The sequence below is a fragment of the Qipengyuania sp. GPGPB31 genome (assembly GCF_038396345.1).
Lineage (GTDB): Bacteria > Pseudomonadota > Alphaproteobacteria > Sphingomonadales > Sphingomonadaceae > Qipengyuania > Qipengyuania citrea.
Genome location: NZ_CP149572.1, coordinates 898245 through 954575, shown reverse-complemented (window position 1 = coordinate 954575; position 56331 = coordinate 898245). Strand labels below are relative to the sequence as shown.

General features: G+C 65.7%; 54 protein-coding genes and 1 pseudogene (2 of these 55 running past the window's edge). 36 read left to right on the top strand and 19 right to left on the bottom strand.

The window, feature by feature from the left end:
- On the bottom strand, window positions 1–110 hold the beginning of the coding sequence (locus WKH79_RS04855) for an FAD-dependent oxidoreductase (RefSeq protein WP_341859782.1). It extends 1201 nt beyond the left edge of the window; 110 of the gene's 1311 nt are visible here — the first part of the coding sequence; it begins with the start codon at window positions 108–110; its stop codon lies off the left edge, out of view.
- Between the two features lie 185 nt (window positions 111–295).
- On the opposite strand from WKH79_RS04855, the gene WKH79_RS04850 reads away from it, so the two are divergent.
- From WKH79_RS04850 to WKH79_RS04825, 6 genes are all read left to right on the top strand, one after another.
- Window positions 296–1186, top strand: coding sequence for a diguanylate cyclase (locus WKH79_RS04850; RefSeq protein WP_341859781.1), 891 nt, complete (start codon window positions 296–298; stop codon window positions 1184–1186).
- A 172-nt stretch (window positions 1187–1358) separates the two neighbouring features.
- Entirely contained in the window at window positions 1359–2621 is a 1263-nt protein-coding gene (locus WKH79_RS04845) for an EAL domain-containing protein (RefSeq protein WP_341859780.1), read from the top strand.
- A gap of 9 nt (window positions 2622–2630) precedes the next feature.
- Window positions 2631–4466, top strand: coding sequence for a translation elongation factor 4 (gene lepA, locus WKH79_RS04840; RefSeq protein ID WP_063535159.1), 1836 nt, complete (start codon window positions 2631–2633; stop codon window positions 4464–4466).
- An 89-nt stretch (window positions 4467–4555) separates the two neighbouring features.
- Entirely contained in the window at window positions 4556–4882 is a 327-nt protein-coding gene (locus WKH79_RS04835; RefSeq protein WP_341859779.1) for a DUF6481 family protein, read from the top strand.
- Between the two features lie 269 nt (window positions 4883–5151).
- On the top strand, window positions 5152–7926 hold the full coding sequence (locus tag WKH79_RS04830; protein WP_341859778.1) for an N-6 DNA methylase: 2775 nt from the start codon (window positions 5152–5154) through the stop codon (window positions 7924–7926).
- Window position 7927: 1 nt separating this feature from the next.
- Window positions 7928–8437, top strand: a complete 510-nt coding sequence (locus WKH79_RS04825) for a hypothetical protein (protein ID WP_341859777.1) — start codon at window positions 7928–7930, stop codon at window positions 8435–8437.
- A gap of 339 nt (window positions 8438–8776) precedes the next feature.
- On the opposite strand, the gene WKH79_RS04820 is transcribed toward WKH79_RS04825, so the two are convergent.
- The 5 genes from WKH79_RS04820 to WKH79_RS04800 all read right to left on the bottom strand — a co-directional run bounded on the left by WKH79_RS04820 (window position 8777) and on the right by WKH79_RS04800 (window position 12537).
- Entirely contained in the window at window positions 8777–9115 is a 339-nt protein-coding gene (locus tag WKH79_RS04820; protein ID WP_341859776.1) for a hypothetical protein, read from the bottom strand.
- A gap of 144 nt (window positions 9116–9259) precedes the next feature.
- The gene (locus tag WKH79_RS04815) at window positions 9260–9718 is read right to left on the bottom strand and encodes a hypothetical protein (protein WP_341859775.1); all 459 of its coding nucleotides are present in this window, start codon (window positions 9716–9718) and stop codon (window positions 9260–9262) included.
- The gene (locus WKH79_RS04810) at window positions 9718–10413 is read right to left on the bottom strand and encodes a hypothetical protein (RefSeq protein WP_341859774.1); all 696 of its coding nucleotides are present in this window, start codon (window positions 10411–10413) and stop codon (window positions 9718–9720) included. The genes WKH79_RS04815 and WKH79_RS04810 overlap by 1 nt, the downstream gene beginning before the upstream one ends.
- A 47-nt stretch (window positions 10414–10460) precedes the next feature.
- Window positions 10461–11726 (bottom strand): glutamate-5-semialdehyde dehydrogenase, encoded by a 1266-nt coding sequence (locus tag WKH79_RS04805; RefSeq protein ID WP_341859773.1) that lies wholly within the window; start codon window positions 11724–11726, stop codon window positions 10461–10463.
- Window positions 11727–11769: 43 nt separating this feature from the next.
- Entirely contained in the window at window positions 11770–12537 is a 768-nt protein-coding gene (locus tag WKH79_RS04800) for a pyrroline-5-carboxylate reductase (RefSeq protein WP_255358297.1), read from the bottom strand.
- 229 nt (window positions 12538–12766) lie between these two features.
- Here WKH79_RS04800 and proB point away from each other — a divergent pair, with 229 nt between their 5' ends.
- Window positions 12767–13915, top strand: coding sequence for a glutamate 5-kinase (gene proB / locus WKH79_RS04795; protein WP_050601142.1), 1149 nt, complete (start codon window positions 12767–12769; stop codon window positions 13913–13915).
- 87 nt (window positions 13916–14002) lie between these two features.
- The gene (locus tag WKH79_RS04790; RefSeq protein WP_063505241.1) at window positions 14003–14806 is read left to right on the top strand and encodes an outer membrane protein assembly factor BamD; all 804 of its coding nucleotides are present in this window, start codon (window positions 14003–14005) and stop codon (window positions 14804–14806) included.
- A gap of 6 nt (window positions 14807–14812) precedes the next feature.
- Here WKH79_RS04790 and WKH79_RS04785 read toward each other — a convergent pair whose 3' ends face one another.
- The gene (locus WKH79_RS04785) at window positions 14813–15970 is read right to left on the bottom strand and encodes a diguanylate cyclase (RefSeq protein WP_341859772.1); all 1158 of its coding nucleotides are present in this window, start codon (window positions 15968–15970) and stop codon (window positions 14813–14815) included.
- Between the two features lie 130 nt (window positions 15971–16100).
- Here WKH79_RS04785 and recN point away from each other — a divergent pair, with 130 nt between their 5' ends.
- The 3 genes and pseudogenes from recN (at window position 16101) to WKH79_RS04770 (ending at window position 20444) form a co-directional block, all read left to right on the top strand.
- A complete protein-coding gene (gene recN, locus WKH79_RS04780) occupies window positions 16101–17765 on the top strand; it encodes a DNA repair protein RecN (protein ID WP_341859771.1) in 1665 nt (554 codons plus the stop codon).
- A 1-nt stretch (window position 17766) separates the two neighbouring features.
- Window positions 17767–19951, top strand: a pseudogene (gene ligA / locus WKH79_RS04775) (NAD-dependent DNA ligase LigA).
- Between the two features lies 1 nt (window position 19952).
- Window positions 19953–20444, top strand: coding sequence for a CinA family protein (locus WKH79_RS04770; protein WP_341859770.1), 492 nt, complete (start codon window positions 19953–19955; stop codon window positions 20442–20444).
- Here the strand turns inward: WKH79_RS04770 and WKH79_RS04765 are convergent, their stop codons facing one another.
- A complete protein-coding gene (locus WKH79_RS04765; protein ID WP_160766708.1) occupies window positions 20445–21116 on the bottom strand; it encodes an SDR family oxidoreductase in 672 nt (223 codons plus the stop codon).
- Window positions 21117–21259: 143 nt separating this feature from the next.
- Between WKH79_RS04765 and WKH79_RS04760 the strand changes: the two genes are divergently transcribed.
- Window positions 21260–22729: an FAD-binding protein gene (locus WKH79_RS04760; protein ID WP_341859769.1), complete on the top strand. Its 1470-nt coding sequence runs from the start codon at window positions 21260–21262 to the stop codon at window positions 22727–22729.
- A gap of 43 nt (window positions 22730–22772) precedes the next feature.
- Window positions 22773–23873, top strand: a complete 1101-nt coding sequence (locus WKH79_RS04755) for a serine hydrolase (protein WP_341859768.1) — start codon at window positions 22773–22775, stop codon at window positions 23871–23873.
- On the opposite strand, the gene WKH79_RS04750 is transcribed toward WKH79_RS04755, so the two are convergent.
- Genes WKH79_RS04750 through WKH79_RS04735 form a run of 4 tightly spaced genes read right to left on the bottom strand, consistent with a single transcriptional unit; the run spans window position 23831 to window position 27068 of the window.
- Window positions 23831–24586, bottom strand: a complete 756-nt coding sequence (locus WKH79_RS04750) for a DUF2459 domain-containing protein (RefSeq protein ID WP_341859767.1) — start codon at window positions 24584–24586, stop codon at window positions 23831–23833. The genes WKH79_RS04755 and WKH79_RS04750 overlap by 43 nt on opposite strands.
- Complete coding sequence (locus tag WKH79_RS04745; protein WP_341859766.1) at window positions 24559–25464, bottom strand: 50S ribosomal protein L11 methyltransferase; 906 nt, start codon at window positions 25462–25464, stop codon at window positions 24559–24561. Before WKH79_RS04745 ends, WKH79_RS04750 begins: the two co-directional genes overlap by 28 nt.
- Entirely contained in the window at window positions 25457–26368 is a 912-nt protein-coding gene (gene blaECM / locus WKH79_RS04740; protein WP_341859765.1) for an ECM family subclass B3 metallo-beta-lactamase, read from the bottom strand. The genes WKH79_RS04745 and blaECM overlap by 8 nt, the downstream gene beginning before the upstream one ends.
- A complete protein-coding gene (locus WKH79_RS04735; protein WP_341859764.1) occupies window positions 26358–27068 on the bottom strand; it encodes an SDR family oxidoreductase in 711 nt (236 codons plus the stop codon). Before WKH79_RS04735 ends, blaECM begins: the two co-directional genes overlap by 11 nt.
- Window positions 27069–27177: 109 nt before the next feature.
- Between WKH79_RS04735 and sdhC the strand changes: the two genes are divergently transcribed.
- The 4 genes from sdhC to WKH79_RS04715 are packed head-to-tail and all read left to right on the top strand — an operon-like array spanning window position 27178 to window position 31112.
- A complete protein-coding gene (gene sdhC / locus WKH79_RS04730) occupies window positions 27178–27558 on the top strand; it encodes a succinate dehydrogenase, cytochrome b556 subunit (protein ID WP_050601334.1) in 381 nt (126 codons plus the stop codon).
- A gap of 10 nt (window positions 27559–27568) precedes the next feature.
- Window positions 27569–27955 carry a succinate dehydrogenase, hydrophobic membrane anchor protein gene (sdhD, locus tag WKH79_RS04725; RefSeq protein WP_050601152.1) on the top strand — a complete coding sequence of 129 codons (387 nt, stop codon included), beginning with the start codon at window positions 27569–27571 and terminating at the stop codon, window positions 27953–27955.
- Entirely contained in the window at window positions 27955–29799 is a 1845-nt protein-coding gene (gene sdhA / locus WKH79_RS04720; RefSeq protein ID WP_341859763.1) for a succinate dehydrogenase flavoprotein subunit, read from the top strand. The genes sdhD and sdhA overlap by 1 nt, the downstream gene beginning before the upstream one ends.
- Window positions 29799–31112 carry a M20/M25/M40 family metallo-hydrolase gene (locus tag WKH79_RS04715; RefSeq protein ID WP_341859762.1) on the top strand — a complete coding sequence of 438 codons (1314 nt, stop codon included), beginning with the start codon at window positions 29799–29801 and terminating at the stop codon, window positions 31110–31112. The genes sdhA and WKH79_RS04715 overlap by 1 nt, the downstream gene beginning before the upstream one ends.
- A 6-nt stretch (window positions 31113–31118) precedes the next feature.
- Here the strand turns inward: WKH79_RS04715 and WKH79_RS04710 are convergent, their stop codons facing one another.
- Window positions 31119–31775, bottom strand: coding sequence for a peptidylprolyl isomerase (locus WKH79_RS04710; protein ID WP_341859761.1), 657 nt, complete (start codon window positions 31773–31775; stop codon window positions 31119–31121).
- A gap of 138 nt (window positions 31776–31913) precedes the next feature.
- Between WKH79_RS04710 and WKH79_RS04705 the strand changes: the two genes are divergently transcribed.
- Both WKH79_RS04705 and WKH79_RS04700 read left to right on the top strand, forming a co-directional pair.
- Window positions 31914–32303 (top strand): BlaI/MecI/CopY family transcriptional regulator, encoded by a 390-nt coding sequence (locus tag WKH79_RS04705; RefSeq protein WP_230833059.1) that lies wholly within the window; start codon window positions 31914–31916, stop codon window positions 32301–32303.
- Entirely contained in the window at window positions 32300–34051 is a 1752-nt protein-coding gene (locus WKH79_RS04700; protein ID WP_341859760.1) for a M56 family metallopeptidase, read from the top strand. Before WKH79_RS04705 ends, WKH79_RS04700 begins: the two co-directional genes overlap by 4 nt.
- Window positions 34052–34117: 66 nt before the next feature.
- Here WKH79_RS04700 and WKH79_RS04695 read toward each other — a convergent pair whose 3' ends face one another.
- A complete protein-coding gene (locus tag WKH79_RS04695; RefSeq protein ID WP_341859759.1) occupies window positions 34118–34972 on the bottom strand; it encodes a neutral zinc metallopeptidase in 855 nt (284 codons plus the stop codon).
- Window positions 34973–35060: 88 nt separating this feature from the next.
- Here WKH79_RS04695 and WKH79_RS04690 point away from each other — a divergent pair, with 88 nt between their 5' ends.
- The 5 genes from WKH79_RS04690 (at window position 35061) to WKH79_RS04670 (ending at window position 39512) form a co-directional block, all read left to right on the top strand.
- On the top strand, window positions 35061–35816 hold the full coding sequence (locus tag WKH79_RS04690) for a 3-hydroxybutyrate dehydrogenase (RefSeq protein WP_341859758.1): 756 nt from the start codon (window positions 35061–35063) through the stop codon (window positions 35814–35816).
- 6 nt (window positions 35817–35822) lie between these two features.
- Entirely contained in the window at window positions 35823–36185 is a 363-nt protein-coding gene (locus tag WKH79_RS04685; protein WP_341859757.1) for a hypothetical protein, read from the top strand.
- A 112-nt stretch (window positions 36186–36297) separates the two neighbouring features.
- Window positions 36298–37761 carry an IMP dehydrogenase gene (guaB, locus tag WKH79_RS04680; RefSeq protein WP_341859756.1) on the top strand — a complete coding sequence of 488 codons (1464 nt, stop codon included), beginning with the start codon at window positions 36298–36300 and terminating at the stop codon, window positions 37759–37761.
- A gap of 3 nt (window positions 37762–37764) precedes the next feature.
- Window positions 37765–38937, top strand: coding sequence for an RsmB/NOP family class I SAM-dependent RNA methyltransferase (locus tag WKH79_RS04675; RefSeq protein ID WP_341859755.1), 1173 nt, complete (start codon window positions 37765–37767; stop codon window positions 38935–38937).
- 68 nt (window positions 38938–39005) lie between these two features.
- The gene (locus tag WKH79_RS04670) at window positions 39006–39512 is read left to right on the top strand and encodes a tetratricopeptide repeat protein (RefSeq protein WP_156488860.1); all 507 of its coding nucleotides are present in this window, start codon (window positions 39006–39008) and stop codon (window positions 39510–39512) included.
- 36 nt (window positions 39513–39548) lie between these two features.
- Here WKH79_RS04670 and WKH79_RS04665 read toward each other — a convergent pair whose 3' ends face one another.
- Both WKH79_RS04665 and WKH79_RS04660 read right to left on the bottom strand, forming a co-directional pair.
- Window positions 39549–40025 carry an RNA pyrophosphohydrolase gene (locus WKH79_RS04665; RefSeq protein WP_082835416.1) on the bottom strand — a complete coding sequence of 159 codons (477 nt, stop codon included), beginning with the start codon at window positions 40023–40025 and terminating at the stop codon, window positions 39549–39551.
- Complete coding sequence (locus tag WKH79_RS04660; RefSeq protein ID WP_341859754.1) at window positions 40022–40972, bottom strand: alpha/beta hydrolase; 951 nt, start codon at window positions 40970–40972, stop codon at window positions 40022–40024. Before WKH79_RS04660 ends, WKH79_RS04665 begins: the two co-directional genes overlap by 4 nt.
- A gap of 178 nt (window positions 40973–41150) precedes the next feature.
- Here WKH79_RS04660 and WKH79_RS04655 point away from each other — a divergent pair, with 178 nt between their 5' ends.
- From WKH79_RS04655 to WKH79_RS04625, 7 genes are all read left to right on the top strand, one after another.
- Entirely contained in the window at window positions 41151–43154 is a 2004-nt protein-coding gene (locus WKH79_RS04655) for a 2-oxoacid:acceptor oxidoreductase subunit alpha (RefSeq protein ID WP_341859753.1), read from the top strand.
- Window positions 43151–44185 carry a 2-oxoacid:ferredoxin oxidoreductase subunit beta gene (locus tag WKH79_RS04650; protein WP_050601166.1) on the top strand — a complete coding sequence of 345 codons (1035 nt, stop codon included), beginning with the start codon at window positions 43151–43153 and terminating at the stop codon, window positions 44183–44185. The genes WKH79_RS04655 and WKH79_RS04650 overlap by 4 nt, the downstream gene beginning before the upstream one ends.
- 104 nt (window positions 44186–44289) lie before the next feature.
- Window positions 44290–44904, top strand: a complete 615-nt coding sequence (locus WKH79_RS04645; protein ID WP_341859752.1) for a hypothetical protein — start codon at window positions 44290–44292, stop codon at window positions 44902–44904.
- An 84-nt stretch (window positions 44905–44988) separates the two neighbouring features.
- Complete coding sequence (locus WKH79_RS04640) at window positions 44989–45933, top strand: metal-dependent hydrolase (RefSeq protein WP_341859751.1); 945 nt, start codon at window positions 44989–44991, stop codon at window positions 45931–45933.
- Window positions 45934–45939: 6 nt separating this feature from the next.
- A complete protein-coding gene (locus tag WKH79_RS04635) occupies window positions 45940–47334 on the top strand; it encodes a deoxyribodipyrimidine photo-lyase (RefSeq protein WP_341859750.1) in 1395 nt (464 codons plus the stop codon).
- A 71-nt stretch (window positions 47335–47405) separates the two neighbouring features.
- On the top strand, window positions 47406–48653 hold the full coding sequence (locus tag WKH79_RS04630) for a cyclopropane-fatty-acyl-phospholipid synthase family protein (RefSeq protein WP_341859749.1): 1248 nt from the start codon (window positions 47406–47408) through the stop codon (window positions 48651–48653).
- Window positions 48653–49861, top strand: coding sequence for a serine hydrolase (locus WKH79_RS04625; protein WP_341859748.1), 1209 nt, complete (start codon window positions 48653–48655; stop codon window positions 49859–49861). The genes WKH79_RS04630 and WKH79_RS04625 overlap by 1 nt, the downstream gene beginning before the upstream one ends.
- 60 nt (window positions 49862–49921) lie before the next feature.
- Here WKH79_RS04625 and WKH79_RS04620 read toward each other — a convergent pair whose 3' ends face one another.
- The 3 genes from WKH79_RS04620 to purF all read right to left on the bottom strand — a co-directional run bounded on the left by WKH79_RS04620 (window position 49922) and on the right by purF (window position 52561).
- Window positions 49922–50269 (bottom strand): PilZ domain-containing protein, encoded by a 348-nt coding sequence (locus WKH79_RS04620; protein ID WP_050601172.1) that lies wholly within the window; start codon window positions 50267–50269, stop codon window positions 49922–49924.
- 109 nt (window positions 50270–50378) lie between these two features.
- Window positions 50379–51089, bottom strand: coding sequence for an SDR family NAD(P)-dependent oxidoreductase (locus tag WKH79_RS04615; protein WP_341859747.1), 711 nt, complete (start codon window positions 51087–51089; stop codon window positions 50379–50381).
- The gene (gene purF, locus WKH79_RS04610) at window positions 51089–52561 is read right to left on the bottom strand and encodes an amidophosphoribosyltransferase (protein WP_050601174.1); all 1473 of its coding nucleotides are present in this window, start codon (window positions 52559–52561) and stop codon (window positions 51089–51091) included. The genes WKH79_RS04615 and purF overlap by 1 nt, the downstream gene beginning before the upstream one ends.
- Before the next feature lie 169 nt (window positions 52562–52730).
- Between purF and WKH79_RS04605 the strand changes: the two genes are divergently transcribed.
- The 5 genes from WKH79_RS04605 to dnaE form a co-directional block, all read left to right on the top strand.
- Window positions 52731–53972 carry a lipoprotein-releasing ABC transporter permease subunit gene (locus tag WKH79_RS04605; RefSeq protein ID WP_063511705.1) on the top strand — a complete coding sequence of 414 codons (1242 nt, stop codon included), beginning with the start codon at window positions 52731–52733 and terminating at the stop codon, window positions 53970–53972.
- On the top strand, window positions 53965–54651 hold the full coding sequence (locus WKH79_RS04600) for an ABC transporter ATP-binding protein (RefSeq protein WP_341859746.1): 687 nt from the start codon (window positions 53965–53967) through the stop codon (window positions 54649–54651). Before WKH79_RS04605 ends, WKH79_RS04600 begins: the two co-directional genes overlap by 8 nt.
- A 47-nt stretch (window positions 54652–54698) precedes the next feature.
- Window positions 54699–54977, top strand: coding sequence for a hypothetical protein (locus WKH79_RS04595; protein WP_063506580.1), 279 nt, complete (start codon window positions 54699–54701; stop codon window positions 54975–54977).
- 54 nt (window positions 54978–55031) lie between these two features.
- Complete coding sequence (locus WKH79_RS04590; RefSeq protein ID WP_341859745.1) at window positions 55032–55511, top strand: glutathione peroxidase; 480 nt, start codon at window positions 55032–55034, stop codon at window positions 55509–55511.
- Window positions 55512–55679: 168 nt separating this feature from the next.
- Window positions 55680–56331, top strand: partial view of a DNA polymerase III subunit alpha gene (gene dnaE, locus WKH79_RS04585; RefSeq protein WP_341859744.1) — the 5' portion only. 2840 nt of this gene lie beyond the right edge of the window; the window shows 652 of its 3492 coding nt (coding positions 1–652); the start codon lies at window positions 55680–55682; its stop codon lies beyond the right edge, outside the window.

Below are 56331 nucleotides of genomic sequence, written 5' to 3'. Positions count from 1 at the left end.
GGCAATTTGTCGAAGATATCGATCCGGGCGTCATCGCCCCATTTCTTGACGGCGGCTTCGGCCGTGTAATAGCCCGCCGGACCCGATCCCACGATCGCGATATGCCGCATGTCTTTCTCCCCCGAGACATGCCTTCAATGCACATGGTCGGGGCAGCTGGCAAGCAGCGGACGATGTGCGGTACACCGCAGATCACATGGTTATCCGTTTGGAAAGAAGTTGCGTTTATCTACATGGTTCGCTGCGCTGAGAGGGAATTTCGGCGCACAGAGGCTACTCGGGAGCATGAGTTCACATGGCAGGGTTCTTCTCGCGTGCGTCGCGGGCGAAGACGGAACGACGCGAAGGTTCACAGCCTGCGCCGCTGCGTCCGATCGCCATCACCGATGCCGAACGCCGGGTGGAACTGCTCGACAGTTTCGAGGCCGCAGGTCTGGGCTGGTTCTGGGCGACCGATGCCGAAGGCCGGCTCATCTACCTGTCCGACAATGCGGCGAAAGAGCTTGACTGGACGCAGGGCGAAGCGATCGGCAAATCGCTGAGCGAACTCTTCATCCCCGAGAAGGTCGATGATCCCGACCGGCCCGAGCGCCCGCTCGCGTTCCTGCTGCGGGCGCGCAACTCGATCAGCCAACTCAATGTCCGCCTCGCCATAGAGGGGCGCGAAGTCTGGTGGGAAATCGCCGGCAAACCGCAGTTCGACGAGCAGGAGCGCTTTACCGGCTATCGCGGTAGCGCGAAGGATATCACGGCCAGCCGGGAAAACCGGCGCGATGCCGAACGGTTGGCGCAATACGATCCGGTTACCGGTCTGGCCAACAGCCACCGGATGAACCGGCGTCTGGCCGAATTGCTCAAGGCCTATCGCAATTCCAAACGGACCTGCGCGTTGCTGATGGTCGACCTCGACCGGTTCAAGCAGATCAACGATTCGCTGGGTCATGCTGCGGGCGACGAACTGCTGAAGCAGGTTGCTGCGCGGCTTGAACGGATCATCGGGAGCAAGGGGGAAATCGCACGCCGGAGCGCGGACTCGTTCCAGATCGTGTTGCCCGACATGGATGACCGCGGCGCTCTGGGCGATCTGAGCCAGCGCGTCATCCAGATGCTGTCGCAGGCCTATTCGATCAACGATCTCGCGCGCGGTCGTCGGAACGTCGGTCGGGGTCGCTATTGCGCCTTATGACGGGCTCGATCCGGAAGGGCTGATATCGGCCGCCGATCTGGCGCTGCATGCCGCCAAGAGCGGTGGGCGGGGCCAGTACCGCTTCTATTCGGCCGAGCTCAAGGACGGCGCGAAACATCGCCGGCAGATCGAGGAAGACCTGCGCGACGCCATCGAGAACGGGCAGGTGGTCATGCACTACCAGCCACTCGTCTGCGCCAAGACGCATATGGTCCGCGGGTGCGAAGCCTTGATGCGCTGGAATCATCCGGACCGCGGCGCGATTTCGCCCGAGGATTTCATCTCCGTGGCCGAGGAAATCGGCATTGTCGGGGAAATGGGCGAATGGGCGTTGAACGAGGTCTGCCGACAGGCGGCCGAATGGCCGCTCGAACTGCGCGTGGCGGTAAACGTCTCGCCGATGCAGTTCGCGCACGACAATTTTCCGCAGATCGTCGCCAACGCGCTCAAGCAAAGCGGCCTGACACCCGAGCGGCTCGAACTCGAAATTACCGAGAGCGTGTTCCTCGGCGATGCCGGACGCACCCAGCGGATTTTCGAGGAATTGAAGGCGCTCGGCGTAAAGCTGGCGCTCGACGACTTCGGGACCGGATACAGCTCGCTCAGCTACCTGCGCACTGCGCCGTTCGACAAGATCAAGATCGACCAGAGCTTCGTGCGCGGCGCGACCGAGGAAGGCAACAACAACGCGGCCATCCTCAGCGCTATCGTCAGCCTTGCAGATGCGCTCGACATGGAAACAGTGGCAGAGGGCGTCGAGGCGAAGGACGAACTCGATCTCGTGACCAAGCGCGGGGCAACACTGGTCCAGGGGTATATCTTCGCCCGCGCCATGCCTCACGCAGAGTTGCTCGAACGGCTGGAAGCGGGCGAGCTCAAATATGAACCGCGCGGCCCGGCGAAATACCGCGCGACCCGCAAGACCGTGTTCCGCCGCATCGGACTGATCCACGAAGATAGCCGCTACCGGGTGGTCATGCGCAATCTCTCGAAGACCGGGGCGCGGATCGAGGGACTTATGGACGTGCCCTTGGGCACCGAAGTCGTGCTCGACCTGGGCAATGGCCAATTGGCCGTCGCAACCGTACGCCGGTCGAAGGGCTCGGTGCAGGGCGTCGAGTTCGAGACCCCGTTGATCAGCGACGGCGCCGACGGCCTGTGCACCCGCCACCGCGTCTCGCCCTATCAGATCGAAGCGGCCGGCAGCCCGCTGACGACCTTGCCGCAGGATCCCTACTCGCTGATCATGGCGGGGCGGGGGAAGCCTCGTCGAAGCGCAAGTTCGTCGAGGTCGAGGTCGGCACGCCCAAAGCGGGTACCAGCTACTGATTATCGGAGCAGCTGCGGGAATCGCGTCGCAGAGGGCGCTTGGCGAGAATGCCTGCCACGGCTAAGGCGCGGGCGAGGCATGTCTTGTGCCATCTTTTCCGATTAAGCAGTTTGTATGACCGATCTCAGAAAAATCCGCAATTTCAGTATCATTGCCCATATCGATCATGGCAAGTCGACGCTTGCCGATCGGCTGATCCAGCATTGCGGGGGGCTGACCGATCGCGAGATGTCCGAGCAAGTGCTTGATAACATGGACATCGAGAAGGAGCGCGGGATCACCATCAAGGCGCAGACCGTGCGCCTCGACTACACCGCGCGCGACGGCGAGACCTATGAGCTCAACCTCATGGACACGCCCGGCCATGTCGACTTCGCCTATGAAGTCAGCCGCTCCCTCGCCGCGTGCGAGGGCGCGCTGCTGGTGGTCGACGCGGCGCAGGGCGTCGAGGCGCAGACGCTCGCCAATGTCTACCAGTCGATCGAGCACGACCACGAGATCGTCCCCGTCATCAACAAGATCGACCTCCCCGCCGCCGAACCGCAGCGCGTCGCCGAGGAAATCGAGGAGATCGTCGGCATCGAGGCCACCGGCCCGTGGGAAGAGGGCGGCGCGGTGCTCACATCCGCCAAGTCGGGCATCGGCATCGAGGAAACGCTGGAGGCGCTGGTCAAGCGCATCCCCCCGCCCACCGGCGATCGCGACGCGCCCTTGAAGGCCATGCTGGTCGACTCATGGTACGACCCCTATCTCGGCGTGGTCATCCTCGTCCGCGTGATGGACGGCGCGATCAAGAAGGGCCTCAATGTCCGCTTCATGCAGGGCGGCACGCAGCATTTGATCGACCGCGTCGGCTGCTTCACCCCCAAGCGCACCGATCTGCCCGAACTGGGCCCGGGCGAGATCGGCTTCATCACCGCGCAGATCAAGGAAGTCGAGCAGGCGCGCGTCGGCGACACGATCACCACGGTGAAGGGCGGGGCGGACAAGGCGCTGCCCGGCTACAAGGAAGTCCAGCCGGTGGTGTTCTGCGGGCTGTTCCCCGTCGACGCAGCCGATTTCGAGAAACTGCGCGAAAGCATCGGCAAGCTGCGGCTCAACGATGCCAGCTTCAGCTTCGAGGCCGAAAGCAGCGCCGCGCTGGGCTTCGGCTTCCGCGCGGGCTTCCTCGGCCTGCTGCACCTGGAGATCATCCAGGAACGCCTCACCCGCGAATACGATCTCGACCTGATCACCACCGCCCCCTCGGTGGTCTACCGCATCCAGCTCAACAAGTCGCGGACCGACCCGGCGCAGGAGCTGATGCTGCACAACCCCGCCGACTATCCCGATCCCAGCCGCATCGAGCAGATCGAGGAGCCGTGGATCAAGGCGGTGATCTACACCCCCGACGAATATCTCGGCGCGATCCTCAAGCTGTGCCAGGACCGCCGCGGCATCCAGGTCGACCTGACCTATGTCGGCGGCCGCGCGCAGGTGACCTACGAATTGCCGCTCAACGAAGTGGTGTTCGATTTCTACGACCGGCTGAAATCGATCAGCCGCGGCTATGCCAGCTTCGACTATGAACAGATCGGCCTACGCGAGGGCGACCTCGTCAAGATGAGCATCCTGGTGAACAACGAACCGGTCGACGCGCTGTCGATGATCGTCCACCGCGATGTCGCCGAAAGCCGCGGGCGCGGCATGTGCGAACGGCTGAAGGACCTCATCCCGCGGCACCTGTTCAAAGTGCCCATCCAGGCCGCGATCGGCGGCAAGGTGATCGCGCGCGAAACCATCGCCGCGATGCGCAAGGACGTGACCGCCAAATGCTATGGCGGCGACATCAGCCGCAAGAAAAAGCTGCTCGAAAAGCAGAAGAAGGGTAAGGCGCGGATGAGGGAATACGGAAACGTCAGTATTCCCCAGGAAGCGTTCATTGCCGCGCTGCGGATGGGCGAGGAATAGGGCGCGTCCCAGCGCCAGCGCTGTCCAGCCCCCCCCCACACACACAGCCGGCGCCCCCCGCCGGCCAACCAGAAACGAGATTACCGCCTATGTCCGGATATAAGGACCCCGATTTCCAGGATCGCCGCGCGCTTGCGCAGAAGGCGCGCGCCAAGGCGCTCGAGAAACTGGCCGACGCGCCCAAGCTCGACGAGGCGACGATTGCCAAGCGCAAGGCCGCGCAGGAAGCGCGCGAAGCCGCCATCGCCGAAAAGAGCGCCGCCAAGCGCGCCGCGATCGCGCAGGCCAAGGCCGACAAGCAGGCCGCCGCCGCAGCCAAGGCCGAAGCCGACGCGGTGCCTGCGCCGACCGAAGCGGAGCTCAAGGCCGCGCGCGACGCGAAATATGCGGCGCGGAAGAAGCGGAAGAAGGGGTAGGGTTGAGCTAAGGAGGGGGAGAAGCAAGGCTTCTCTCTTTCGCGCGTCTAATAGCAGCTTCGCGCCCTTGTCCGGTCATTCTCATGACAGTCGAAAAATCTCTAAACTTGGCATAAGGCTCTTTTAGTAACCGTCAGCCTTACAACTTCGAAGGGCAAGGTAACCGGTTGGATTCGGATGCCGCAGCCGCGAGGAGCTCTGGTCGGATTCGGCACATAAATTGGTTCATTTGCTAAAGATGTAGTTAATTAGATTCGGGACGGGTATCTGTGGGCTTATCAACGGACGAACTCATTGGAAATTTGAAAAGCCTCGGCGACCAGGTCGCTGGAGGTGGTCATGGCCATCCCTCACCTAAGGAGCTTGCCGCCGCTTTTGGCTGGAACGGCGATCGAGTGCGAGAACGTAGGATAACGATAGGCGAGACTGTTCTGGACGTAGGCAGAGGGTTCTTAGGCGTCCAGCCTGCGGCTCTTTTTGCGTCCCCAATACATCGTAACGGGGCGGACCCGCTGAGCGGCGCAGCGCTCTACGGCTATCATGCCGCAGTCCGCTGGGGATTGTTTGCAGATGAACGCGGGCTCACGGCCTTCAACTCGCACTGGCTTGCTCAAGATGACTGGTTCGCGATGCCGACCGTTCCTTGGGACCGCCTAGATGCAGAACACAAATTTCTTAGTGCATTTGGGCCAGAGCAGGTGGCGGAGGGCGAACCAGATCGGTTCGCATTGGAGCGCTATCCAAATCCCAAACTTCTGCAGCCGGTGGATGACGAGTTGGTTGATCGGCTTGATGCTTGGCGCGATGAAGCGCTGAAATCATCACGCACCCACTCCGGCGTAGACGAACATCTGCAGACGTTGTTCGCGAAGCTCTTCGTACTTAGAACAATTGAAGACCGTGGACTGGCTCCAAATGTGAAACCGCTGAGTGAGGCAATTTCCACTCAAGCTCCGCTCGATGTGGAAGCCTTGGTGTCCACCTTTCAGGAAGCAAGAGAGTACATCGGTAGCGAGCTTTTCGACAATGTTCAGTTGGACGTTATCCCGAAGCACGTGATTTCCGGAATAATCGGTGACCTCTATAAGCCGCGCCGCCTGCCCTTTGCAGGAAGCCGTTACAATTTTGCTTGGATAGATTCCGACGTTCTTGGCCTAGCCTACGAGAAATACCTTTCGACAATCCTGCATCCGCTGCCGCCAGCGCCACAGATGGACCTTTTCCAGCCGTCCTTTAGGGACGTTGCCCGGATCAGTGTGCGCCGGGCCGGTGGCGTTTATTACACGCCGGAATACCTCACGAAGTACTTGGCAATGAAGTGCATCGATCAGCACGTAACGCCAGATTTCTTAGCGCAATTCTTGGCACAGCGGGCAGACGGCGGCCATTCTGAAGGTGAAGAAGCCGCGCTTGCGCTGCCGAAGGTGGTAGATTTCGCTTGCGGATCGGGCTCGTTCCTAGTCGCAGCAGTGGATTGTATGCTCCGTCGACTAAAGGAGCATGATCCGGAGACCAATTGGGGTAAGCTCCTCATCGACGGTGGACACATAAGTGGGGTGGACATTGATGAGAAGGCAGTCACTGTTGCGCGACTGAATATCTGGAACCGACTGACCGAAGAGCCCGACCCCCTCCCGCTACCCAAACTCTCCAAGGTTATTGTGAAAGGCGATGGGCTAGACCACTCCGCATGGAAGCAGTTGGGCCAGCGGTTCGATATCGTGCTCGGGAATCCACCGTTCCTCGCAACTTCTCGTGTGACCAATCGTGACGGGCTAGAGAATAGTTTTGAGACTGCTAAGGGGCGGTACGACTATTCGTCGCTTTTCGTTGAACAAGCAATTAAAGTTACCGAGCCTGAGGGCACGATCGGAATGGTCGTGCCAAACCGCATGTTCATCAACCACAACGCGGCGAGCATTCGATCATATCTCACTGAACGAATGAACATCGACGTTATCGTGGATTTTGGATCGAACGAAGTCTTTCAAAACACGAGCGCATACGTTGGCTGCATCGTTGCAAAGCATCAGCCAATAATGAGCACACCCGCACCGGCAGTGAAGGTGATCGACGTCAAGGCGCTCCCAGAGCAATTTGTCGCCGCTCTGCTTCTGGAGGCCGAAGCTGCTGGCACAGTCAACAAGCGGGACATTCGCGTGTACACCGCTCAGCACCCGCGAGGAGGTGGCCCTTGGACCTTGTTATCCATGCAAGAAAAAATGGAGCAGGTAAGACTATCCGATGCGTCGGAGAGATTGGATAATATCGCCGGCATTTTCCAGGGAATCCGGACAGGCGCCAACGACATTTTCATCCTCAAGATCGTCGCGGAAGATGATCGCTACGGAGCAGAATTACTGAACGGGCTTGGCGACTCTGCCGTGCTCGAAGCAGGGCTTCTAGAGCCTGTCGTGTTCGGCGCCGAGGTGAGAAAGTTCGAAGCGGTTAGCTATAGCAAGTATCTACTCTATCCCTACGAAGGCGGCTCGGCCATCAGCGAGGGAGAATTGGAACTGCGATACCCGCAGGCATTCAAGTATCTCCACTCCTATCGTGATATCCTCTCTTCGCGCGCGAGTATCGCCTCATCTGGTCTTAAGTGGTACGAACTTGTGAGGCGAAGAGACGAAGAGTGGTTGCGTAGGCCGAAGCTCCTAATTCGGGACTTAGCACCTGAGATATCATTCGCTGTGGATGCCGATGGCGAGGTATTCATTGTGGGTGGAACTGCTGTCGCGCCAGAACAGGAGGAATTGCTTTTTCCGCTCTTGGCCTATCTTAACAGCAGTCATGTTAATGCTTTGGTGAAGCGCACAACTCCTCAATTCCGAGGTAGCTTTCAGAAATTCGAGCCGCAACATCTCCAAAGCATACCCGTCCTGCGCCGCTTGATAGAGGACGAAGCATTCCAACGACAGCTAGATGAGCTTGCTCGTCTCGCAGTGACATCGAGCGGAGAAGCTAAGTCGACGGCAGTGGGTGACATTGACAGAGTGGTTGAAGCGGCAATGCGCGAAGCCAACATCGTCGCGGCCGAGTAATATGCCCGACTGGATCGTCGCTGAGCGAGCTTATGATTTGCCCAGAAACATAGCTCTGCTCGATACGAACGTCCTTATTGCGCTCGCCAACCCGAGAGATGGCAACCATGCACATACGGTTGGGGCCTTGGATTTGGGAGAATACGCTTGGGCTGTTCCTCACGCGTGCCTTATAGAAGCCTGGAACATGCTCGTCGGGCGGGAGCGGCGGACAGACTTAGCTTATTGGCTAATGCAGTGGGTTTTAACACCGGGGAAGGTGATCCTCGTTGGCGATGCCATAGAGCCCGTGTCAGCAGCACATACCTATTCGCAGACATTCAAAATCGATTTGGTCGATGCGAGCCTAATCGAATTGGCGACACGAATTAGCCGAGAATGCGGGATGCATCCTGCAGTTCAGATTGCCACCTACGATACTGGAGACTTCGTTCGATTTTTTGGTCATGCTGAACTTAGCTTCAACGTGTACGACATGCTAAATACGTCTTCTACAGCCGATGCTGCATGAATGATGCCACATAGAATTCGCGGCATTTTGCTTAGAAGTATACTGCTTAAAGGCAACCCTCATCGATATGACACTAAACCCACAATTCCGCTGACCGCTCTAAATCTAGCGGATTAATCTTGCGGCGTGGAAAGAGGTGTTTTTGCCCATATACGCTTGGCTTTCGCCCCGCCTTCTGCTCCCGCACCCCCTTGGCAGGCCTTCGGTCATCTCAGCTTAGCCTCCATTCCGCTTGCGATAGCTTGGGCGGCGGGTCGAGCTTGCACTCGACTTTGCTTCGCGGGACTAGCGCGAGATTGGTAAGCTCCGCGAACCGCAAGGCATGCGGAAGGCAAACCCTCAATCCCACCCATCATCCTTGATCGACCGACAGCGAGGACCCGTGTCTTCGGACGGCTCCTCCGGCGCCTCACCCGCGCCCCTCTCCGGCGACGGTAACGGCATCGCCTTATCCACCTCGTCCCACTGCGCCTCGGGGTCCTGGTAGAGCTCGTGCTCGGGGTCGTCGTAGCAGAGGTAGCCTTCCTCGCGGTCGAGCGTTTCCAGCCGCCGGTATTCCTTCCACGCGGCGCGGGTGCGGGGGCTTAGCTGGGCGTACCAGTTCTCGTAGGACGCGTTCAGCTTGGTGTTGAGCGAGCGCAGCGTCTCGGCCTCTTCCTCGCCTGCGGCGGCGCTCACCGCTGAGGTCTTTCCAGGGTTCGAGTCTTTTGTTTGCGCCCTCAAACGCCGGGCGGGGCGCATCCGCGCCCCTTGGCTTCGCGGCATAAGCCGCGGCGCGCGGTCGCGCTTGCCTCGCCTTCGGCTCGGAGCCATCGCCGTATATCAAACCAAGCTCTCTCCCTCATCCTTGATCGACCGCCAACGCGCCTTCTTCGGAGGCTTTGGCTCGGAATCCTCCACCTCGCGATCGGCCGCATCGGGCGAGGGTGGGGGCATCGGCTCTTCCTTCACCTCCTCCCCGCGTTCCGCATACAGCGGATGCTCCGGGTCGTCGCTTGCTTTGTAGCCGCGCGCGATGTCTTCGTCGCGCAGGCGTTCGAATTCGGCGTAGGCGGCCAGCGTGCGCGGGCTTAGCTGCGCTTCCATCTGCTGGCGGAAGACCGCGACCTTGCGCGCGATGGAGGCGCGCACTTCGGCGGGGGAGGTGCGGCGCTGCTCCTTCTCCCACTGCCGCCGCCATTTCGCCTTGAGCCGCTTCTTCTCCATCCGCCCGATCGCGTTGAGCGCCTTGGGGCGGCCGCCTGCAAAGCGCTCGGGCGCGCGGTTGCGCAGCATGAACATCAGCAGCCGGTCGTTGTGCACGCGGCGGCTGCCGACGAGCTTGCCATAGGAATAGACCGGCACCTCGACCCGTTCAGCGCGCGGTCCATCGCGACATCCTCGATCCGCTGCATGCCGAGATCGAGCGCGGCCTGCCACGCGGCGCGGAAGCTGGCGGCCTCGGGGTGGCGGCGCAGGAGATAGGCGCCGACCTCGGCGCGGCCGACCTGGCGGCAGGCGCTGGCGACGCTGCCGGTGTCGGCCAGCGCCTCGATTAAGGCGCGCTGGACCTGCGGCTTCCACCCGTTCGACCGCTCCTTCGCGCGCGGGACGGGGATGAAGGCGGGCAGTGTGCCGCGCGCGCTCTGCGGGTGCTGGGTGGGGGCGGTGTCGGGGGTCGTGGTCGGCCATCTGCGGGGATGGAGCAGATTTGGCGCGAGTAGGAAAATCTGGGGGAGGGGGAGTCTTTGCTTTTCGAACCCGCATCCGCGGGTTCGTCCTCGGGGCTGTTCCTCCGTCGCTGCGCTCCTGCGGGCCCCTGCGGGCGGCCGGACGGCCTCGCCGTTCGCTGGTCGCGAACGGGACTTGCGCGTTACGATAGCGGCTCGCACTGGTTCCGAGCCGCAGGCGAGGCAAGGGCGGAAGCGTAGTCGAAGACGCAGCTGGCTGAAAGCCACCTGCACGCCCGCCCGCAGCGGGTGCAGCTTGCTGAACATCTAGCGAGGACGAACCCGCGGATGCGGGTTCGCAAAACCAAACCAGCTTACGGCCGCGTCTGCCCGTCGCCGTGGACGAGGTATTTAAAGCTGCACAGCTGTTCGAGCCCGACCGGGCCGCGGGCGTGCATCTTGCCAGTGGCGATGCCGATTTCCGCGCCCATGCCGAACTCGCCGCCATCGGCGAACTGCGTGCTGGCGTTGTGCATCACGATCGCGCTGTCGATGCTGGTCATGAACTTGCGCGCGGCGGCGTCGTCCTCGGTGATGATCGCATCGGTGTGGTGGCTCGAATGCTCTTCGACCCAGGCGATCGCCTCGTCGAGCCCGTCGACGATCTTCACGCTGGCGATGGGGTCGAGATATTCGGTGTGCCAGTCGTCCTCGGTGGCCTGCGTGAGGCGGCCGTCGATCGCCACGGCATCGGCATCGCCGCGCAATTCGCAATCGGCGCCCATCGTGTCGGCGAATTTGGGAATGAAGTCTACGGCCACAGCGCGGTCGACCACCACGCTCTCGGTCGCACCGCAGACGCCGGTGCGGCGCAGCTTGGCGTTGCGGATGACCTTGACCGCCTTGTCGAGATCGGCGGCGGCGTGGACGTAGCTGTGGCAATTGCCGTCGAGGTGGAGAAGGGTGGGGACGCTCGCCTGGTCGCGCACCAGCTCGACCAGCCCGCGCCCGCCGCGCGGGATCACCAGGTCGACGAATTCGTCCGCCTTGAGCAGCGCGGCGACCGCACCGCGATCGGTGGTGCCGACGGTCTGCACCGCGTCTTCGGGGAGTCCCGCCGCGGCGAGGCCGTTGCGCATGCATTCGACGATCACGCGGGTGGAATGGCGGCTTTCGCTGCCGCCGCGCAGGATCACCGCATTGCCCGACTTGAGGCACAGGGCGGAGGCGTCGGCGCCGACATTGGGGCGCGATTCGTAGATCATGCCGATAACCCCGATGGGCACGGCGACCCGCTCGATGGTGAGGCCGTTGGGGCGCTCGAAGCTGGCGAGCTGGCGGCCCACGGGATCGGGCAGTTCGGCGATCTCCTCGAGCGCGCCGGCCATGCCCTCGATCCGGTCCTCGGTCAGGCGGAGACGGTCGACGAAGCTCTCGGGCTTGCTGCCTTCGACGCCTTGCACGTCCTCGCCATTGGCTTCGAGCAGTTCGCCCATCCGGCTGCGCAGCGCCTTGGCGGCTTCGCGCAGCGCGTTGTTCTTCGCCTCGGTGCTGGCGGACAGCAGCGCGCGCGCGGCCTTGCGGGCGCGCTGGCCGAGGTCGTGGATATGGATCTGCGGGTCGGGGGTCTGGTCGGTCATAGGTTCTCTCGTATGCTTGCGTCGGGGCGGGAGGCGCCGGGTATCAGCGCAGCTCGACCGCGCGGTCGTAGGCTGCCTGCAGTGTATCATGCAGCCGGGTGGAAAGGCCACCATCGCCATTGAGCGCGTTCAGGCCCGCGGCGGTGGTGCCGCCCTTGCTGGTCACCGAATTGCGCAGTTCCTCGAGGCTGGGTGCGGCCGGTTCGCTGGCCATCGCGATCGCGCCGCCGATCGTGCCGAGCACCATGTCGCGCGCCTCGTCCTCGTCGAAACCCTGCGCCATCGCCGCTTCGGCATAGGCGCGCGCGATTTCGAAGACGTAGCCGGGGCCCGATCCGGCCACTGCGGTAACGCGGTCGAGCTTTTCCTCGCTGTCGACGGTGATCGTCGCACCCGCGCGGCGCATGAAGGCCTCGGCATGCGCGACATGGTCGCTGGTGGCATGCGGGCCGGGGCAGATCCCGCTCACGCCGCGGCCGATCGCCGCGGGGAGGTTGGGCATCGTGCGGATCACCGGCGCATCGCCCATCAGCTGCGACAGGCGTCCGGCGGAATAGCCCGCGGCAATCGACAGGACATAGCCGCCGGGGGCGAGATGGTCGGTATAGTCGGCGAGGATATCGTCGATCAGCTGCGGCTTTACCGCGGCAATCACGAGGTCGAAGCGCTGGTCGGCGATCGCGGCGCGGTCGGTCACCAGCGTAACGCCATCGGGAACTTCGCTACCCGCGGGATCGACGACAGTTATCGCTTCAGGGCCCTCGACCCACTGCGAAAGTAAAGCGGAACCCATCTTTCCGCATCCGACAATACAAACAGTTTTCGTAATGACTAAAATCCGTTTCCGAGCAATCGGGCTCTTGTGGTTTCTTGTACTTACTTGACTATAGAATATCCCGCGGTGCAGTACTTGCCTTTAACTTTGTCAGTTACCATGCTTTTCGCGACCGGCGGATATTCTCAAAATGTGGTTGTGCAGTGCACAAACGCTATCTATATTGCCGTTGAGAAATTTCAAGTCTGTGCAATAATTGAAGTCTATGGCAAAAAAACGAAACATCGTCGTCAAAATCGGTTCGGCCCTGCTGGCCAATCTTGAACTCCTTACACCGCGTTACGGTTTCCTCCAGCGCCTGCTGGAAGACGTCGCCCAGCTCCGCGCCGAAGGGACCAATGTGATCCTGTGCTCGTCGGGCTCGGTCGCCCTAGGGCTGCGCATCATCGGGGAAACGCCCGAAAGCGCGGGTGTTTCCGACAAGCAGGCCGCCGCCGCCTGCGGCATGCCGCTGCTGCTCAACGCCTACAAGCAGGTGGGGCATGAATTCGGCTTTGAAATCGCGCAGGTGCTGCTCACGCTCGGCGACTTCGAGGACCACCGCCGCTTCCTCAACACGCGCAACACGGTGCACCGCCTGCTCGAGGCCAATGTGGTCCCGATCGTGAACGAGAACGACACGATCACCACCGAAGAGATTCGCGTCGGCGACAACGACCGGCTGGCCGCCAAGGTGGCACAGATGGTCGGGGCAGACGATTTCATCATCCTCACCGGGGTCGACGGGCTGTACGATCGCAACCCCGATGAACCCGGCGCGCAGTTCATCCCCGAGGTCGACGACGTGAGCCAGTATATGGACGCGACCAAGGGCAAGAGCACGCTGGGCACCGGCGGCATGGAAACCAAGCTGCTGGCAGCGAACATGGCGCAGGAAGCGGGGGTCACCACCTGGATCGCGCAGGGCGAAGTCGATCACCCGGTCTCGAGCGTGCTGGCGCAAACGCGCCGGTCGACCAAGATCCTGCCGCATCCCAACCCGCTGTCGGGCTGGGACAGCTGGATCGCCAACCGCCTGCAGATGGCGGGCAGCCTGGTGATCTCGGATACGCTGGCAACCGCGCTCAGCGGCGATCGCCCGATCCGGCGCGAGGACGTGATCTCCATGACCGGCGATTTCAGCCGCGGCGACGTGCTGCATATCTACGACAGCAAGGGGATCGAGCGGGCACGCGGGCTGAGCGATTTCACTTCCGAAGAATTGCGCGTGCTGACCAGCAATCCCGATACGCAGGCGGAAAAGCTGCTCGGCTATCGCACTAAGGGCGAAGTGATCCGCAGCGCCAATCTGGTGATGCTGGAAAACCGCCACCTGCTGTGGGACGCACCCGAGGAAATCTCCGGTTCGGCCTGACGCCGGGCCGGGTCCGCGCACACGCGGGGGACAGCGGCGCGAACTTCACTTGGCGTTCATCGGCACGCTGGTTATAGGCTGCTTCCCATGACGACCCAGACCCGCTCTCCCAGCAAGCTCATCCTTGGCGCCGCCCTTGCGGGGGCGACGCTGCTCACCGCCGGATGTGCGGGCGGCGATGGAGGGCCGCGCGATACCGCCTATGTCGCACGCGACGTGGAAACGCTCTATTTCGAAGCCAAGCGCCGGCTCGACAACGGGCAAGCGGAAATGGCCGCTGCGCTGTTCGACGAGGTCGAGCGCCAGCATCCCTATTCGCCCTGGGCGCGCCGCGCGCAGCTGATGGGTTCGTTCAGCTATTACGTCGCCAAGGATTACAACAAGGCGATCCAGGCGGCGCAGCGCTTCCTGCAGATTCACCCGGGCAACAAGGACGCACCCTATGCGTTCTACCTCATCGCGCTCAGCTATTACGAGCAGATCAGCGACGTGCAGCGCGACCAGCGGATCACCGACCAGGCGCTGACCGCGCTGAACGAGATCAACCGCCGGTTCCCCAACAGCGATTACGCTGCCGACGCGCGGCTCAAGATCGACCTCGTGCGCGATCACCTGGCGGGCAAGGAAATGGAAATCGGCCGCCACTACGAACGGTCGGGCAAGTGGATTGCCGCGCAGATCCGTTTCCAGAACGTGGTCGACACCTATGAAACCACCAGCCATGCGCCCGAGGCGCTCTACCGGCTGACCGAAACCAGCCTGGCGCTGGGCGTTCCTGCCGAAGCGGTCAAATATGCCGCGGTGCTCGGGGCGAACTATCCCGGCACCGAATGGTACGAAAAGGCCTATGAACTGGTGCAGGACCATGCACCGGACGTCACCCCCGGCTGAGCCGGTTCAGGCCTGTCGCGCGGGCCGTGACGGGGTGCGCGCCTGCGCAGCGGCATCCTTTTCGAACGCCTCGACGCGGTCGCGGCCTTCATCTTTGGCGCGGTAGAGCGCACGGTCGGCCTGGCCGTAAAGCGCGGTCCAGTCTTCCGCCTGCGTGACCACTGCATCGGCCACCCCGATGCTGGCGGTGACCGCTTCGCCATGCGGCATTTCCGAAGTGCGGATTTCGCGCAGCAATTGCAGCGCCAGCGCCGGGTCGAGCGCATCGCTCCGGCTGAGCATGGCGAATTCCTCGCCCCCGAGCCGGGCCGCGCAGATATCCCCGCGCGCATGCGACAGCAGCACGGTGGCGATGGTCTGCAGCACACGGTCGCCCATATCGTGCCCGAAGCGGTCGTTGATCCGCTTGAAGCGGTCGATATCGATGACCATCAGCCGCAGCGACGCACCGCTGTCGGCGAAACCTTCGAACTGTTCGATCAGGGCACGGCGATTGGCCAGCCCGGTCAGCGGATCGCGCCGGGCAAGTTCGCCCGATTTGTGGCGTTCCTCCACCAAGCTTACCAGCAACTGCTGATGGCGTACCATCATCACCATCTGGAACCCCACCGCGATAAGGATCGACACCGCCAGCACGCGGTCCATCGTCGCGCCCGTTCCTGCCAGCACGCAGGCCACGGGCCCGAGTGTCACCAGCAGGACCGACATGGCGACGCTGCGCACTGCCATGAGGCAATAGCTCAGCATCAGTGCGCCCAGCGACATGATCGCCGGATAATAGAGCCGCACCTCCACCGGTGCGCTGGCCCAGCTGGCGACGCACCAGAGGCTGCCGAGCGCGGCGGCGAGCAGGCACAATTGCCACAGCGTGTCGATCGTCTTGCGCGCTTCCTCGGCAGTGGCCGAAGGGGCGAGCGGGCGCGCCACGCTGGCCAGCGCCAGCGCGCACAGCACGAAAATGGCAGCGGGCAATCCGTAGGCAACCAGCGGCCTCGCGCCCGGGCTGGCGCCCAGGACGACCATCGGCAGGCTGAAAATGAAACCGACGAACAAAAGCCGGGCCTGGCCGCGCATGTGGCGGGCGGTAAGCAGGGTGAAGTCGTCGCGCAGGTGCACGGGTATGTCCGGCCCGAGAAGACCGTTGCAGATGCGTTTCCAACTCACGCCTCCCTTCTATGCATCATTTGCTAACTCTGCGTTTACGGCGGCGGATGCGTGCGATTGCGGCAAGCTTGTCGATTGCCGGCGATGCGCTACTGACTCGGGTTTCGGCATTGGCTAGGAGGGAGGCCGAATGCTGACCCGCCTCTCCATCCGCAACATCGTGCTGATCGAAGCGCTCGACCTGACCTTCGGGCGGGGACTGGGCGTGCTGACGGGCGAAACCGGGGCGGGCAAGTCGATCCTGCTCGACGCGCTGGGGCTGGTGCTGGGCAATCGCGCCGACAGCGGACTGGTGCGGGGCGGCACCGACAAGGCCAGCGTTTCGGCCAGTTTCGAATTCGCCGCGCTGCCGCAGGGGCTGGCCGAGCGGCTCGACGATGCGGATATCGAGGTCGAGGACGGCGAACCGCTGATCGTGCGCCGGCAGCTCAGGCCCGACGGCAAGAGCAAGGCCTTCGTCAACGACCAGCCGGTCAGCGTGGGCCTGCTGCGCGAAATGGCGGGTTTCCTCGTCGAACTGCACGGCCAGCACGACGACCGCGGCCTGGTCAATCCGCGCGGCCACCGCACGCTGCTCGATCGCTTTGCCGGTGTCGATGGTGCGCAGCTCGCAGCCGCCTGGCGCGCGTGGCGCAGCGCCGACGAGGCGCTGGGCGAGGCGCGGCTCGCGGTGGAAACCGCCAAGGCCGACCAGGACCTGCTGCTTGCGCATCTGGCCGAACTGACCGCGCTCGAACCGCAGGCGGGCGAGGAAGCGCGGCTCGCCGCGGCGCGCACCGATATGCAGAAGGGCGAGAAACTGTCGGGCGATCTCGAGGAATTGCGGCACCTGTGGGAAGGCTCGGATTCGCCGCTCGCATCGCTGCGCGTGGCGGCGCGGCGGCTCGACCGCATCGCGCCCGAACACCCGCTGCTGGCCGAGGCGCTGGGCGCGCTCGACCGGGCGGTGATCGAAGCGGGCGAGGCGGAGGAAAAGCTGCAGGCCGCGGCCGAGGCGCTGGTCCACGACCCTGCCGCGCTCGATGCCGCCGAAACCCGGCTGTTCGAACTGCGCGCGCTGGCGCGCAAGCACCGCTGCGAGGTCGACGAACTGCCCGAACTGATGCGCACGATGCGCGGCCAGCTCGACAGCATCGAGGGGAGCGAGGCGCAGCTCGACGCGCTCGAGGCCGCGGCGAAGGAGGCGGGGCAGCGTTACCGCGCGGAAGCGCAGGCGCTGCACGACCGGCGCGTTGCCGCGGCGCTGCGGCTCGACGAGGCGGTGGCGCGCGAACTGGCGCCGCTCAAGCTCGACGCGGCCCGCTTCCGCACTGCGGTCACGCCGCTGCCCAAAGACAAGTGGGGCGCGGGCGGCACCGACGCGGTCGAATTCCTCATCGCGACCAATCCGGGCGCCGATTTCGCGCCGCTGACCAAGATCGCCAGCGGCGGCGAACTGTCGCGCTTCATCCTCGCGCTCAAGGTCGCGCTGGCCGAGCAGGGCGGCGCGGCGACGGTGATCTTCGACGAGATCGACCGCGGGGTTGGCGGTGCGGTGGCCTCCGCGATCGGCGAACGGCTGGCGCGGCTTTCCGCCGACGGGCAATTGCTCGCGGTGACGCACAGCCCGCAGGTCGCCGCGCGCGGGCGCATGCATTACATGATCGCCAAGTCGAGCGACGGGACGGTGACCAAGACCGGCGTCGCGCTGCTCGACCCCGCCGGCCGCCAGGAAGAAATCGCGCGGATGCTCAGCGGCGCGGAAGTCACCCCAGAGGCGCGAGCGCAGGCGGATCGGCTGCTGGAGGGGGCGTAACATGGCAGTCGACGTCACCGAGGCCGAAGCCGCCAATGAATTGATGCGGCTGGCGAAGCAGATCGCGAAGCACGACCGGCTCTACCATGCCGAAGACGCGCCCGAGATCAGCGATCCGGAATATGACGCGCTGGTGCGGCGCAATGCCGCGCTGGAGGCGGCGTTTCCGCACCTCGTGCGCGAGGATCTCGCCCAGCCGCAAGGTTGGGCACACGGCCACCGCCTCGCCGCTGAGCAAGGTGACGCACGAGGTTCGCATGATGAGCCTCGACAATGCCTTCAACGCCGAAGAGGTCGAGGAATGGGTCGCGCGCGTGCGGCGGTTCCTGTCGCTGTCGGATGGCGATCCGGTGGCCTTCACCGCCGAGGACAAGATCGACGGGCTGTCGTGTTCGCTGCGTTACGAGAAGGGCAAGCTGGTGCGCGCAGCGACGCGCGGCGACGGGCAGGTGGGCGAGGATGTGACGCCCAATGTCGCGCATATCGCCGACATCCCGCAGCAATTGCCCGGCGATGCGCCCGAGGTGTTCGAGATCCGCGGCGAGGTCTATATGGGGCGCGCCGACTTCGAGGCGCTCAACGCGCGGTTGATGGATGACGCGCGCGCTGCGGCGGAGGAAAAGGGCGAGGAGCTCGACCTGGCCAAGGTCCGCCAGTTCGCCAACCCGCGCAATGCGGCGGCGGGATCGCTGCGGCAGAAGGACGCCGAGGTCACCGCGCAGCGCCCGCTCAAGTTCTGGGCGCATGGCTGGGGTGCGGCTTCCGACGTGCCGGGCGGCACGCAGGAAGAGGTGGTCCGCGTGATCGAGCGCTGGGGCGTGCCCGTCTCGCCGCTGTTCGCGCGGTTCGACAATGCCGCAGCGATCCTCGCGCATTACGAGACCATCGCCGCGGCGCGGCCCGACCTGCCCTATGAAATCGACGGCGTGGTCTACAAGGTCGACCGGCTCGACTACCAGCAACGGCTCGGCTTCGTCGCCAAGGCGCCGCGCTGGGCGCTGGCGCACAAGTTCCCCGCCGAACAGGCCGAGACCACGCTCGAGAGCATCGATATCCAGGTCGGGCGGACGGGCAAGCTGACCCCGGTCGGGCGGCTCGCGCCGGTCCTCGTCGGCGGAGTGACCGTGACCAATGTCACGCTGCACAATCGCGACGAGATCGCGCGGCTGGGCGTGCGGCCGGGCGATCGCGTGGTGGTCCAGCGTGCGGGCGATGTTATTCCACAGCTTGTGGATAACCTCACGCCCGAGGTGGAGCGCGATCCCTTCCACTTCCCCGACCATTGCCCCGAATGCGGCAGCGAGGCGGTGGCGGAAGAGGGCGAGGTCGACGTGCGCTGCACAGGCGGTCTGATATGTCCCGCACAACGCACGGAAAGGCTTAAGCATTTCGTCAGCCGCGGCGCACTCGACATCGACGGGCTGGGCGAGAAGACGATCGACCAGTTCTTCGCGCTCGGCTGGCTCGAAAGCCCCGCCGACATCTTCCGCCTGAAGCAGCGGCGCGCGGACATTCTCGCGCTCGACGGGTGGAAGGAGCGCTCTGTGGATAATCTGTTGGAATCTGTGGAAGCGCGCCGTGAACCCGATGCCGCGCGGCTGCTGTTCGGGCTGGGGATCCGCCATGTCGGCGCGGTCACCGCGCGCGACCTGATGAAGGGGTTGGGCGATATCCGCCTGCTGCCCGGAAAGGCCGCTGAGTTCCGCACCTATTGCCTCGAACACCCGCGCGCCGAGGGCGAGAAGGAAAGCCCGTTCAAAACGCGCATGGTCGAGGCGGTGAAACGCATTTTCGAAGTCCGCACCGACGGGATCGGCACTGCGGTGGGCCATGCACTGGCCGACTTCTTCCATGAAGAGCACAACCGTAGCGTGTGGAACGATTTGATCGGCGAGGCACCGGGCGAAGGGGTGGTCGAGCCCCAGCGCTACGAGGTCGAGACACGCGACAGCCCGGTCAGCGGCAAGACGGTGGTCTTCACTGGCAAGCTCGAGACGATGAGCCGCGATGAGGCCAAGGCGCAGGCCGAACGGCTTGGTGCCAAGGCCAGCGGCTCGGTCAGCGCCAAGACCGATCTGCTGGTCGCGGGGCCGGGTGCGGGCAGCAAGCTGAAGAAGGCAGCCGAACTCGGGATCGAGGTGGTGGACGAAGCCGGTTGGGCCGAAATCGTCAAGGCGGCCGGCTGACATGCTCGAGCAGACCCACGAACAGGCGCTGCGCATTGCCGATCTACTGCGCCAGCGCGGCGAGAAGGTCGCGGTGGCCGACGGCGCGACCGGCGGGCTGGTTGCGGCTTCGCTGCTGACCGTGCCCGGCGCACTCGACTTCTTCGTCGGGGGCGGGGTGGTCTATTCCTTCCGCGCGCGCGACATATTGTTCGACCTGCCGCGTGACGCCTATGCCGGCATGACCGGCGCGAGCGAGGAATATGCGCTGTTACAGGCGCGCGCGATCCGCGACAATTTCGGCGCGCAATGGGGACTGGCGGAAAGTGGTTCGGTCGGCGGGTCGAGCCATCCCAGCGGTGCGCCCGCGGGGCGCAGCTGCGCGGCGGTGGTCGGGCCCGGCGGGTTCGAATTCACCCGCCGGACCGAGACCGGCAGCGAGGACCGGATCGCAAATATGGAAGCCTTTGCGCGCGCCGCGCTGGCGACGCTGGAAGAGGCGCTGCAGCGCTGATCAGCCGGTCGGCATGATGTGAATTTCGCGCACTGCGGCGGTTTCGGGCTGCGAGATGGCGAAGATGACCGCATTCGCGACATCGCCGGGCTGGATCTTGTCGGGCTTGGGTTCGTCGAAGAACGGCGTGTCGACCATGCCCGGTGAAATGACCGTGCAGCGGCCGCCCCATTCGCGCATTTCTTCGGCGAGGTTCCCGGCAAGACCGTGGACGAACCACTTGGTCGCGCCATAGACCGACCCCTTGAGGTGATCGCGCCCCGCCTTCGATCCGGTGACCACGAAATGCCCCTTGGTCTTGCGCAGATGCGGCAGGGTCGCATGCGCGGTGGACAGCACGGCCATCACGTTGAGCTGGATCATCTCGTCCCATTCGGCCGGAACGCCCTGTTCGATACCCGGGCTGGACACGCCCTTGCCGGCGTTGGCGAAGACCGCGTCGAGCCCGCCGAAATGGTCGACGGCCCTGTCCACTGCCGCATTCAGCGCGGCGCGGTCGGTCACGTCGCAGGGCAGCGCCAGCGCACGCTCGCCGATCTCGCCGGCGAGGCTGTCCAGTTCGTCTTGTGAACGGGCGAGCAGGGCGACCTGCCATCCGGCCTCGGCGGCGGCGCGGGCGGTGGCTGCTCCGATACCGGTCGATGCGCCGGTGATAAGCAAGGTCTGGGTCATGGTGTCTCCTGAAAAGAGGTTTGTCCTGAGAGCGTATCGCTGCTGCCAAGGTTCCACCGCTGCGCCGTCGATGTCGTTCCTGTCCTCGCTTCGCGGGCCGAAATCCATTATGCTGCCTGCGGGTGCAAGGCAGGGGGCAGGTCTTGATCAGGAAATATTTGCGTACGCGCCGCGAACGTGCGGCCGACCGGCGGGCGATCGGCACCGATGGCAAGCGCTGGGTCCGCTCGTGGATCAACGTCTATCGCTGCGAAACCGAAGCGCGCGTTCCGCACGATGAAACCGCATTGGCCAAGCTGGTGAGCGAAGGCCGCTACAGTTGCGTGGGCCAGTCGCATTCCTACAACGGGGTCCAGGTAGTCCCCGGCGTCACCGCGATGATGATGCGCGAAGGCGGGATCAAGACGCTGTCTTACGATCCTGCCAGTGAAACCGTGCGCGTGGGCGCTTCGGTTTCGGTGCGCGATCTCAAGCTGTTCCTGCGCGACGAGCACGGGCGCGGCTTGCACAATTCGGGCAATTACATGGAACAGTCGGTGGTCGGCGCGCTGGCCACGGGCACGCATGGCTTCGGTCCGCGCGCGGTGATGGCGGACAGCGTGGTCGAACTGACCTTCCTCGACGGGAAGGGGCAGCGCGTCACGCTGCGGCGCGGCGATCCCGAATTCGCCTATGTGGCGCTTTCCTTCGGCACGATCGCGCCGATCGTGGAGCTGGTGCTGGAGACCAAGCCGCTCGAATCCTACATTTCGGTCAGTTCGATGAGCCGACTGTCGAAGCTGGACGAGCTGCGCCAGGGCGGGATCGCGGTCAATTGGGCGGTAATGCCCTATACCGATCCGGACGATCCGGTGGTGATGACCCACGTCCTTGCCGAATGCGCCGACGAGAAGGTCGTGGTCGCGCATCCCAAGGCCAGCGGCAGCGGCAAGTTCGCCGCATGGTTCCTGCGCCATTATTACAAGCTCGATCGGTTCCTTCCCCGGCTGCGGCGGCCGATGCAGCGCTTCATCGACTGGCTCGACCTCGAGCAGAGCGAACGCGTGATCACCGATCCGGGCGATCTCGACTATCTTTACGATCCCAAGCCCGGGCTGAAGGAAAACCGCGCGCCCAGCATCACCCGCGGGCTGTTTTCGACCACTTACACCGGATACAATCTGGCCTTCTTCGTCCCACTCGAACGCGCCCCTGCGGTGGTCAAGTTCATCATCCGCGAAGCCGATGCGCTGCGCGACCTGGGTTTCTTCCTCAAGGGCATCATCTCGGTGCGCGAATTGCCGGGGGTGGCGGAGCCGGTCTTCGCGGCCAATGCGCGGCGGCCGATGGCGGCGATCGACCTGTTCGCCGACCCGCGCGACTATGCCTGGCTCGAACGGCTGCAGCGGCTGGTGATGCGCTATGAAGTCGATACGCGCCCGCATTTCGGCAAGAGCGCGCTGGGGCCGCAATTCCGCAGTTCGCTGGGGCTCGATCATCTCGACCAGCTGATGCGGATCTACGAACGCTATTTCCCCGAAGGCAATCTGATGTTCTCCGAGCGCGTGCGCGCGATGTTCGATGTCGGCCGCCCGCTGCCTGGCGAAGCCGCAGCGGATGCCGGGCTGGTCTAGCGAAAGCTTCGGAAACCAGCGCGCTGCAGCGCGTTGAGGAAGAGTGACGCTTCCCTTCCGTTTCCTGCTCGTTGCGATCCCGGTGCTGCTGCTGGCGCTGCTGGTCGTGTGGCTTCCGCACCTGCAGGCGCCCGCCGATCCGCTGGTCGAACAGGCCAGCGAAGCGGTGGAAGCGCCGCCGCTGACGCCAGAACAGGCCGCGCTCGACCGCGCGATCAGCCGGATCGGCGGGACTTTCGATGGCCATGTCGGGATCGCGGTGCGTGATCTTGCCGCGCGGCGCACTTTGCATTTCAACGGGCTGGAGCAGTTCCCGCAGCAGAGCGTGAGCAAGCTATGGGTCGCGCTGACCGCGCTCGACGAGGTCGATGCAGGCCGGCTCGACCTTGGCGAAATGGTCCGCATCCGTCCTGGCGACCTGACCGTTTTCCACCAGCCGATCCGCGATATCGTCCGCCGCGACGGCAGCTTTTCGGCCGATTACGCCGAGCTGGTCGAACGCGCGATCACGCAGAGCGACAACACTGCCAACGACCGCATCCTGCGGCGCGTCGGCGGGCCTGCGGCGGTGCAGGATTTCCTCGACACGCATGGCCTGTCGAGCATCCGGTTCGGCACTGACGAGCGCAGGAAGCAGAGCACCATTGCGGGGCTCGAATGGCGGCAGGACTATGCGCAGGGACCCGCCTTCTTCGAGGCGCGCGACGAGGTTTCGCCCGCCGTGCGGCGCAGCGCGTTCGAGGCCTATCTCGCCGACCCGCTGGACGGGGCGCCGCCGGTGGCAGTGGTCGGCGCGCTGGCGAAGCTGCATCGCGGCGAATTGCTCTCGCCCGGCTCGACCAGCCTGCTGCTGGGTACGCTTGCGCGCACGCGCAGCGGACCGCAGCGGCTCAAGGCCGGGGCGCCGGAGGACTGGACCGTGCGGCACAAGACCGGGACCGGGCAATTCTACGACGGCGAACAGTCGGGCTATAACGATATCGGGCTGATCACCTCGCCCGCGGGCCGCACCTATGCGGTCGCGGTGATGATCGCCCGCACGCGCGAGCCGACACCGGTACGGATGGAGATGATGCGGGAGGTCGTGCGCGCGGTCGTGCGCTATGACGAAGCCTTGTCCGCCGCTACGCCGGACGCTGGCTGACCCGTCGCCGCGGGCTCGGGCACCCATTTCATCACGCCGCCGGCCAGCGGGGTCCAGCGCCCCATCGCAATTCCCGCATGCGCCAGCGTATCGCCGACCCACTGGTTGCAGGTGTTCGCCAGCGTGTAGCGTCCGGTGGCATCGTAATTGCGCGCGCCTTCCTCAAAGCTGTCGTAGGTGTCGCGCGTTTCGCCCGGTGCGAGCGGCGGCAACGCGGCTTCGACGCGCTCGACGAGGCGGGCGTATTCGGCCGGGCGCAGCGTCAGCGGGCGGTGGTATTCGGACGGCGCGGGGCGCACGTAATGGCCCACGCGAACGAGCCCCTCGCCACCGCGCAGAGCGATCCGCAGCGCGGTGGCGGGTTTGAGGTCGCTCCACGTAGGGGTGCTCAGGAAAACCTCCTTCTCGCCCCAGCCGATCGCGACATGCGTGGGCAGCTGCCCGTCGGCGCGCGGCAGGCCGGCGGAAGGGAAGGTCGCGCGCCAGTCCTTCACTGGGCTGATCACGGGCATCACGATGCCGGTGTGGATGCCGTTGGTTTCAACCATGATGGTGACGCCCTCGGCCGGTTCGGTCCAGTCCGGATTGCGCGGCAGGCTGCTGCCGATCCATGCCGCGAGCAGGAACAGCGCGAGCGCGGCGCAGGGCAGGGCGAGCAGCCCTGCAAGCCAGCGCCGCCAGCGCGTCACCGCACGCGGCTCTTGCGCAGCCACAGGATCGACCAGTCGCCGCACACCAGCCGCCGCGCGAGGCGGAAACCCTGTGCGCGGTAGGCGCGGCGCACGCGCGCTTCCTGCGTCTCGAGCAGCCCCGCCAGCAGCAAATTGCCTCCCGGCGCGGTGGCGGCGGCAAAGGCGGGCGCCAGTTCGACCAGCGGCCCGGCGAGGATGTTGGCGATGAACAGGTCGTAGGGCCCGCGCAGCCGCAGCAACGGGTCCGCCATCCCGTCGGCGATGACCATCGTCAGCTGGCCCGGACCGCCGCCTTCGGCAATCGCATTGCACGCCATGTTGTCGCGCACCACGCCCGCGCAGACCGGGTCGATATCCGACGCGGTGGCGCGCGCGCCGGGCCAGAGATGGAGCGCGGCGAAGGCCAGCAGCCCGGTACCGGTGCCGATATCGGCATGGTTGCGTGCGGTCACGCCCGCGCGCTTCATCAGGTCGAGCATGGCAAGACAGCCGGCGGTGGTCTGGTGCTGGCCGGTGCCGAAGGCCTGGCTTGCGGGGATGACGAAATCGACGAGGCCGGGATCGGCCGGGTGCTCGGGCGTGCGGACGTGGAAGCGGCCCGCGCGGATCGGTTCGACGCCCTTCTGGCTTTCGGTCACCCAGTCGGTCGCGGGCAGCTTTTCCGCCGTCAGCCGCGGCGGCGTGCCGGCGAACAGCGCCGCGACGCGCTGCAAATCGTCCGGCCCCGGCTCGCGGTCGAGATAGACTTCGACCGTCCAGTCGTCGGGCAGGTGGTCGGCGACTTCCATGCCGGTCACGACCCATTCGGCCGGCCAGTCGAGCGCTTCCTCATGCGCGACGAGCGCGGCCCGCGCTTCCGTTTTCGACACTTCGGCGACGATCTTCCAGGCGTCAGCCATCCGCTTCCTCCGCCAGTCGCGCATCGAGCCGGGCCTCGGCGGCATCGGCATAGGCGGCGCAGCTCATCCCGCCGACCAGCGTTCCGCTCGCCGCGCGCGCGACCATCTCGCTCGCGGAGGGGTGCGGGGTCAGCAGCAGGTCGCAGGCGGTTTCGCGCAGCCGCTGCAATCCGGCGCGGAACGCGGCGACATAGGCGGGATGGTCGGCAAAGCGGTATCCTTCGCGGCTGATCGCGGAGAGCGAGTCGGCATAGACCATGTCGAGGCAGTCGCCCGCCGCGTCGCATGAGCGCCATGTCCAGCTCAGCGCGCCGGGCGTGTGCCCCGGCGTGGCGATCGCGGTGAGCGTGGCGGTTTCGCTGCGCACCGTCTCGCCGCCGCGGACCAGCACGTCGACTGCCACCGGCGCCATCGGTTCGTGCAGTCCGTATTGCGGGTCTTCGGCAATGCTCAGGCCGCTGCGCAGCGCAGGCGCGGCAGCGGGCGAGGCGACGACATGCGCGCCGCTGGCTTGCTTGACGCGCGCATGACCGCCGGTGTGGTCGAAATGTTCGTGGCTGTGCAGCAGGCTGGCGATCTCGTCGGGGCGGAAACCGAGCTTGCCGATGTTGTCGAGCACCACTTCGGCGCCCGCCTCGGTCCCGCTGTCGATCAGCAGGTGTCCGGCCGGCCCCGCGACGAGGATCGCCGAGATGCCGCAAGTGCCGACATAATAGGTCGAGCCGTGGATGCGGTAGGGCGCGGCGGGCTTGTCCCAATCGTCCCATGGCTCGCAACCGGCAGCCCATTGCTGCGGCGTAACCTGCTCGGGCGCGGGCAGGTCGGGACGGGACTGGATCGGCGGTGCGCAGCCGGCGAGGCACGCGGCCGCAAGCGCGAGGCCGGCTCCGGTTCTAGCGGACATAGCTGGCGCCGTTCGCATCGAGCGTGGCGCCGGTCATGCTGGCAGGTGCATCGAGCGCGCAGAACGCGATCAGCGTCGCGATCTCTTCGGGTTCGGCGACGCGGCCCAGCGGGATATCCGCCAGCAGGCCGGGCCCGCCGCGGCTTTCGAGGTAATCGCCCGCCATCGCGGTGTCGGTGAAGCCGGGAGTGATCGCGAAGCTGAGAATGCCTTCGCCGGCATAGGCGCGGGCGATGGTCTTGTGCATCGCCAGCATCCCGCCCTTGGCCGCGGCATAATGCCAGTGCGCCGGCGAATCGCCGCGGTGGCCCGCCCGGCTGGCGACATGGACGATGCGGCCCGCAACGCCGCGTTCCTGCCAGTGGCGCACCGCGAAGCGGCTGAGCTGCGCGGCGGCGGTGAGATTGATCCGGAGCGTGTCTTCCCAGGCATCGAGCCAGGCGATGTCCGACCGGTCGAGCGGGCTGGGATCGAACAGGCCGGCGTTGTTGACCAGCACGTCGATGCTGCTGCCGGCGCGCGCCAGCGCGGTTTGCCACAATTCCTGCGGCGCGCCCGGTTCGCAGAAATCGGCGGCGACCATATCGGTCGAATCGGCCTTGGTGGCCTGGCCGACCACGCGCGCACCGCGCGCTTCCAGCGCCCGTTTGGCGGCGGCGCCGATCCCGCGGCTTGCGCCGGTAAGTAGAATGCATGTCATGCAAACCCTATTCGAAAAAATTGCGCATCTTGTCGAGGCCCCCCGCCTTGTCACGCACGATCACATCGCTAAGGGAGGCGTTCCAAATTGTTTCTATCGGAAGATCACCATGGCCAACCGCCCGATGGCGCCGCACTTGCAAGTCTGGAAATGGGGTCCGCACATGGCGGTCTCGATCCTGCACCGTATCACCGGCGACGGGATGGCACTGGTCGGTCTGGGCGTGCTGCTGTGGTGGCTGGGCGCGATGGCCGCGGGGCCGGGCGCGTATGAAACCTTCGCCACCATCATGGGATCGCCGCTGGGCATGGTCGTTCTGGTCGGGCTCTCGTGGGCCTTTTTCACCCACATGATGAGCGGCCTGCGCCACTTCGTGCTCGACATCGGTGCCGGTTACGAGCTTGAAACCAACAAGACCTGGTCGATCCTCGCGCCGCTGATCGGCATTCTTCTCACTGCGGGCTTCTGGGCCCTCATCCTGCTTCGCTAAGGGCTACACCATGGGTAACGGAACCTCGATCGGACGCGTGCGCGGGCTCGGCTCGGCGCATGAAGGCGCGCATCACTGGCTGGTGCAGCGCTTCACCGCCATCGGCAATCTGGCGCTGATGCTGTTCCTTGCGTTCAGCCTCGCGCTCTTGCCCGACTATTCCTACGGCACGGTTGCCGGCTGGGCGGCGCAGACGCTGCCGGCCACTGCGCTGGCACTGCTGATCATTTCCGTCTTCTGGCACGCACGCCTCGGCCTGCAGGTGCTGATCGAAGACTATGTCCACGACGCCGGGACCAAGTTCGGCGTCATCGCCCTTCTCAACCTTGCAACCATCGGCGGCGGCGCCTTCGGTCTCGTATCGATTGCCCGCCTCGCCCTTGGAGGAGCCGCCTGATGGCCCGTACCGAAACCTTCAGCATCAATGGCCGCGAATACCCGATCACCGACCATACCTATGACGTGGTCGTCGTGGGGGCCGGCGGCTCGGGCCTGCGGGCCACGATGGGCGCCGCCGAAAGCGGCCTCAAGACCGCCAACATCACCAAGGTCTTCCCGACGCGTTCGCACACCGTCGCCGCGCAGGGCGGGATCGCCGCCAGCCTCGGCAACAACACGCCCGACCACTGGTCGTGGCACATGTACGACACCGTCAAGGGGTCGGACTGGCTGGGCGACCAGGACGCGATCGAATATCTGGTGCGCGAAGCGCCGCAGGCGGTTTACGAGCTGGAGCACGCCGGCGTGCCCTTCAGCCGCAACGACGACGGCACGATCTACCAGCGCCCGTTCGGCGGGCACATGCAGAACATGGGCGAAGGCCCGCCGGTGCAGCGCACCTGCGCCGCCGCCGACCGGACCGGTCACGCCATGCTGCACGCGCTCTACCAGCAGAGCCTGAAATACGCCGCGGACTTCTTCATCGAATATTTCGCGCTCGACCTCATCATGAAGGACGGCGCGAATGGCGAGAAGGAATGCGTCGGCGTGATCGCCATGTGCCTCGACGACGGCACGATCCACCGCTTCCGTTCGAAGGCGGTGGTGCTGGCAACCGGCGGCTATGGCCGCTGCTACTTCACCGCCACCAGCGCGCATACCTGCACCGGCGACGGCGGCGGCATGGTGCTGCGCGCAGGCCTGCCGATGCAGGACATGGAATTCGTCCAGTTTCACCCCACCGGCATTTACGGTGCGGGCGTGCTCATCACCGAGGGCGCACGCGGCGAGGGCGGCTACCTTACCAATTCGGAAGGTGAGCGGTTCATGGAACGCTATGCGCCGAGTGCGAAGGACCTCGCCAGCCGCGACGTCGTCAGCCGCTCGATGGCGCTGGAAATGCGCGAAGGCCGCGGTGTGGGTCCGGAAAAGGACCACATCTACCTCCATCTCGACCACATCGATCCGACCGTGCTCGGCCAACGCCTGCCGGGGATCACCGAGAGCGGCAAGATCTTCGCCGGGGTCGACCTGACCCGCGAACCGCTGCCCGTCACCCCGACGGTGCATTACAACATGGGCGGCATCCCCTGTAACTATCACGGCGAAGTGATGGCGGGCGACAAGAACGATCCCGAAAAGATCGTCCCCGGCCTGTTCGCGGTGGGCGAAGCTGCCTGCGTTTCGGTCCACGGCGCGAACCGCCTCGGTTCGAACTCGCTGATCGACCTCGTGGTGTTCGGCCGCGCGACCGGCCACCGCCTCAAGGAACTGATCAAGCCGGGCACCAGCCATGACGAACTGCCCAAGGACAGCGCCGAACTGTCGCTCGGCCGGCTCGACCATTTCCGCTATGCCGATGGCGGCACGCCGACGGCTGAGCTGCGTGCGGACATGCAGAAGACCATGACCCGCCATGCCGCGGTGTTCCGCGACAGCAAGCTGATGGCCGAGGGCGTGGAAAACCTGAAGCAGATCAACAAGCGGATGGAGGACGTGAAGGTCTTCGACCGCTCGCTGATCTGGAACAGCGATCTGATCGAGACGCTCGAGCTCGACAATCTGATGGCGCAGGCCAATGTCACCATGGCGAGCGCGGAAAACCGCAAGGAAAGCCGCGGCGCGCATGCGCATGAGGATTTCCCCGACCGTAACGACGCCGAATGGATGAAGCACACCATCGCCTGGTTCGATGGCTGGGGTGGCAGCGGCGGCGGGGTGAAGATCGACTACCGCCCGGTCCACGAATACACGCTGACCGACGATGTGAAGTACATCGAGCCGAAGAAGCGGGTTTACTGATGCGGGCGGGGGCGCTCGGCTTCGTCGCGGGTCTCGCGGCGCTGCTTGCCGCCCCCGTCTCCGCGCAGCTCAGCAATGCAGAAGAGGTCATGGTCGAGACCGTCGCGGACGGGTTCGAGGATGACGTTGCGCTGCTCGAGCGGATCACGCTGATCAATTCGGGTTCGCACAATCATGCGGGCGTGAAGGCGGTGGCCGATGTGCTGGCGCCCGAATTCGCGGCGCTGGGCTTTGACGTCGAATGGATCGACCAATCGGCGCAGGGGCGCGCAGGCCACCTGTTCGCGCGGCACGAAGGCGTGCCGGGCACCACGAAGATGCTGCTGATCGGTCATCTCGACACGGTGTTCGAACCCGGTTCGCCCTTCACCGGCTTCGTCCGCGAGGGCGACCGTGCGGTCGGGCCGGGCGTGGTTGACGACAAGGGCGGCATCGTGGTGATCCTCGCCGCGCTGCGCGCCATGCAGGCGGCTGGCACGCTCGAGGGTGCGAACATCGTCGTCGCGCTGACCGGCGACGAAGAGGATGCGGGCGAACCGCTGGAAGCCGCGCGCCGCGACCTGGTCGAGGCGGGCAAATGGGCCGATGTCGCGCTGGGTTATGAAGGACTCTCGGTGCTGGACGGCAAGGACGCAGGCGTGATCGCGCGGCGCTCGTCGGGCAGCTGGACGCTGACTACGCGCGCGGGCAGCGGGCACAGCTCGGGTATCTTCTCAGACCATGCGGGCTATGGCGCGATCTATGAAATGGCGCGCATCCTCGATGCCTTCCGGCGCGAATTGCCCGAGGAAAACCTCACCTACAACGTCGGCTTCATGGCGGGCGGAACCCCCGCCGAGCTGGGCGAGGACGGCCTTTCCGCCACCACCAGCGGCAAGACCAACATCATCCCCTCGCACGCCATTGCCCGCGGCGATCTGCGCGCGCTGACGGGTGAACAGAACGAGCGGGTCGCCGAGAAGATGCGCGCCATCGTCGCGCAGCACCTGCCGGGGACCGAGGCGACCATCGCGATCGAGTTCCGCTATCCGCCGATGGCGCCGACCGCGGGCAATGCCGCGCTGCTCGCCCGGCTCAATGCGATCAACGCCGATCTCGGGCGCGAGGCGATGCAGCCCTATCCCCCGTCGCGCCGCGGGGCAGCCGATATCAGCTTCGTTGCGCCCTATACGGTCGGTCTTGCGGGCATGGGCCCCGCGGGCAGCGGCAGCCATGCCGAGGGCGAGTCGATCGACCTGCGCTCGATCGTGCGGCAGGCCCAGCGTTCGGCGATCCTGATCAGCCGGCTCGCCCGCGAACCGTCGCCGCAATAGCCGCGGTCATTCCGCGGGTGCTGCGGCGCTCTCCACCCGGCGCATTTCGACGATCTCGACGGGCTCGGCCAGCAATTGGCCCTTCATCCAGCCTTCGCCCTTGTCGGGATCGATCGGCGCGGCATGGATCGCATGGACCACTTCCATCCCGTCCACCACATAACCGAACACCGCAAAGCCCAGCTGCAGGTTCGGGTCGCTCGAGGCGGGATTGGCATCGAGCCCGGTCTGGTCCTTGATCATGATCGAGAAGTCGCCCGTCGCGGTGCCAGGCTCGTAGCGTGCCATCGACAGCGCGCCGTCGGTATGACTGAGCCCGGTTTCGGTGGTCGGTTCATGCGCGATCGGGTCGCGCACGCGGTCGGGGTGCATCTGCGTACCGCCCTGCAGCAGGCCGTTGGGCGGTTCGCCCCAATCGAGATGCATCGCGCGGTAGAATTTCGTCCCGTCGAACCGGTCCTCGTCGACATAGTGCAGGAAATTGCCCGCGGTGATCGGCGCGCGTTCGGTCTCCAGCGCAACCGTGATGTCGCCCATGGTCGTCTCGATCACGACGCGCTGCGTGGCGTAGTCGCGCGGAGGCGGGGCGGGCGGATCGTCCTGCGCGGCCAGCGGACTGGCCAGGACAGCGAACGAGGCGAGCAGGGGAAGAAACCGGGTCATCGGTCAAGAGTGATATGTCGTTGGTCGAGAAGCAAGCGCGTTTGCCCGATATTGATCCATGGTGCAGGTTTACAACCGTAGTCATTGCGGCTACAGACGTAATCGTCACACCATGCGTGGCGGAACGAGGAGGCGGGAATGGCCAAGCGCAGCAACGGGCCGGGCGAACGGATCAGCGAAGCGGAGCATGCCATCATGGAAGTGCTGTGGGATCGCAACCCGATCTCCGCCGCCGAGGTCTGCGACGCGATCTGCGCCGAGCGCGACTGGTCGATCCCGACGGTCAAGACGCTGCTCAGCCGGCTGGTCCAGAAGGAGGCTGTGGGTACCGAGCCCGAGGGTCGCAAGTTCCTCTACCGCCCGCTGATCGCACGGTCGGACTATGTCGGCGGGGAAAGCCGCCGGCTGGTCGACCGGCTGTTCGGCGGCCGCGCCGCCCCGCTGTTCGCGCAGCTCGCCGAAAGCGAGGCGCTGACCGATGACGATCTGTCCGAAATCGAGGCGCTCTTGAGGGAGATGCGCAAATGACCGAACTGCTTCGCCAGTATTGGCACTGGTTCCTGTTCGACACGCTGGTGTGGACGGGCGCCCTGATCGTTCTGGCGCTGCTGCTGCGGCGCCCGGTGGCGCGGCACCTGGGGGCGGGGGCTGCCTATGCACTGTGGTTCCTGCCGCTGGCGCGCCTGCTGTTCCCGCCGGTTACGCTGCCGTCCTGGATGCAGCCGCTGTCGTCCACTACCCCGCCGCCCGCGCCCGAGCTGGCGCTGTCCCCCGCCGCCGCCGGGGGGTTCGCCGATAACGCACTCGTCGCGCCGGTATCGCCCGTGCCGATGGATGCGCCGATCGACCTGCTGACCCCGCTGCTGATCCTGTGGCTCGCCGGGGCCGCGATCTTCATGACGCGGCGGTTCTGGCTCTATGGCCAGCTGCGCCGCGAACTGCTCGAAGAGGCGCGTCCGGTGGGCGAGGTGGGCGCCATCCGCCTGATCGAAACCCCGGCGATTTCGGGGCCGATGGCATTCGGTGTCTTCGACAAGGTCGTCGCGCTGCCCGATGGTTTCATGGCCAGCCGCGAGCGCCTGGTCCGCGACCTCGCGATCGCGCATGAGCTGGCGCATCACCGCGGCCACGACATCCTCGTCAACGTCCTCGTCCAGCCGCTGTTCGCACTCCACTGGTTCAATCCGCTGGGGTGGATGGGCTGGTCGGCCATGCGCCGCGACCAGGAGGCGGCCTGCGATGCCCGGGTGGTGGCCAGCCGCAGCCGCGACGAGCGCGCCGCCTATGCCGCGATCATCGCCGATTTCGCCCGCCGACCGCAAATCGCGCCCCGCCCCGCACTGGCGGCGCCGATGGCGTGCCCCGTGTTGGGGGACAAGTCGATCATCCACCGGCTGCGCAGCCTGCCGATGACCGACCATTCGCGCCGCCGCCGGCTTGCCGCGCGCGGCGTGGTCGCCGCTGCGCTGCTCGCGCTGCCGATGACCGCGAGCATCGGGTATGCCGAGACGGTGACGGCCCCGGAGGAACGGGCATCCACGCCTATGCCGCCCGCTGCGCCGCAGTCGCCTGCGGCTGTCGCGCCGCCTGCGGCGGACTGGGCTCCGCCGCCGCCGCCCGAACCTGTCGCTCCGCCACCTGCGCCGCAAAGCAAGCGCGAATTCGTCGCGGCGCTGGAGCGCACGATCGAGCGCGAATTCGAAAGCGCCGAACGCGATCTGGAACGCGCCGAGCGCGAGCTCGAACGGGCCCGCCGGACCATGGCCAGCGTCGAGCGCAATCCCGAGCGGCATGCGCGCTGGAACGGCAAGGTCTGGGACGAGATGAACGACAAGGAACGGCGCGCGTTCAAACGCGAAATGGCCGAACTGCGCGAGACGCTGGCGGAGGACGGCAGGCTGGCCCGCGAAACCGAGCGGAAGTCTGCTTTGAAAGTCACGGACAAGGCCGAAGCGCGCCGCGAGGTGAAGATCGCGATGGCCGAGGCCCAGGCCGACGCTGCGCAAATGAGCGCCGAAGCGGTTGCCGTTCGCGCAGTGGCGAATGCGCCGCAGGTCGTGATGAAGTGCCTCGACAAGAACAGCCCCGTGACCACCAAGGTCGACAGCGCGGGCCGCGTGACGATGTATGTCTGCGAAAGCTACGGGCAGAAATTGGCGCTTACGACGCTGAAGAGCGTTCGCAAGGCCATCGCCGCTGATCGCAGCATGTCCGCGGCGGACCGGGCCGAGGCGCTCGGCGAAATTGACGCCGAACTCGCCGAATTGGCGCGCTGATCAGCCACCGCGTGACGGCGAGGACGCGGCCCATGCGCCGCGCCCGCCCGCCTCGACAGCGCTTGATCAGCCGATATTGGTGATCCGGTCGCAGGCGCGGTCATCGCCCTGCAGGCCCAGCCGCAGGGCATCGCTGCGCTGCTGCGAGGTGCCATGCGTGAAGTTCTCCGACGAGATCCGTCCGCCCGTCAGCCGGTCGTCGCCGATCGCGGCGGCAGCGTTCATGCCTTCCTCGATATCGCCCGGCTCGATCAGATTGCGGTTCTTGCCCGCCCAGACCCCGGCATAGCAATCCGCCTGCAATTCCATCAGCACCTGCAGCTGGTTGGCCCGGCTCGGGTTCTGCTGCTGCGCGCTGCGGATCTGTCCCGAAATGCCGGTGATCGTCTGGATATGGTGGCCATATTCATGCGCCAGCACGTAATAACGCGCAAAATCGCCGCCCGCGCCGAGCTGGCGTTCGAGCGTGTCGTAGAAGCTGGTGTCGATGTAGATCGTCTGGTCGGCGGGGCAGTAGAACGGCCCCATCGCCGACGTGCCGTTGCCGCACCCGGTGCGGACCCCGCCGCCGCCGTAAAGGTCCAGCGTGGGCTGCTGGAACTGGTCGCCGTAGCCCTGCGCGTCGAAGGTCGCCGCCCAGGTCTGGTTGAGCGATTGCAGCCCGTTGCAGGCTTCCAGCGCATATTCGCTGCTGGTGCACACTTCCTGTTCGTCGGTGTTGGCCGGGCCTGCCTGCTGCTGGCCCTGCTGCACGCCTTCGACCATGCCCGCAGTCTGCATCGGGTCCAGCCCGAAGACGAAATAGCCGATCGCCGCGATCACGATCGTGCCGCAGCCGATCCCGCCCGCCTTGCCGCCGGGGACACCGCCGCCGCTCGATCGTACGTTGATATTGTTGGTGTTGAACGGATTGAGCCGCATGTCTTCCCCCGATGTCTGGCCGCTTTACAGCCGCTGGTATGTGCGCGATGGCCGCAATGAACAGTTTCTACAACGCCCGGAGGCCCAAATGTTTCTTGCCGGCAAGCGCGCGCTCGTCACCGGATCGACCAGCGGTATCGGACTCGCGATTGCGCGGTCGCTGGCTGCCGAAGGGGCGACGCTGATCCTCAATGGTTTCGGCGATGCGGCCGTGACCGCGGAGCTGTGCGAAGAGCTCGGCGCGACGCATTCGGGCGCCGACCTGACCGATCCCGCGCAGATTGCCGCGATGATGGATGCGGCGGGCGAAATCGACATCCTCGTCAACAATGCGGGCATGCAGCATGTCGCGCCGGTCGAGGATTTCCCGGTGGAGAAGTGGGATACGATCATCGCGCTCAACCTGACCGCCGCGTTCCACACCACGCGGCTCGCCGTGCCCGCGATGAAGCGGAAGGGCTGGGGCCGGATCATCAACACCGCCAGCGCGCATTCGAAGGTCGCCAGCCCGTTCAAGGCGGCCTACAATTCGGCCAAGCACGGGCTCGACGGTTTCACCAAGACGATCGCGCTCGAACTGGCCGAGCACGGCGTGACGGCGAACTGCGTCAGCCCCGGCTATGTCTGGACCCCGCTGGTGGAAAGCCAGATTCCCGATACGATGAAAGCGCGCGGGCTGACCCGCGAGCAGGTCATCAACGATGTGCTGCTCGTCAAGCAGGCGACCAAGAAGTTCGTCCAGCCCGAGGAAATCGGCGCGCTGGTCGCTTTCCTGTGCCGCGACGAGGCCCAGAACGTCAACGGCGCGAACTGGAGCGTCGATGGCGGCTGGACCGCGGAATAGCAGCGCATGCCCGTGTCGCTGACGCTGTTCCTCGCGGCGATGGCTGCCAGCCTGATGGTAAGCGGCGCCGCTGCCATCGCCGCGCTGCGCGAGCCGGCACTGGGGCTGAAACCGCTATGGGCACTGCTCGCGCTGACCGGGCTGGGCGGGGCGGCGCTGGCGCCGGCTGTGCCCGGCGCGCTTTACTGGTTTCTCGGCATGGCGCTCCCGACCGCCTCGTTCAGCGCCGCTGCCGGAAGCTGGCAGCCCGAAGTGCTGCGGGTGCTGTTCCCCTTCGGTGCGCTTGCGGTGCTCGTCCGGATCGCGGTTCACCGCCGGCGGCAACGGGTGTCTCGCGGACGGGATGGCGCGCTGGCCGGGCGCCGCTAGGCGACCGGTGCGATGCGCCGGCTGGCACCGCGCGGTTATGGGCACTAGCTAGTTTTCCAAACCGTCGTTACATGGGCCGCCACATTTCTCCCCCCGGCAGGCGATTCTCCACGTGGCACATTTCGACATCCCCCTCGGTCTTACTTTCGACGACGTGCTCCTGCGTCCTGCCGAGAGCGATATCCTGCCTTCGCTGGCGAACACCGCCACGCGGCTGACGCGCGATATCGGGCTCAGCATCCCGGTGGTGTCCAGTGCGATGGACACGGTGACCGAGGCCGACATGGCAATTGCCATGGCGCAGCTTGGCGGGATTGGCGTGCTGCACCGCAATCTCGAAGTCGACGAACAGGTCGCTGCAGTGCGCGCGGTCAAGCGGTATGAAAGCGGCATGGTGGTCAATCCGATCACCATCCACCCCGAAGCCACGCTGGGCGAGGCGCAGGACATCATGTCCGTCAACCGCATCAGCGGTATCCCGGTGACCGATCGCGACGGCAAGCTGGTCGGGATACTGACCAATCGCGACGTCCGCTTTGCCGAGAACCCGCGCCAGCCCATCGGCGAGTTGATGACGACCGAGAACCTCGCCACCGTGCCGCTCGGCACCGGGCAGGAAGAGGCACGGCGGCTGCTCCATCAGCGGCGGATCGAAAAGCTGCTGGTGGTCGATGATGCGGGGCGCTGCGTCGGGCTGATCACGGTCAAGGATATCGAGAAGGCGGTCGCCTATCCCGATGCCACCAAGGACCCCACCGGGCGCCTGCGCGTCGCTGCCGCGACCACCGTGGGCGACAAGGGCTTCGAACGCACCGAAGCGCTGATTGATGCCGAGGTCGATGTGGTAGTGATCGACACTGCGCATGGCCACAACATGGATGTCGCGCGCGCGGTCGAACGGGTGAAGAAGCTGTCGAACAGCGTGCAGGTGATCGCGGGCAATGTCGCCACTGCCGAAGCGACCAAGGCGCTGGCCGGCGCCGGCGCCGATGCGGTCAAGGTCGGGATCGGCCCCGGCTCGATCTGTACCACGCGCGTGGTCGCCGGCGTCGGCGTGCCGCAGCTGACCGCGGTGATGGACAGCGCCGAGGCGGCCGAGGAATATGGCATCCCGGTCATCGCCGATGGCGGTCTGCGCGCGAGCGGCGATGCCGCCAAGGCGCTGGCTGCCGGCGCAAGCACGGTGATGGTCGGTTCGATGCTGGCCGGGACCGAGGAAGCGCCCGGCGAGACCTTCATCTACCAGGGCCGCAGCTACAAGGCCTATCGCGGCATGGGCAGCGTGGGCGCGATGGCGCGCGGCAGCGCCGACCGTTATTTCCAGGCCGATGTCAGCCAGCAGAAGCTGGTCCCCGAAGGGATCGAGGGGCAGGTCCCTTACAAAGGCCCTGCCGCGGCGGTCGTCCACCAGCTGGTCGGCGGGATCAAGGCGGCGATGGGCTATACCGGCAGCGCCACGATCGAGGATCTGCGCAAGCGCGCGCAATTCGTACGGATCACCAATGCCGGGTTGGCCGAAAGCCATGTCCACGACGTGGCGATCACCCGCGAAGCGCCCAACTATCCGACGCGCTAGGCCATGACGCCCGCTGCCCGGGTCCAGACCGCGATCGAGCTGCTCGACAGGATCGTCGAGGCCGCGCGCGCAAAAGCCGCGCCCGCCGACCGGATCCTCGCCGAATGGTTCCGCAGCAACCGCTTTGCCGGGTCGAAGGACCGGCGGGCGATCCGCGAACTGGTCTATGCCGCGATCCGCGCCTGCGGCCCGGTCCCCGCGACCGGCCGCGCGGCGATGCTGCGGCTGGCGCAGGACGATCCGGCGATCGCGCTGCTGTTCGACGGATCGCACTACGGCCCCGCGCCGCTGGCCGACAACGAGCCGGTGGCCGAGGGCGGGGTCGCGCCGCGCTGGTTGGTCGACCGGCTCGCCGCCTCGGGCATGGACGGCACCGATGCGGCCGCGTTGCTCGACCGGGCTCCGCTCGACTTGCGGGTCAACACGCTCAGGGCCGAGCGCGCCACGCTCGCCTTGCCCGAAGCCGCCGTGCCCACCGCCGCGCCGCATGGCCTGCGGCTCGCCACCGGCACCCCGGTCGAGCAATGGGACGCCTTCCGCGCGGGCGCGATCGAAGTGCAGGACACCGGCTCGCAGCTGGCTTGCCTCGCAGCGGCTACACGGCCCGGCGAAACGGTGGTCGATCTATGCGCGGGCGGGGGTGGCAAGACGCTCGCGCTCGCAGCGGCGATGGACAACCAGGGACGGCTCGTCGCCTCCGATACCGATCGCGGCCGCCTGTCCCGGCTCGCTCCGCGCGCCGAACGGGCAGGCGCGACCTGCATCGAGACCTTGCTGCTCGACCCCCGGCGCGAAATGGAAGCGCTCTCCGGATTGGCCGGACAGGCCGACACTGTGCTGGTCGACGCCCCCTGTTCGGGCACGGGGACCTGGCGGCGCAATCCCGAAGCGCGCTGGCGACTGGACGAGGCCGAACTGGCGCGGCTGGCCGAGCTGCAGGCCTATCTGCTCGACATCGCGGCGCAGCTCATCAAGCCGGGCGGCCGGGTGGTCTATGTCACCTGCTCGCTGCTCGACGAAGAGGGCGCGGGGCAGTTCGAAGCCTTCCTCGCGCGGCATCCGCAGCTGCAGCCGCAGGCCATGGCGCTGCCACTGGGGCAGGCGCGCGGCCAAGGGATCCGGCTCGCACCGGCGCATGACGGGACCGACGGATTTTTCATCGCCTGTGCAGGGTGAACGTGTTAGCCATTTAGATTATGGCTGATGTGCCACCTTTTCGACGGACGACCCCGCTGGAGACGATCATGCGTTTTGCCCCTGCCGCTGCTGCCCTTTCCCTGGCGCTGGCCGTGACATCGAGCGTTGGCTGGGCCGGGAACGACGCGCCCGAGCCGCGAGCGGGCGTGCTGATCGCCAAGGGCGAAACCGCGCTGGCGCAAGGCGATACGCAGGGGGCGATCGACGCCTTCGAGGCCGCGCTGGCGGTCGACCCGGGCCACACGCCGATCTTCCTGCGACTGGCCGAAGCCGCCCGCGCCGACGGGCTGCAGGGCAAGGCGATCCGCTATTACCGCGAAGCGCTGACGCGCGAGCCGCGCAATCTGGCCGCGATTGCGGGCGAGGGCGAGGCGCTGGTCGAAAAGGGCGCGGTCGAAATGGCCAAGGGCAGCCTGGCCAAGCTGGAATCGCTGTGCGGCGAAAGCTGCCCCGAAACACAGACGTTGTCGGCAACCATCGCGGCCGGTCCGCCGGCGCGGGTGCAAACCGCTGAAGCGTTGCTGCCCGACGCCGCGGTGCCGCAGTCGAACTGACCGGATACCCCGGCAGCGGTCGCCGCGGCGGGTCCGTCAGACCAGTTCGCGGAAAGCCTCGACCACCGCGCGATACACGCGTTTCTTGAACGGCACGATGAGGTCGGGAAGCTGTTCCGCCTCGACCCATTTCCAGTCGCAGAATTCGGGCGGGTCATGTGCCTCGAGATCGATATCGGTATCGCTGCCCGCGAACCGCGCGAGGTACCAGACCTGCTCCTGCCCGCGGAAACGGCCGCCCCACAGCTTGCCGATCAGTTCTTCGGGCAGGTCGTAACGGATCGGTTCGTCCAGCGCCTTGAGGATAGTGACATGCTCGCTCCGCACGCCGGTTTCCTCGTGCAGTTCGCGCAGCGCGGCCTCGCGCAGGTCCTCGCCGTCATCGACGCCGCCCTGCGGCATCTGCCACCAGTCGCCTTCCTTGTTGTCGATCCGGCGGCCGACGAAGACCTTGCCGTCGCTGTTGACCAACATCACGCCCACGCAGGGACGGTAACCGAGCCCATCGCTCACCTGTATCGCTCCACCATCAGTTTCACGGCGTCGAGAAACGCCTCGAGATCCTTCTGTCCGCTCGGTATCGCTTTTCTCAGCGTGGTAAAGCCGTGAACGATGCCGGGGAACTCGAGAAACACGGTTTCCGTGCCGAGTTGCACCAGATGTGCGGCGTATTCCCGTCCCGAATCGCGCAGCGGGTCGAGTCCGGCGGTGCACACCACGGTCGGCGGCGTGTCGGCACAGTCGCCCACCATCGGAGTGTGCCGCGGGTCGCTCGCATCGCCGCCATATTGCGAGGTGAACCAGGCCATCGCCGCGCCGGTCAGCAGGAAGCCCTCGGCGAACATCGCCAGGCTCCGGTGCTGGCTCAGATCGCTGGCGACGGGGTAGATCGGCGCCTGGACGATCACGGGGACGTCGGCGGGCTCGTTGGTCAGCTGGTTGGTGGTGACGATCGTCAGATTGCCGCCCGCGCTGTCGCCGGTGATGACCAGCCCGGTGATTTCGCGCCCCAGTTCGGCAGGCGAGGAAGCGACCCAGCGCGCGGCCGCTTCGCAATCGTCGGGCGCAGCGGGGAAGGGGTGTTCGGGGGCCAGCCGGTAGTCGACCGAGACCACCGGCAGGTCGAGATGGTGCGCGATCTCGGTGCACAGCGCATTGTAAACTACCAGATCGCCGATGACGAAGCCCCCGCCGTGGAAGAACAGCACGCAGGGCCCGGGTTCGCGCTCTGCGCGCGGATCGTAGAAGCGCAGCGGGATCGGGCCGGCGGGACCGGGGCAGGTGAGGTCCTTCTGCACCGCCATCGCGCGCGGCTCGGCTTCGGCCAGGGCGCCCATGGCGCGCATCTGTTCGCGGCCTTCCTGTGCGCCGACCTCTTCGACACCCTTGCCGCCCATCGCTTCGAGCATGTCGAGGAAGCCGCGCACGTCGTCGCGGACATAATGTTCTGTATCGGCCATGTCGTTCTCTCTCCAAAATCCGTTGCGTTTTGGAACTTAGCGTGTTTGGAGCGCTTTTCCATGAGGCTTTTTCGGCCTAGCAGAGAAACTTCATTGCGAGAGAATGGGGCGCGGCCTAGGTGGCGCTTCCAATTGGAAACGGCGCCGCCGGTGGGTGGCGCAGACAAGGATGACCCGGATGGCTACAGCCGCCACGGCGCCGCAGGACGGCCTCCCCGAAACCCCCGAAAGCGTAGTCGTGCGCTTCGCCGGCGACTCCGGCGACGGCATGCAGCTGACCGGTGGGCAGTTCACGCTGTCGACCGCGCTCGCGGGGAACGACCTGGCCACCTTCCCCGATTTCCCCGCGGAAATCCGCGCGCCGCAGGGCACGCTGTTCGGCGTTTCCGCGTTCCAGATCAATTTCGGCAGCCGCGAAATCAACACCGCGGGCGACGCGCCCGACGTGCTGGTGGCGATGAACCCCGCCGCGCTGAAGGTGAACCTCGCCGCGCTCAAGCCCGGCGGGCTGATCATCGCCGATACCGGCGCCTTCACCAAGCGCAACCTCGAGAAGGCGAAATACGACGCCAATCCGCTCGAAGATGGCAGCCTGGGCAAGTTCGACCTGCTGGCCTTCGACATCAGCGAGAAGACGATCGAGGCGGTCAAGCCCTACGGCCTTGGCAACAAGGACGCGCTGCGGTCGAAGAACATGTGGACGCTGGGCCTTGCGCTGTGGATGTTCGATCGTCCCCGCGACCCGATCCACGACTGGCTGAAGAGCAAGTTCAAGTCCAAGCCCGAGATCGCCGATGCCAATATCGCAGCGCTCGACGCGGGGCATGCCTATGGCGAAACGGCGGAACTCGCGGGGCCGCTGAAGCAGGTCCATATCGATCCGGTTCCGTCCAAGCCCGGCCTCTATCGCACCGTCACCGGTGCCGAAGCGGTCAGCCTGGGGCTGGTTGCCGGCGCGCAGCTGGCCGAACTGCCAATGTTCTTCGGCGGTTATCCGATCACGCCGGCTTCGGCGATCCTGCACCACCTTGCGCGGCTCAAGGAATTCGACGTCACCACCTTCCAGGCGGAAGACGAGATCGCTGCGGTCTGCGCCGCGATCGGCGCCAGCTATGCGGGCAGCCTCGGCGTGACCAGTTCGTCGGGCCCGGGGATCGCGCTCAAGACCGAAGCGATCGGGCTCGGCATCATGACCGAACTGCCGCTGGTGATCGTCAATTCGCAGCGCGGTGGCCCTTCGACCGGCCTGCCGACAAAGACCGAGCAGAGCGATCTCTACCAGGCGGTCTACGGCCGCAACGGCGATGCGCCGATGCCGGTCATCGCCGCCAGCAGTCCGTCGGACGCGTTCGATGTCGCAATCGAGGCCTGCCGCATCGCGGTGCAGTACATGACCCCGGTGATGCTGCTGACCGACGGTTATATCGCCAATGCCGCCGAACCGTGGAAGGTGCCCGACCCGGCCAGCTACACGCCGTTCCCGGCCAGTTTCCTGACCGAAAAGAACGCGCAGGACGACGAAGGCGAGGGTGTCTTCCTGCCCTACAAGCGCGACGCCAAGGGCGCGCGTCCCTGGGTCAAGCCGGGTACGCCGGGGCTGATGCACCGCATCGGCGGGATCGAGAAGCACGAGCTGACCGGCAATATCGACTATTCGCCCGACAACCACCAGCGCATGACCGATGCGCGCAAGAACAAGATCGAAGGCATCACCGTGCCCGACCAGGAAGTCTGCCTCGGCGAGACTTCGGGCAAGCTCGCGGTGGTCGGCTGGGGTTCGACCTATGGCCCGATCCACCGCGCGGTCGACAATGCGCGCCGCAAGGGGCTCGATGTCAGCCATATCCACGTTCGCCATATCTGGCCGATGCCGGCCAATCTCGGCGACCTGCTCCGCAGCTTCGAACACGTGCTCGTGCCCGAAATGAATACCGGGCAGTTCAAGACCGTGCTGCGCGACCAGTTCCTCGTCGATGCCGTGCCGCTGACCAAGACCAGCGGCCAGCCGTTCCAGATTGCCGAGCTCGAAGAGGCCATCGGCAAGTATTTCGATGGTATCGATGGCAATGAAGGCGGGCAGGTGTCGGTCAATGACGACCAGCTGCCGCATCTGGAAACCGGACATGACGACGGCTCGCTGAAAGACCAGGCCTCGCCGCAATCGCAGGAGCACAGCTCGTGAACGCACCAGTGAAAATCGAAACCACGCTCAAGGACTGGGAAACCGACCAGGAAGTCCGCTGGTGCCCGGGTTGCGGGGACTATGCGATCCTCAAGGCGGTGCAGCGCACGCTGCCGCAGCTGGGCGCGGACCCGGCCAACACCGTCTTCATCAGCGGGATCGGCTGTTCGAGCCGCTTCCCCTATTACGTCGAGAGCTACGGCTTCCACACGATCCACGGCCGCGCGCCCGCGTTCGCCACGGGCGCGAAGCTGGCCAATCCCGATCTCGACATCTGGCTGGTGACCGGCGACGGCGACGGCCTGTCGATCGGCGGCAACCATCTGATGCACGTCCTTCGCCGGAACGTGAACATGCAGATCATGCTGTTCAACAACGAGATCTACGGTCTCACCAAGGGCCAGGCCTCGCCCACCAGTCGCGAGGGCACCAAGTCGCCCTCGACCCCGATCGGCAGCTACGACCATCCCGCCCGTCCCGCCGCATTCGCGCTGGGTGCCGGGGCGCGCTTCGTCGGCCGCGGTTTCGACGTGTCGAAGCACCTGCCGGATGTGCTCAAGGCCGCCCATGCACACGAAGGCGCCGCCTTCATCGAGATCTTCCAGAACTGCATCGTCTACAACAAGGACGTGTTCAACGATTTCGCCGCCCCCAAGGGCGCCGAAGACCAGCAGCTGTGGCTCGAAAACGGCAAGCCGATGCTGTTCGCGAAGGATGCCAAGGGCATTGCGCTCAACCGCGACACGCTCAACCTCGAAGTGGTCGATGTCGTCGATGGCGACTGGGAAGCCGCGGGGGTGATCGTGCACGACGTCACCAACCGCTCGATCGCGCACATGCTCGTCGAGATGCCCTTCGGCCCGTTCCCGATGGCGCTGGGCGTGCTGTACGACGATCCGCGCCCGACCTTCGAGGCTGCTGTGCTGGCCGAGAAGGCCGCCGCAAGCGCAGGCAAGGAGGCCAATCTGGCCAAACTGCTGGGCCAGGGCCAGACCTGGACCGTCGACGGGACCGCGCAAGACCCGGTCTGACGCATCCGGCGATCGGTTTCGCGCGAGGCGGACCGATTGCGGTGCGGCTTCGTTGGTTGGACATTCCCCTGCCGCCGGCAGGACGTTCAACCAATGGAGGACACATGACCATTCTGAAGAAAACGACCGCGCTTTCCACACTTGCCCTGGCGCTTGCCGCTTGCGGGGACGACGTCGCCGAAGATCCGGTGGTCGGCAGCGAAATGGCCGATGTCGAGACCGCCGCGACTGCCGAATACGACCCGATGACGCGCGACTACGCGCTCTCGGACGACGCGCAGACGCGCCGCGACGCATTCGACGCGGATGCATTTCGCAGCGAATATGACGGCTACCGCGACGAGGTTGCGGCGGAGCAGGTCGCAAATGCCGACGAGGCAGCGATCGCAGCCGACATGAGCGAGGACGAGCGGAGCGAAATGGAAGCCGCCTCGCAGGAGCGTGACGCAGACACCAACATGCGCCGGCGCCAGAACATGACCTGGGGCTATCTCGACCGGAACGATGACGACCAGCTTTCGGTCGCCGAATATGCGATCTGGGCCATCCCGCTCGATCCGCAGCATGAAGCGCTCAACGACCAGGGCGAGCCCGAGCTGAAGGCGGAAACGATCAACAAGGCTGCCGACAGCTTTTTCTATTACGATACCGACGGCGACACCTATCTCGACCGGCGCGAATTCACGTCCGCCCGCCGCGGCGAAAACTTCGATTCCTGATTCTCAGGCAATCGGCTTGACAAGGGCGGCGGGGCAACCTGCCGCCCTTTCCTTTTGGGCGGGGCGGGCTATCACTCGCGCGCAATGGACAATCTCACACACAGCCTCGTCGGGGCATTGATCGGGCAGGCGGGGCTCAAGCGGAAGACCGGGCTGGCGATGCCTGCGCTGATTATTGGCGCAAACCTGCCCGATGTCGATGCGGCCTGTTTCTTCTGGCTCGAAGGAGTCGAACACCTCGGCTTCCGCCGCGGCATCACGCATGGTCCGCCCGCCATGCTGCTGCTGCCGCTGATGCTGGCGGGCCTGCTCTACGGCTTCGACCGCTGGCAGGCGAAACGCGGCAAGCGCCCGGAGGCGCGGCTTCCGGTCAGGTTCAAGTGGCTCTACGCGCTAGCGCTGCTCGGCTGCCTGACGCATCCCGCGCTCGACTGGCTCAATGTCTACGGCATCCGCCTGCTCGAGCCGTTTTCCTCGCGCTGGTTCTACGGCGACACGCTGTTCATCATCGATATCTGGCTGTGGCTGCTGATGGGCTTTGCCACATGGTTCTCGCTCCGGCGGCAAAAGCGGGGTGGGGAGTGGCGCAGGCCGGCACGCGCGGCGCTCGCGGCGGCGCTCGCCTATATCGGGCTCAACGCCATGATCACCGCAGCCGACGAAAACGCGCTCGACGCCAGCCCGACCGGGACCGCAACCGTGATCGCCAGCCCGGTGCCGTTCAACCCGCTCGCGCGCGAGATGATCAGCGGCGGCAACGGGCTGTACACGCTCGGCGAAGACACCACGCTGCCCGGGGTCCCGCTCGACCGGTGCGATCTGGCAGCGGCGCGGGCAGGCGATAGCGCGGTCGACGCCTTCCTGTTCTGGGCACGCACCCCGCTGATCGAGCCGCGCGAGGATGGCTCGCTGTGGCTGCGTGATGCGCGCTTCTACGATCCGCGGGTGGGCGATCGCTTTTCGGTCGAACTGCCCGCGGGGGTCTGCCCCGGCGTGCAAACGGAACCCACGCCAGCACCCGGCGGTTAGAACGGCATGACTGCACCCCACATCGTCTGGCTGCGGCGCGATCTGCGCATGGCCGATCATCCCGCGCTGTATGCCGCCGCGCAAGCCGGACCCGTCATTCCGGTCTACGTCCTCGACGACGACCGCGCGGGCGACCATGCCTATGGCGGGGCGTCGAAGGTCTGGCTGCATCATTCGCTCGAAAGCCTCGGCAAGAGCTATGGCGCGCACAATTCGAGGATCGTGCTGCGCCGGGGCGACGCCACGCAGGTGCTTGCCGCGCTGGCCGACGAAACCGGCGCCACCTGCATCCACGCGATGCGCCACTACGAGCCATGGTGGAAGGAAGCCGAAGACGAACTGCGCGACGCGTTGGGCGGGGACAGGCAATTGTGCCTCTACGACGGCAACTACCTGCTTCCGCCCGGCAGCGTGACCACCGGTTCGGGCGATCCCTACAAGATTTACACTCCGTTTGCGAAATCCATGCTGGAGGTTATGCCTCCGCGCGACCCGCTGCCAGAGCCCGAGACGCTGTCTTCGCCCGATAGCTGGCCCGAAAGTGACGAACTGGCTGATTGGTCGCTCCTGCCCACGAAGCCCGACTGGGCTGGCGGCATTCGCGAATTCTGGGACTTCGGCGAACAGGCGGCGCATGACCGGCTCGACTGGTGGGCCGATGTGGTGGGCGATTACGACGAGGGCCGCAATCTGCCGTCCGAAGACACCACCTCGCGCCTCTCGCCGCATCTGCACTGGGGCGAGATCAGCCCCGCGCAGGTCTGGCACAGGCTGAAAGACAAGCGCAGCGACGGCTGGAACACCTTCGCCAAGGAGGTGATCTGGCGTGATTATGCGCAGAACGTGATCGACCAGTTCCCCGATTACCCGCGCGAAAGCTACCGCGACTACGACGAGCGCACGCTGTGGCGGAACCCCAATGCGGGACATCTGATCGCGCAGGACTTCGCGTGCTGGCAGAAAGGCATGACCGGCTATCCGGTGGTCGATGCGGGCATGCGGCAGCTGTGGCAGACCGGCTGGATGCACAACCGCGTGCGGATGATCTGCGCCAGCTTCCTGGTGAAGCACCTGCTGATCGACTGGCGCTTCGGCGAACAGTGGTACTGGGACTGCCTAGTCGATGCCGATTACGGCAACAACGGTGTCAACTGGCAGTGGATTTCGGGCACCGGGGTCGACAGCAACATGTTCGTGCGCATCATGGCCCCGCTGACGCAGAGCGAGAAATTCGATGCGGCAGGCTATATCCGTGAATATGTCCCCGAACTGGCCGGGCTTGGCGATGACGAGATCCACGATCCTCCCGAAGACCGGCGCGGCGATTACCCGGCCAAGGTGATCGGCCACCGCGAAGCGCGCGAGCGCGCGCTGGAAGCCTATCGCAGCGCAAAGGGCTGATCCGCCGCCGCGGCGCAGCGGTGAATGCCGCGGGCTTGTGAACGACAGATCGCCGAGCCATAGCGCGGACGATGGATATGCCGACCACCTCCCGCGGGCGCGAGCTTGTCGCCGGATCGCAGCGTTTCGTTCGCAGGCCCGGTCTGGTCGCGCGGCTGGTTGCGCCCGGCATCGGCAAGATCATCGACCGGATCGACCGGGCGCTGGTTAGCGGCGCGATCCATGCCACGCTGCCCGACGGCACGCGGCGCACCGTCGGCGGGCGTTCGCCGGGCTTCGAATGCACGGTCGAACTGCGCAGCTGGAACGCGCTGGTGCGGCTGGCCAGCAATGGGTCGGTCGGCTGGTACCAGGCGTGGGAAGCCGGCGAATGGTGGAGCCCGGATCCGGTGCCGCTGTTCGCCCTGTTCATGCAGCATGCGCAGCACCTGGGCGATACTGCACGGGCCAAGGGGCCGTTCCGCCACGCGCTGAAGCTGGCGCATCTGTTCAATCGCAACACCCCGCAGGGCGCGCAGAAGAACATCAGCGCGCATTACGATCTGGGCAATGATTTCTACGCTGCCTGGCTTGATCCGACGATGAGCTATTCCTCGGCGCTGGCACCGGCGGACGACGGGCTGGAGGCGGCGCAGCGGCGCAAGTGCGGTGCGCTTGCCGGCCGGATCGGGGAAGCGTCCAGCGTGCTCGAAATCGGCTGCGGCTGGGGCGCGCTGGCGGCAAGCCTGGCCGCGCAGGGCCGCAGGGTGACCGCGATCAGCCTGTCCGACGAGCAATTGGAGTGGGCGCGCAGCCATCATCCGGACGTGGCCGAGTTCCGCAAGCAGGATTACCGCTACTGCGACGGCCGCTACGACGCCATTGTCAGCGCCGAAATGGTCGAGGCGCTGGGCCGCGAATACTGGCCGACCTTCATGGACTGCATCGCACGCAATTTGCGCGCCGGGGGCCGCGCGGCGATCCAGTATATCTCGATCCGCGACGATCTGTTCGACGCCTATGCGCGAAGTGCGGATTTCATCCAGGCCTATATCTTCCCCGGCGGGCTGCTGATCCGCACCAGCGAATTTCGCCGCCTTGCCGAGGAACGCGGACTTGCATGGCAGGACCAGCACGATTTCGGCCACGATTATGCCGATACGCTGCTGCACTGGCGCCGGAACTTCGATAGGGCAGTGGCGGAGGATCGCCTGCCGCAGGGTTTCGATCGGGAATTCTGCGACTTGTGGCGATATTATCTGATGTATTGCGAAGGCGGGTTCCGCGGGGGCGGGATCGACGTCCACCAGGTTACACTGGTGAAAGAGGGAGAGAAATGATGCGCGGACTTATGATTTCGGTGGCGGCACTGGCGCTGGTCGGCTGCGGCACGGCCTATGGCGATGGTGGCACCGCCACGGCGACGGCGGTTCCGCCGCCTGCAGTGACCCAGTCGATGCCTGAGCAGATGGCCAGCCTCGATCCCAGCGACTCGATCCTGTTCTGGAGTGATGAGCGCCGCTCGGCAGTGTTCCGCGACATGGAAGGATCGTTCCCCGGGCTCGAGGTCGCGCCTGCCAGTACGGTTCGCGAATTGCCGCGCAGCGCAGCGCCGCTGCCTGCCTCGCTGCAGGCCGAACTGCGCGAATACATGGCCGAAACGCAGGCTGCCGGCCTGATGGTGCTCAAGGACGGCGAAGTGCTGTTCGAGGATTACGGTCTGGGTTTCGGCCCGACCGGACGCTGGACCAGCTTCTCGGTCGCCAAGAGCTTCACGTCCACGCTGCTGGGGGCGGCGATCGCCGATGGTGCGATTGCCAGTGTCGACACGCCGGTAACCGAGATCATCCCCGCACTGGCGGGCACCGCCTATGACGGCGTCAGCGTCGGCCAGATCGCCACCATGACCTCGGGCGTGGCATGGAACGAGGATTACACCGATCCCGACAGCGACGTTGCCAAGATGCTGGCGGTCGCCCCGGTTGCGGGCGAATCTCAGGCGGTCACCTACGCGCGCACGCTGACGCGCGAGGCGCCCGCTGGCGAAAAGTGGGTCTACAAGACGCTCGAAACCAATCTGCTCGGGCTGATCGTCGAACAGGCGACCGGCCAGTCGCTGGCCGCCTATGCCGCGGAAAAGATCGTCGAACCCGCGGGCTTCGAAGGTGGCCTGTTCTGGATGCAGGATCTCACCGGCGGCAATATCGGTGGCTGCTGCCTGTCGCTGCGGCTGGCCGACTATGCGCGCATGGGCCAGTTCGCGCTGGAGGGCGGGGCGGGCACCGTACCCGCAGGCTGGTTCGCCACCGCCGGTTCGCCGCTGGTCGACTTCGCACCGCAGGCGCCCGGCTTCGGCTATGGGTACCAGTGGTGGACCTATCCTGGCAGCATGTACGGCGCGCAGGGCATCTTCGGCCAGGCGATCACCATCGTCCCGCAGGAACAATTGGTGGTGGCCGTGGTCAGCAATTGGGAAACCGCGACCAGCGGTGCGAACCGCGACGGCTTTCGCGCTCTGATCGGCAAGATCGTCGCGGCGGCTGAGTAACCGGCCGGTGGCGGCGTCCCGGCAAGGGCTACGCCGTCACCACCTGACCGGAATGGGCGTTCAGAAAGGGCGCTGGTAGCTCGGGTCGCCGAACCGCGCGAGGATGCTGTCATGCACCAGCGGGCTCAGCAATTCGCTGAACGCGCATCCGACCATGCTCTTTTCCCACCACACGACCTGCGCCTGGAGCGATTCGAGCCCGGGCATGGTCAGCCAGCATAGCTGCCCTTCGTGCATGCGGTTGAGCGCAGCGGCGGAAAAGCCGGATACCGACAGGTCGTGGACGACCGTCTGGAAGGCACGGCCGCCGCTCGCGCGCAACTGGCCGGGAATGGCCAGCTTCGCGCGCGGCGCGCTGCGATCTTCCTGCGCGGCGAGTGAATAGCGATCCTGCGACTGGTGGATCATGGCGGCGCCCCTTTTCGATCTGTCCCGCTTGGTCCTGGCGCGCATTCGGGCGCGCAGGCAGCGGATATGGTCGATCAAGGTGGCCAAAGCGTTCCCGGACTTGGTTAACTCAGGCTTCGACCCGCTCGCGGTGGAACCCGTCAAAGCCCTCGACCAGCAATTGGGTGAGCCGTTCCGCCACGGTTTCGGGCGGTTTGACCGTCTGCGGGTCTTCCCCCGGATAGGCCTTGGCGCGCATGGCCGTGCGCGTGGCGCCCGGATCGACCAGCGCGACGCGCACCTTCGAGGTCTTCTCGACCTCCTGCGCATAGCTTTCGAGTAGGTTGTCGAACGCCGCCTTGGTCGTGCCATAGGCCGCCCAATAGGCGCGCGGGCTCGCCCCGACGCTGCTGGTCAGGCCGATCACGCGGCCCGCTTCGGCACGCTTGAGTAGCGGGTCGAAATTGGCGAGCAGCGCCTGGGTCGAGAGGAAATTGACCGTCAGCGCTTGGCTCAGCTGCTTGCCGTCGATCTGCGTGACCGGGGTCAGCGTGGGGAGGTAGGCGGCTGCGGCGACGAGTACGTCGAGCTTGTCCCAGCGGCTGGCAATTGCCGAAGCGAGCCGCGCGATCCCGTCGCTTTCGGCCAGATCGACCGGTGCGATGGTGGAAGCGCCGCCAGCGGCATGAATCGTGTCCTCGACCGCTTCGAGCGCGCGTACGTCGCGCCCGGTGAGCACCACATGGGCGCCGGCTGCGGCCAGCGCCTGCGCGGTGGCGGCGCCGATTCCCTTGCTCGCCCCGGTGACCAGGGCCAGGCGGTTGTCGAGCGGTTTCGTCATCAGGCGACCTGTTCGGGAGGGAAGGAAAGCTGCTGCTGCTTGTCGTCGCGCCGGGCGAGATCGGTCAGCGAAGTGGGATAATCGCCGGTGAAGCAGGCATCGCAGAACTGCGGGCAGGCGGCATCGCGCGGCTTTTCGCCGACCGCGCGGTACAGCCCGTCGATCGAGACGAAGGCGAGGCTGTCGGCCCGGATGAATTCGCGCATCGGTTCGACGTCCATCCGCGCGGCGAGCAGCTTGCTGCGCTCGGGCGTATCGACGCCGTAGAAGCAGCTGTGCGCGGTGGGCGGGCTGGCGACGCGGAAATGCACTTCGGTGGCCCCGGCCTCGCGCATCATCTCGACGATCTGCAGGCTCGTGGTGCCGCGCACTATGCTGTCATCGATCAGGACGATGCGCTTGCCTTCGACCAGCGCGCGGTTGGCATTGTGCTTGCGCTTGACGCCGGCATGGCGCGCGCCGTCGCTCGGCTGGATGAAGGTGCGGCCGACATAGTGCGAGCGGATGATCCCCAGTTCGAACGGGATGCCCGCTTCCTGCGCATAGCCGATGGCCGCGGGCACGCCGCTGTCGGGCACCGGGATGACCAGATCGGCCTCGACCGGAGTCTCGCGCGCAAGCTCGGCGCCGATCGCCTTGCGTGCAGCGTAGATGCTGCGCCCGTCGAACACCGAATCCGGGCGGCTGAAATAGACATGCTCGAAAATGCAGGGCCGCGCCGAATGGTTGCCGAAGGGATGCAGCGAATCGACATTGCCGTCGAAATCGACCTTGATTACTTCGCCGGGTTCGACCTGGCGGACGAATTCGGCGCCGACGACGTCGAAGGCGACGGTTTCCGACGCGAACAGCGTGGCATCGCCGATCCGGCCCATCTGCAGCGGGCGAATGCCCAGCGGATCGCGGCAGGCGATCATGCCCTCGGGCGTCATGACGATCAGCGCATAGGCGCCTTCGAGCAGCCGCAGCGCATCGATCAGCCGGTCCATGATCGTGGGATATCGGCTGGTGGCGACGAGGTGGATGATGACCTCGGTATCGCTGGTCGACTGGAAGATCGACCCGCGCCGGACGAGGTCCTCGCGCAGCATGCCCGCGTTCGAGATATTGCCATTGTGCGCCACTGCAAAACCGCCACTGGCGAGGTCGGCATAGAGCGGCTGGATATTGCGCAGGCCCGACCCGCCGGTGGTCGAATAGCGGACATGGCCCGCCGCCATCATGCCGGGCAGTTCGGCGATCGCTTCCTGGCTGGAGAAATTCTCCGCCACATGGCCGAGCCCGCGGCGGGTGTAGAATTCGGCCCCGTCGAAGCTGGTGATGCCCGCGGCTTCCTGCCCGCGATGCTGCAATGCATGGAGGCCGAGCGCGGTGACGGCGGAGGCATCGGTCGCATTGACCGCGCCGAACACGCCGCACTCTTCGCGCAACTTGTCGCCATCCTCGTCTAGAAACGGGTGCGTGAGGTTCATCGAAAGGCCTGTCCGCCGAAGCTGATCGGGATGCGCGCCCAATGGCGGTGTTACGCCTCGATTACAAGGGCAGTGCGACCAATGCCGCGAGCGGCCACACGATTTCATTGCGCAGCAAGGATTGGCTGCCTAAACGCGGCTCCATCCGCAGGCAACAATCAGGGCCGCCTTGATCCTCTCCCCCTTCGAATGGACAATCGCCAAACGCTATCTGCTTCCGGGCAAAAGCGAGGCCTTCATCGCGCTGGTGGCGAGCATCTCGATCGGGGTGGTGATGCTGTCGGTGGCGATGCTGGTCGTGGTGATGAGCGTGATGAACGGCTTTCGCGCCGAACTGCTCGACAAGATCGTCGGGCTCAACGGCCATGCCATCGTCCAGGCCTACGGCGGGCGGCTGGACGATTGGGAGGATATCCTCGCCGAAGTCCGCGCCACGCCGGGAGTGGTCGATGCCAGCCCGCTGATCGAACAGCCGCTGCTGACCAGCTTCAACGGCCGCGTCGAAGCGATCCTGGTCCGCGGCAACACCGACGAGGACATCGCCGAGCTGGCGACCAAGGCAGTGGCGGGCGATTTTGGCCAGTTGCAGGCGGGAGCAAGCAAGGTGGCGATCGGGGTCCGGCTGGCCGAGAATATCGGCGCGCGAGTGGGCGATACAATTACGATCATCAATCCGCAGGGGCGCTCGACCCCGTTCGGCACCGTGCCGCGGCAGATCGGCTATGAAGTGGCCGCGATCTTCGAGATCGGCGTCTACGATTACGATGGCGCCTTCGTCGTCATGCCGATGAAGGATGCGCAGACGCTGATGCTGATCGGCGATACGGTGGGCATGATCGAGGTGACGGTAGAGGATGCCGACGAGGTCGGCGAAATCCTCGAACCGGTGCAGCGCGCGGTGCAGGGCCGGGCCGTGGTATCTGACTGGAAGACGATCAACGCGACGCTGTTCGAAGCGCTGCAGGTGGAACGCGCGGCGATGGCCTTCGCGCTCAGCTTCATGGTGCTGGTGGCGGCGTTCAACATCCTATCCAGCCTCGTCATGCTGGTGCGCGCCAAGACCCGCGACATCGCGATCATGCGCACGCTGGGCGCGACACGGCAGAGCCTGATCAAGATCTTCGTCACCACCGGTTTCACCATCGGCGCGATCGGCACGCTGGCCGGGCTTGCACTGGGCTTCCTAATCCTTGCCGGGCGCCAGCAAATCGTCGAGGGGTTCGGCGTGCTGACCGGGCAGGATCTGTGGGACCCGCAATACCGCTTCCTGACCACCATCCCGTCGAAGGTCGATGGCAGCGAAGTAACCATGATCGTGCTGCTCGCGCTGGGCCTCAGTTTCCTCGCCACGCTCTACCCCGCGTGGAAGGCGGCGAACACCGATCCCGTGCAGGTGCTGCGTTATGAATAGTCCCGGCGTGAAACCGGTGGTCGGGCTCAAGCGGCTCACCCGCAGCTTCGAACAGGGCGGCGAGCGGATCGACGTGCTGCGCGGGGTCGATCTCGCGATCCGTCCGGGCGAGATCGTCGCGCTGCTCGGGCCGTCGGGATCGGGCAAGTCGACGCTGCTGCAGGCGGTCGGGCTGCTCGAAGGCGGGTTCGGCGGGGAGATCCTGATAGCCGGCCATTCGGCCGAGAAGTCGAATTCGCATGCCCGTACCGTGCTGCGCCGCGAACACCTGGGCTTCATCTACCAGTTCCATCACCTGCTGCCCGATTTCAATGCGCTGGAAAACGTGGTCCTGCCGCAACTGGTAGCGGACAGGCCGCGCGCCGAAGCCGAGGCACGCGCGGAAGAACTGCTCGTCGCGCTGGGGCTCGGCCACCGGCTCGATCACCGCCCCAGCCAGCTGTCGGGCGGCGAACAACAGCGCGTGGCGGTCGCCCGCGGGCTGGCCAACAAGCCCGATCTGGTGCTGGCTGACGAGCCCACCGGCAATCTCGACGAAGCGACTGCCGACAGGGTGTTGGGCGAGTTTCTCAGCCTTGTCCGGGGCGAGGGCAGCGCGGCGCTGATCGCGACGCATAACGAGCGGCTGGCGCAGAAGATGGACCGCGTCGTGCGCCTGCATGAAGGTGTGCTCGAATAGCGGACCCGTAGCGCGCTTCGCTCGTTGGTCGCTCAAAGGAGATTTTCATGACCGACCATCCGAGCACCTTCAAGGGCGACCACGACCACCACGGCGGCATTCAGTGGGACGACCGCGCCAGCCTGCACCACACCGGCGACGGCAATGGCGTGCTCGACGGTGCCAAGGGCCTGCGCAGCGGCAGCTTCGCCGAACTGGTCCGCCATCTGATGCTGCTGCCCGAGCAAGAACGCGCCGATTATTACATCGAGAAGGCGGGCGACCGCGAATACCATGCCGCGGAGATCGCGGAACTGTCCAAGCGCCCCGATTTCCCGCGCGAGTGACGCGGCGCCGCGCTTGGCTGCGCCCGCGCTATCGATACAGGAAACTGCAAGAGCATGACCACCATCGCCGATTTCACCGTCGCCACCAACAAGGGCGAACCTCTCGAGCTGAAGGACAAGCTCGGCACTGTTCTGCTGGTGGTCAACACCGCCAGCAAATGCGGCTTCACCCCGCAGTATGACGGGCTTGAAGAGCTGTACCAGCGGTTCGGCGACCGCGGTTTCGAGGTGCTTGCCTTTCCCTGCAACCAGTTCGGTGGGCAGGAGCCGGGCGATGCGGGCGAGATTGCCGAATTCTGCAAGGTCAATTTCGGGCTGACCTTTCCGCTGATGGGGAAAGTCGACGTCAATGGCGACAATGCCAGCCCGCTGTTCGACTGGATGAAGCGCGAACAGCCCGGACTTATGGGATCGAAGGCGATCAAGTGGAACTTCACCAAATTCCTGATCGACCGCGAAGGCCGCGTGGTGAAACGCTACGGGCCGGCGGACAAGCCGCAGGGTATCGCCAAGGATATCGAAAAGCTGCTGTAGCTCCCGGGAAATGACTGTCGCCTCTGCCTAGGCGGGGACCCGGGTGATCTAGCCTCCGGCGCATCGTTTCCGTTATCGAGATCCCTGCCTTCGCCGGGATGACGGAACGGAGGAAAGCGCGACGCGCGCGGGTTGGCGAATCCCCTCCCGCGCCGCATATTGGGACGCATGTCGTTCAAGCCCTTCGTCCCGTTCCGTATCCTGTCGGCCTATACCATGCTGGAAGGGGCGATCGATCCAAAGGCGATGGCCAAGCTGGCCAAGGAGCGGGGCTTTCCGGCTGTCGCGATTGCCGATCGCAACGGGCTCTACGGCGCGGTCATGTTCGCCAATGCCTGCAAGGCCGAAGGCATCCAGCCGCTCATCGGCACACTGCTGGGCGTGGCGCGCCCGAGCCGCGACGAAGGGGCGGAAGGCAAGCAGGTCGATTACCTGCCGCTCTACGCGCAGGACGAGGCGGGGTATGACAATCTGTGCCACCTCGTGTCGAAGGCGCATCTCGAACGCCCGCTCGAATTCGAACCGCACGTCCGGATCGGCGACCTCGATGGCCGTACCGACGGCTTGATCGCCTTCACCGGTGCAAGCGAAGGTGCGGTCACGCGGCTGCTTGCCGAAGGCGAGCAGAGCCATGCCGAGGCCCTGCTCGACCGCCTGCAGGCGCTGTTCCCCGACCGGCTCTACATCGAACTGGCGCGGCGCGGCGATCCGGTCGAGGAGCGCGCCGAAGCCGCGCTGGTCGATCTCGCCTATGCACGCGACCTGCCGCTGGTGGCGACCAATCCCGCCAATTTCGCCGAGCCGCACATGCACAAGGCGC

Excerpts from the sequence above, each read along its gene's own strand:
- lepA (WP_063535159.1), top strand. The coding sequence starts at position 2,631 with ATGACCGATCTCAGAAAAATCCGCAATTTCAGTATCATTGCCCATATC.
- WKH79_RS04685 (WP_341859757.1), top strand. The coding sequence starts at position 35,823 with ATGCCCGTGTCGCTGACGCTGTTCCTCGCGGCGATGGCTGCCAGCCTG.
- blaECM (WP_341859765.1), bottom strand. The coding sequence starts at position 26,368 with ATGTCCGCTAGAACCGGAGCCGGCCTCGCGCTTGCGGCCGCGTGCCTC.
- WKH79_RS04695 (WP_341859759.1), bottom strand. The coding sequence starts at position 34,972 with ATGCGGCTCAATCCGTTCAACACCAACAATATCAACGTACGATCGAGC.
- WKH79_RS04600 (WP_341859746.1), top strand. The coding sequence starts at position 53,965 with ATGAATAGTCCCGGCGTGAAACCGGTGGTCGGGCTCAAGCGGCTCACC.
- sdhD (WP_050601152.1), top strand. The coding sequence starts at position 27,569 with ATGGGTAACGGAACCTCGATCGGACGCGTGCGCGGGCTCGGCTCGGCG.
- WKH79_RS04710 (WP_341859761.1), bottom strand. The coding sequence starts at position 31,775 with ATGACCCGGTTTCTTCCCCTGCTCGCCTCGTTCGCTGTCCTGGCCAGT.
- WKH79_RS04675 (WP_341859755.1), top strand. The coding sequence starts at position 37,765 with ATGACGCCCGCTGCCCGGGTCCAGACCGCGATCGAGCTGCTCGACAGG.
- WKH79_RS04640 (WP_341859751.1), top strand. The coding sequence starts at position 44,989 with ATGGACAATCTCACACACAGCCTCGTCGGGGCATTGATCGGGCAGGCG.
- sdhC (WP_050601334.1), top strand. The coding sequence starts at position 27,178 with ATGGCCAACCGCCCGATGGCGCCGCACTTGCAAGTCTGGAAATGGGGT.
- WKH79_RS04765 (WP_160766708.1), bottom strand. The coding sequence starts at position 21,116 with ATGACCCAGACCTTGCTTATCACCGGCGCATCGACCGGTATCGGAGCA.
- WKH79_RS04615 (WP_341859747.1), bottom strand. The coding sequence starts at position 51,089 with ATGACGAAACCGCTCGACAACCGCCTGGCCCTGGTCACCGGGGCGAGC.
- proB (WP_050601142.1), top strand. The coding sequence starts at position 12,767 with ATGGCAAAAAAACGAAACATCGTCGTCAAAATCGGTTCGGCCCTGCTG.
- WKH79_RS04805 (WP_341859773.1), bottom strand. The coding sequence starts at position 11,726 with ATGACCGACCAGACCCCCGACCCGCAGATCCATATCCACGACCTCGGC.
- WKH79_RS04670 (WP_156488860.1), top strand. The coding sequence starts at position 39,006 with ATGCGTTTTGCCCCTGCCGCTGCTGCCCTTTCCCTGGCGCTGGCCGTG.
- WKH79_RS04595 (WP_063506580.1), top strand. The coding sequence starts at position 54,699 with ATGACCGACCATCCGAGCACCTTCAAGGGCGACCACGACCACCACGGC.
- WKH79_RS04835 (WP_341859779.1), top strand. The coding sequence starts at position 4,556 with ATGTCCGGATATAAGGACCCCGATTTCCAGGATCGCCGCGCGCTTGCG.
- recN (WP_341859771.1), top strand. The coding sequence starts at position 16,101 with ATGCTGACCCGCCTCTCCATCCGCAACATCGTGCTGATCGAAGCGCTC.
- WKH79_RS04705 (WP_230833059.1), top strand. The coding sequence starts at position 31,914 with ATGGCCAAGCGCAGCAACGGGCCGGGCGAACGGATCAGCGAAGCGGAG.
- WKH79_RS04825 (WP_341859777.1), top strand. The coding sequence starts at position 7,928 with ATGCCCGACTGGATCGTCGCTGAGCGAGCTTATGATTTGCCCAGAAAC.
- WKH79_RS04700 (WP_341859760.1), top strand. The coding sequence starts at position 32,300 with ATGACCGAACTGCTTCGCCAGTATTGGCACTGGTTCCTGTTCGACACG.
- WKH79_RS04635 (WP_341859750.1), top strand. The coding sequence starts at position 45,940 with ATGACTGCACCCCACATCGTCTGGCTGCGGCGCGATCTGCGCATGGCC.
- WKH79_RS04645 (WP_341859752.1), top strand. The coding sequence starts at position 44,290 with ATGACCATTCTGAAGAAAACGACCGCGCTTTCCACACTTGCCCTGGCG.
- WKH79_RS04660 (WP_341859754.1), bottom strand. The coding sequence starts at position 40,972 with ATGGCCGATACAGAACATTATGTCCGCGACGACGTGCGCGGCTTCCTC.
- WKH79_RS04790 (WP_063505241.1), top strand. The coding sequence starts at position 14,003 with ATGACGACCCAGACCCGCTCTCCCAGCAAGCTCATCCTTGGCGCCGCC.
- WKH79_RS04630 (WP_341859749.1), top strand. The coding sequence starts at position 47,406 with ATGGATATGCCGACCACCTCCCGCGGGCGCGAGCTTGTCGCCGGATCG.
- WKH79_RS04815 (WP_341859775.1), bottom strand. The coding sequence starts at position 9,718 with ATGTTCATGCTGCGCAACCGCGCGCCCGAGCGCTTTGCAGGCGGCCGC.
- WKH79_RS04770 (WP_341859770.1), top strand. The coding sequence starts at position 19,953 with ATGCTCGAGCAGACCCACGAACAGGCGCTGCGCATTGCCGATCTACTG.
- WKH79_RS04590 (WP_341859745.1), top strand. The coding sequence starts at position 55,032 with ATGACCACCATCGCCGATTTCACCGTCGCCACCAACAAGGGCGAACCT.
- WKH79_RS04690 (WP_341859758.1), top strand. The coding sequence starts at position 35,061 with ATGTTTCTTGCCGGCAAGCGCGCGCTCGTCACCGGATCGACCAGCGGT.
- WKH79_RS04620 (WP_050601172.1), bottom strand. The coding sequence starts at position 50,269 with ATGATCCACCAGTCGCAGGATCGCTATTCACTCGCCGCGCAGGAAGAT.
- WKH79_RS04735 (WP_341859764.1), bottom strand. The coding sequence starts at position 27,068 with ATGACATGCATTCTACTTACCGGCGCAAGCCGCGGGATCGGCGCCGCC.
- WKH79_RS04715 (WP_341859762.1), top strand. The coding sequence starts at position 29,799 with ATGCGGGCGGGGGCGCTCGGCTTCGTCGCGGGTCTCGCGGCGCTGCTT.
- purF (WP_050601174.1), bottom strand. The coding sequence starts at position 52,561 with ATGAACCTCACGCACCCGTTTCTAGACGAGGATGGCGACAAGTTGCGC.
- WKH79_RS04745 (WP_341859766.1), bottom strand. The coding sequence starts at position 25,464 with ATGGCTGACGCCTGGAAGATCGTCGCCGAAGTGTCGAAAACGGAAGCG.
- WKH79_RS04810 (WP_341859774.1), bottom strand. The coding sequence starts at position 10,413 with ATGTTCAGCAAGCTGCACCCGCTGCGGGCGGGCGTGCAGGTGGCTTTC.
- sdhA (WP_341859763.1), top strand. The coding sequence starts at position 27,955 with ATGGCCCGTACCGAAACCTTCAGCATCAATGGCCGCGAATACCCGATC.
- WKH79_RS04655 (WP_341859753.1), top strand. The coding sequence starts at position 41,151 with ATGGCTACAGCCGCCACGGCGCCGCAGGACGGCCTCCCCGAAACCCCC.
- WKH79_RS04845 (WP_341859780.1), top strand. The coding sequence starts at position 1,359 with ATGCACTACCAGCCACTCGTCTGCGCCAAGACGCATATGGTCCGCGGG.
- WKH79_RS04625 (WP_341859748.1), top strand. The coding sequence starts at position 48,653 with ATGCGCGGACTTATGATTTCGGTGGCGGCACTGGCGCTGGTCGGCTGC.
- WKH79_RS04850 (WP_341859781.1), top strand. The coding sequence starts at position 296 with ATGGCAGGGTTCTTCTCGCGTGCGTCGCGGGCGAAGACGGAACGACGC.